Source organism: Lysinibacillus sp. AR18-8 (genome assembly GCF_001705465.1).
Classification (GTDB): domain Bacteria; phylum Bacillota; class Bacilli; order Bacillales_A; family Planococcaceae; genus Lysinibacillus; species Lysinibacillus capsici.
Map to the genome: position 1 here is coordinate 115343 of NZ_MDGU01000005.1, position 57671 is coordinate 173013.

Below are 57671 nucleotides of genomic sequence, written 5' to 3' on the forward strand. Positions count from 1 at the left end.
ATGCTTTACAGAAGGCGGGCGTCATGGTGAATGATTTGGACGAACTGGAACCATTCATTGGACCACCATTACAAGTATCTTTTCAAGAAATTTATGGATTCAATGATACACAAATAACGCAAGCAATTAGAGATTACCGAGAACGATTTACGGAAAGGGGAATGTTTGAAAATAAACTATATGAAGATATTCCAGCTTTGTTAGCTCATTTAAAGCAACAAGGATATATACTAACTATTGCCACCTCAAAACCAACTGTCTTTGCGGAACAAATCATAAAGTATTTTCAGCTAGAGTCCTATTTCGATCTTGTCGTAGGAAGTCACTTAGATGGTTCACGTTCTGCCAAAGGTGAGATTATTGCAGAGGTACTTCAACAACTTGATTCCTATCCAAAAGAGCAATTTATTATGATTGGGGATCGAAAATATGATTTGATAGGGGCTCGTGAAAATCAAATCGATGCCATCGGTGTGACATATGGTTTTGGGTCGCTAGAAGAATTAAAAAATGAAGAGCCTACATATATTGCGGACCATGTAAATGATCTCCTAAAATACCTCTAAAAACACGAAAAACTGCATGTCAGCATGCAGTTTTTTTATGTAGGATTATTTAGCAAGTCCGTTTTGGAAGGCGTAGACGACGGCTTGAGTACGATCTTGAACTTCTAGCTTTGCTAAAATATTACTAACATGTGTTTTTACCGTTTTCAAGGCAATATATAGCTCATCAGCGATTTCCTGATTGGCTTTACCCTGGGCCATTAGCAATAATACTTCCATTTCACGTTCAGTCAATTGTTCGTATAGTGGCGTACTATTGCCGTGGCGCATGCGGTGCATCATTTTGGAAGTGACCTCTGGCTCTAATACCGTTTCGCCACCCATCGTTTTTCGAATAGCATCTGCAATTTGTTTGGCATTAGATGTTTTTAAAATATAGCTTACCGCGCCAGCCTCTAAGGCAGGATATACTTTATCATCATCTAAAAAACTAGTCACCATCATGATTTTGGCCTCAGGCCATGCTGCTAATATTTCCACTGTTGCCTCTGCTCCTGTCATAACAGGCATCACATTATCCATTAAAATAATATCAGGCCTTAGCGCTAGGGCACGTTCCACAGCCTCTTTACCGTTCTCAGCCTCACCTACAACCGTAATATCTGGCTGTGCTGAAAGATAGGCTGACACACCAATCCGTACCATTTCATGATCATCCACTATGAGCACTTGTATCATCGACATTGACCTCCTCCTTTTGTAAAGGAATTTTAACCTCTACAATTGTTCCTTCACCAGGCACTGATACAATTTTATAGGTGCAGCCAATTTCAACTGCTCGTTCAGCTATATTTTGTAAACCGTATGATGTGGATTTATCTTCCTCCACATCAAAGCCTAAACCATTATCTTGAATTCGTAAAATAGCTAAGTCGTCTCGTGCCACAAGAAGTAATTCCACCTCACTTGCTTTGGCATGACGCAGCGTATTGGAAAGTGCCTCCTGTGCAATACGAAATAAATGATCTTCCTCTGCTTTAGTTAAGGCCATTTCTTCTAATTCATATTCTATATGGAAATAAACTTTTTGCTGAAGTTCAATAATCAATTCCTCTAAGCCTTGTGCCAATGTTTTATTGTGTAAAGCTACAGGCCGTAAGTGTAGCAGTAATGCACGCATTTCTAGCTGTGCCTGCTGAACGATTTTCTCCACCTGTTTTAAGCTAGTAGCATGTTCGTCATTTTCAGTTAATGCAGATAGTAACATAGAGGCAGCAAATAGTTGCTGTGACACAGAATCATGGAGTTCTCTAGCTAGTCGTTGGCGTTCAGCAATAATACGCTCCTGAATAATTTTATCATTGGCCTCAGCCCGTTCATTGGACAAACGCTGTAAACTTTTACGTTGCGTATCAATTAATTCACTCGTTTGGACAAGTGCCTTTTTTAACGATTTCGGAAGAGCTTGTTTTTTAGGAAAAACAAAATCAGGCTCGATCAGTTGTTTCACTATTCGTGTTGCCTGCGCTTCTCGTGCCCTTGCAGTCATACTGATCCAGCTGGCAAACAGGAAGCTAAGTATAAACAGGCTAACTATGATGATGCCACCTAGAGGGATATTATCGTAATTCTGCTGCCATAAGGGCTCCCATGTTTTTTCATCAGGATTGCCCCATAGTGCAACAAGAAGACCGAAAACAGCACTCATTAAAATGAAAAATAATGTAAATAATCTTGAGATAAAGGCAATCATTTTCGTAGCACCTCCAAATCTCCAAGCCAGGTTGCGACATGAATAATCAGTACACGTTTAGCATCCTCAGGGTTGCCGTCTGAGAAAGTAATACTTTCATTTACTATACGTTGCGGCCCTACATGTAAGCAGGAGAGCTCACCAAATAACGTCGTATACTGTAAACGGAATGGAATTTCATAAGGAATATAAATTTGAACTTTACCAATACCTTGTCGAATTGTAATAAGACTAGTGCCAGCTGGTAAAATCGTTTGCGTTGTATCGATGGTAATATCTCCAGCGAGGCGCTGAATTTGTACATCTTGCCATTTATAAGCTTCTATAGGCGCTGGCATTGTACCAATTAAGTCATTTTTAATCGCAGGGAGTTTTTCAAAAAGCTCTGCACCAACTACTTTTGGCTCGTTTTCTCTTTGCAAGTATTGATAGAGCATATATAAGAGCATGATGACGATAAATAAACGTAAGCTCCACATCGTGAACAAAGCAATGGCAATAAAGAAAATTCCTGTCCATTTAAAAAATCGAACTTTTTTGGAAAAACTTAAATAAAGAAGTACAGCCCCAATCAATAAACAGAAGGCGCCACCATTATTAAATATAGTTAGCTCCACAAAGACGAGTAAAAAGAAGCAAAGTACCCAAAATGTGAGCTTATTTGTTGTGAAATTTTGCATGAGGGTCACCCTTCCTTCTACTAATAGTATAAGAGAGGGAATGGGACCCTCTATTCTTAAACGTGAAAGAATGCGCCTTTTAATGTTGGCGCATTGCTTTCATTATACCATGTTATTTATTTTCAATTAGCAGTGGTGAGCTTTCTTCTACTGCTTTTTTTTCTAATTCTGCCAGTCTTGCCTCAAAAGTTGTAAGCTCATGGTCTTTATCGATTTGATAAGCTAATTTATCGATATATGCTTCTAAATCTTCAAAGTTTGTTTTATTATTTTTGGCGATCATTCCATCCATTTGATGATGGGCGCGAGTTACATTTTCTTTCCCCATCAGCTGTAATTGACGTACTTTCATATCTTTAATTTTATGCTTCATTGTTTCAAATTTACGCTCGAGCTCGAAGTATTCACGAGTACTTGCTTCAATGCTAGCTTGTAATGTAAGGTTACGAGCTGAATAAGCTGTTACTTCATCCGTAGCGAAATCAATTAAGTCCTGCTCTCCGCTAGATTTTGCTAATGCTAATTGAGATTCACGTTTCGCTAGTAAATCAGCGTTTTCTTTATATTCTTGCTCTAGCTTTTCTTTTAATTGCCCTTGTCGCTCTAATAATTTGCCTGTTTGTTCTGTTTGCTTTTCTGCTTCACGAATGTATTGATTTAACATCGCAATCGGATTTTTTTGTTCCTTCTTATCAAATAATTGGTGTAAGTCTGCCTCTACTGTATATCTAAAACGTTGAAATAAGTTCATTTAAAATCGCTCCTTTTATTTTGTTAAATTTGACCATTCTTTTTCAAAGTTTGTAAACGGATCTTCTTCTTTTTTTCCTTCAATTGTAGAGATTTTTACATCTTCGCCATTCCATTTTTTATAGATAACATAGATAATGGCGATTGCAGCAAGTCCTACCATTGCTGGAATGTTAGACACTGCTGATAGGACACCGATTAAACCAACTGTAAACCAGAAAATTTTACCGAAAGATGACTTACTAGCAATGTAGAAGTGCATGCCCAGTGCTACAAATAATCCAGAGAATAATAACCCCGCCAGTGGTCCAATTAACGCTAGTGCAACACATGCTGCAATGACGCCTCCAGTTAATAAAAGAAATTTTTTCATTTGTTTTAGCTCCTTTCGTTTGTACCTTAATGTTACCTATTTACAAGATTGTCTAAAACGGACTCGAAATTGATTTTGAACTAGGTCTTGAGGCTGAGATCCATCTAAGCAGCCAAAATAGAAGGTTTTTAGCTGTGTTTAATAAGACTTTTTCTTGTTTTTGGAAAAATATTAATTATTTTTGGTTGAAAATACCATTTGTCATAAAGTCATTTATAGACCCGAAACTAGAATTTTTTCGACAAAAATAGAAGAGAGATCCCTCCTTCGTTTGACAAATAAACAAGATTGAATGAGCTATACTTATGAAAAAGAAACTGAGCGAAGGAGGATTTCTGGTGAGAACCTATTCGATATATAAGATAAAAGAAGAGCATTTAACGTTTATTTTTGGCAGAGAGCGTAAGTTGTTAGAGATGATGCAAGGTTGTGAAGATGCCAATGAGAAATCCTTAAAAGAGCTTGCATATATCTGTGAATCCGTTCGTTTTGAGGAGATTGCAGCCATGTTAGAGCATCAACTTGATTCCAAATATGCACACCTAGAAAGAGCTCGTAATGCTTTGTTTTTAGAACATCCGATCAAAGGTAAAATGGCTATTTATTTAGTAGATCGTAAAATTTGTGTTTACTGTGAAGGTTCGCGAATGCTAGATTTAGATTTATTTCAAATGCTTGCTAAAATGAGTGAACGTTTTATTGCTTTTAATAAACAGGATAATGAGTGTGGGTGGTTAAAGCCGATGAAGTATACAATGCACTAGGAAAATTCACTACAATATATAGTAACACGCTATTATTTGGTGTATAATGGAGCGTGGAGAGTTTTTCTCGGTATATTGTAGTGGAGGAGGTTGGTTGTATGCCTACATGGGGCTGGATTATTATCGTAATTATCGCATTAGCAGCGGGCGCAGCACTTGGTTTCTATTTCGCTCGTCAAGCTATGATGAAATATTTGAAAGAAAACCCACCTATTAATGAGCAAATGATTCGTATGATGATGGCGCAAATGGGTCGTACGCCGTCTGAAAAGCAAGTACGTCAAATGATGGCGCAAATGAATAAATTCCAGAAGTAATTTGGAATGTTCCGAGCAACTAGTTCAAGCTTAACTAGTTGTTTTTTTATTTTTAATAGTATTTAAATAATTCTTAAAAATCATACAACTCTATCGGGAAACTATGTATAATGGAGTTACTATACGGAAGGGAGTTGTGTATATTGCAAAAAGAAAAAACAAATGTAGAAAGTTTTGATCTAGATCATACAAAAGTGAAGGCACCTTATGTTCGTTTAGCCGGTGTGAAAACGGGCAAAAATGGCGATGAAGTATATAAATACGATATTCGTTTTAAACAGCCAAATAAGGAGCATATGGAAATGCCTGCATTACATTCTTTAGAGCATTTATCTGCTGACATTATCCGTAATTACTCTGATCATATTGTTGATTTCAGTCCAATGGGTTGTCAAACAGGCTTCTATGTGTCCTTGATCAATCATAATGATTATGAGGATTTATTAGCTATTTTAGAGAACACATTTACAGATGTGACAAAGGCAACCGCAGTGCCTGCCTGCAATGAAGTGCAATGTGGCTGGGCTGCTAGCCATAGTTTAGAAGGGGCCCAAGCATTAGCGAAAGAGTTTTTAGCGAAACGTGATGAATGGCATATTATTTTTGAAGATTAAATAAAATAAAAACCTTGCGAGTAAAATGACGCAAGGTTTTTCATTGCCCTAAAAATGGAATGGAATGACATTGGAAGAAGAAGAATCCCGATTGATTTTTTGATAAATAAAATTGTCTAAAAAATCATGAATTAAATCCTCATATTCATCCATATTTTCATTAAAGGATTGTGCATGTGCCCCCGTATCAAAAAGTTTTAATTTTTTTGGACCGGTTTTTTTATTGTAGAGATCGAGTGACATGGAAGCTGGAATAAACGTATCGGGAATACTATGGATAAAGAGCACAGGTTTTTCAATATGTGTGACGGCTTCGGCAGGTGTTACACTTTTAAATGAGTAACCATCTCTGAGGCGAACAAAAAAGTCAGCAAAACGAATAGGAATAATGGAGCCATATTTAAATTCAGTTTTCGCAATTTGTTTGAGTAACATAGAAAAGTCGGAGAACGCACAATCTGAGATATAAAAATCAGCGCCATCCTCGACTGTTCCTGCATAGAGGAGCATGGTTGCAGCACCCATCGATTCACCGTGAATGCCAAGTATAGCATCCTCTCCAATCATGGCTTTTACTGTTTTCACCACGGCATCAAGATCGTTTTTCTCATAGTAGCCATAGCTTGTTGTCTTGCCTCCAGATTCACCATGGCGACGGTGGTCAAATATAACAGAATTATAGCCAAGTCTTTCAAAAAGGCGAGCATATTTCACGGAATTTATTTTATTTTCGGTAACACCGTGGCAAATGATGATCGTGTTATTTGTTTGCAATGGCTGAAACATAATGCCTCGAATTGTATAGCCATTTGGAGAATCAATATTCAGTTCACATTTCAAGTTTTTATTGTACCAAGCCTCATCAAAGCGCTTTGCGGTCGTTTCTCGTTCCCGTATAAATTCAGGGTCTTTTTGTTGGATATACATTAATTTATTGGAAAGCGCGAAGCCGAACAGACCTGTTGCAGCGGCGGCTAGCGTTGTTGTAATACCAGAGAATAAAAGCATCTTCTTTTTCATCATAAAACACCTCCACATGCTGTTTCTTATTTGTAATGTTCCCAACTAAGATTGTTTAAAACACGTCAACATTTTACAATATCTTTGGCAAAACTGCGATTATTTCTATTATCGAAAATCGTCATAATATTTGTTAAAATATACATATCTGCTAGTAGCATATGCATGCAGTGTTGATTCTTGAACGGGGAAAAGGGGAGAATGATTATGACAAACGAGGTAGTAATCGTGAGTGCGGTGCGTACAGCAATCGGCTCATTTCAGGGGACATTAAAAGACGTACCAGCGACAACGTTAGGTAGCATTGTCATTAAAGAGGCATTAGTGCGTGCTGGCGTAGCAGGAGAACAGGTCGATGAGGTCATTATGGGGAATGTTTTATCGGCTGGACTTGGACAAAATCCAGCGCGTCAAGCGGCAATTAAAGCGGGGTTACCTCAAGAGGTATCAGCTTTAACAATTAATAAAGTATGTGGATCAGGTTTAAAGGCTGTTCATTTAGCAACACAGGCGATTTTAGCGGGAGATGCAGAGATTGTTGTTGCAGGTGGATTTGAAAATATGAGCCAGGCTCCATATGTCTTAAAAAATGCACGAGAAGGCTTCCGAATGGGCGACCAAAAGGTAGTAGATACAATGATTCAGGATGGCCTATGGTGTGCTTTTAACGATTATCATATGGGCATTACAGCTGAAAATTTATGTGATATGTATCAAATTTCTCGAGAAGAGCAGGATGCTTTTGCAGCTCGTTCTCAGCAACGTGCAGAGGCAGCAATTGCAGCGGGCAAGTTTGAAAATGAAATCGTTGCTGTTGAGATTCCACAGCGCAAGGGAGAGCCACTGCTTTTCAATAAAGATGAATTTCCACGAGCAGGTGTGACAGCAGAATCATTAGGTAAGCTACGACCAGCATTTAAAAAGGATGGCTCTGTCACAGCAGCGAACGCGTCTGGTATTAATGATGGTGCGGCAGCGGTAGTGGTGATGTCAAAGGAAAAAGCACAAGAGCTAGGCATTCAACCAATGGCGATCATTACAGCGAATGCTAGTGCTGGTGTAGATCCTGCAATTATGGGTACAGGTCCTGTAAAAGCAGTACAAAAAGCGCTGACAAAGGCTGAGATTACTTTAAACGATATCGATTTAATTGAAGCAAATGAAGCATTTGCAGCACAATCAATTGCTGTAGATCGTGAATTAAGCTTTAATCATGATAAACTAAATGTTAACGGGGGTGCCATTGCTCTTGGTCACCCAATCGGTGCTAGTGGTGCTCGGATTTTGGTAACGCTATTACATGAGATGGAAAAGCGTGATGTGAAAACGGGCTTAGCCACATTATGTATCGGTGGTGGACAAGGCGTAGCAACAGTTGTGAAGCGCCCTTGATGTCAATAAGAAGGTGAATAGAAATGGGAAAGAAACGAAAACAGCAACAGCATACTGACAATAGCGTAACAGCTAGCCTACCTAAGCAAGAGGCCGTTACATTAGCAGATCAGCTAGGTGGAGATGTGCTAGCAAAATTAAAAGCAGCGAAGCAAGATTTAACTGCTAAAGAGCAGGCGGCAGAAGAAGAGCGTCAGGCAAAATTAGCTTTTGAACGTAAACAACGAGAAAAAAACAAATCGTTTGAAGAACTTTTAAACGAATACGGCGATAAAGGTACTAAATATTAAGAGAGAACAGTGAATTCACATAGGTGGGTTCACTGTTTTATATTTACAGCATAACATTTATATGGTTGTGGTCGATATATAAGGAGAGATTTTTGAAATTAATGGAACGGGAGACGCTGCCAATAACATATACCTAATTGTAGTTTAGTATCAATTAAATTATGTTAGGAGACTAACATGGTAGAATTACAAACAGAAAGAATAAGATTAATTCCTTTAAACGCTAAGTATCTTAATTTACTAATAGAGCATGAGGAGCAAATGGCGGCGGAGTTGTCATTAAGTAAAGGTGTAGAGAGTTTAGATTGCGAGCTTAAACAAGCGCTGTATTTTAGACTTTGCAAAGTATTAGAAGATGAGCCAAATTATCTATGGCATACGAATTGGTTACTTGTATTAAAAGAAAAAAATTGTGCTGTTGGTGGCATAATGCTAAAAGGTACGCCAAATGAGCAAGGGGAAGTTGTGATCGGGTATTATACTTTGCCTCCTTATATGGGGCAGGGCTATATGACAGAATCAATCATAGCTCTTAAAGACTGGTTACTCCATCAGCCAAATGCAAAATACGTTATCGCTGACACGGAAAAAGAAAATATGGCTTCCCATCGAGTTTTGGAAAAAGCAGGGGCTGTCTTGTTTAAAGAAACGAAGTCCCTCTATTTTTGGCGGTTCCACCTTTAAAATAAAAGACAAAAGGCTATAATTGAGCCTTTTGTCTTTTATTTTTGAGTATTTTTCTTAGTGCAACAACGAGACTAACAAAAACAATGGCTCCAGCTGTATCGACAAGCACATCTTGAGCACTCATTGTACGACCTGGCGTAAAGCTTTGACGAAATTCATCAAGCACCGCGATTGTAGCCGTTCCACCGATAGCAATACTTGCTGCAAAACGTCTTTTTCCCCAGGCGAAGTAAAGGCCAAGTGCGATGCATCCAAATCCCATGAAGTGTGTCAATTTACGAATTAAAAACTCTACAAATGGAAAATAACCTCGCTCTTCCACTGAAACGATGGTTCCCCAATAGGGAATTTTTAAAATAGATAGTTGTTTTTCAAAAGGTTTATTGGCGAGCAAATCTTCTAATTCTGGTAGTATACTCTGTTGCTCATAGGTCATACTAGAGGAGATTACTAGTACAACTAGACAAATGAGTAAAATTAGCCATTTTTTCATCGATGTTCTTGATAGTACTCATTTTTTGTTAGCTCATTAGCTACCTTGAAATCTGTTATTGAATTAATTTTCTCGTAGGAAGCAAGCGTTTGTGCTAGTTGTTGTTGAGAGCTTGCGCCAATGACCGTAGAAGCGATTGTCGGCTCTTTTAGATTAAAAGCGATAGCCAAAGCATGCAAGTTATTATAGTGTAAAGCTAAGTCTGTTAACGTTGTTGTTAACTCCTCAGCAGTATAGGTGTTAAAACCATTAACATGTTGTAGACGTTGTTGCCAGCTATTTGTTAATAAGCCCTTTGCCACTGTGCCACGTGTTACAACAGAAGCACCCTGTTTCGCAATAAAGTTAAACCATTCTTCAGGGCGGCGATCGAGGGCACTGTATTGCATCATGACGCTTCTAGCCGAGCTTGTAGGTAAAAATCGCTGCAATACATTAGGACGAATGGAGGATATACCATATTCACGAATGAGCCCTTCTTTTTTCAGTCCTTCAAATGTGTCAATTATCCCGTCCCAATCATCTTCGATTGTGCCACCGTGTAATTGATATACATCAATGTAGTCTGTTCCTAAACGTCGTAAGCTAGCATGGACAGCTTCTTTTATATAGGATGGTGATGCATCCCAATGCCAGCCATCTACCCCTTCTGCCCACCGATTACCTACCTTTGTTGCTAGGATGACATCATGACGACGCTTACCTAACGTTGCGCCAATAATCTCTTCATTTGCACCATAATCATATAAATCAGCTGTATCTATATAGTTAATGCCAGCATCTAATGCCATATCGACAATGGCAGCTGCTTGTGTTTTATCTGTCGAAAGAGACATGCCTCCTAAACTAATCTCTGAAATAAACAATTCACTTGTACCAAGCTGTCTTTTTTTCATACGAATGACCTCCTTCGATTTCTCTACTTGTAATGGTACAATGAACATATCTGAAGAACAAGCGAGGTTATCGTCAATGAAAAAGTTTGAGGAAAAAACAACGAAAACGACACCGATCTATGACGGTAGAATAATAAAACTACAAATTGATGATGTCACTTTACCAAATGGACAGGTTGCAAAACGTGAAATCATTAAGCATCCAGGTGCAGTAGCGGTGATTGCTCTTACGGACGAGGGTAAACTAGTGTTAGTAGAACAATACCGCAAAGCGCTGGAGCGTTCTATTATTGAAATTCCAGCTGGAAAGCTAGAGCCAGGTGAGGAGCCAGTGATGACAGCACGTCGAGAATTAGAGGAAGAAACAGGTTATGGCGCGCATCAACTTACTTTTTTACAAACATTTGCAACATCACCAGGCTTTGCGGATGAAGTTCTTCATTTGTTTGTGGCGAGGGGATTATATACAATAGACAATAAAGCAGATTTAGATGAGGATGAATTTGTCGAACTATTAGAAGTTTCGTTGGAAGAAGCACAAGTAATGGTGGCTGACCAGCGTATATATGATGCTAAAACAGCATTCGCAGTGCTATGGCTAGCTGCAAATTTAGAAAATAATCTTTTAGCATAATAGAGACGGACGAGCATAAGCTGTACAAACCTTGATAGAAAAGGAGCATGTTTATGTCTCGTACGGTGTCTATTTTTTATCACGCTTCCATCATTGCAGTAAGTTTTGTTTGTGGCGTTATTTTCTTTCATATTATTGGTGGACCGAAAGCGGAACCCTTTATATTATTTATAGAGCCTCGTTTAGCAGATGGGGACAGGCAATCCATTTTTCGTTTAGTACTGCCTGTTGCTATTTCCATAGGTCTTATATTATTACTAGCAACACATAGCGTCTTAAAGGTGTTAGTGCGTGTGACTGTAGCCATGCGTGCCACTTTTTTTGGCTTTAGTTCGGTTTTTTTATTACAAAAACTTGAAGCTTTTTGGCTTTATACGATTTGGTGGTTTCCATTTCAGCTCATCTATTGTATATTGTTGCTAGTCCTATGCAATTTACTTGTACCCGCTTGGTCAAAGCGAAAAATCGGGAAACAAGTATCTGGTCGGACAATTTTGTTGAATTTTATCGCATTTTTCATCATAATAGTTGCTGAGTTTATTGTTATTTCTTATGTGTTAAAATGATGGATTGAATAGACCAAAATTGTGATCAGATAAAAAAGTAGAAGCATGTTAGAAATCTATTCACTATCTTGTAATAGGATTTACTCCTTTGGTATAATGGAAAGAGTTTAGGGGGGCGTCACATGGAGAGCCGAATTGATCGTATAAAAAAACAGTTGCATAGTGCTAGTTACAAGCTGACGCCGCAGCGAGAAGCGACAGTTGCTGTTTTGCTTGAGCACGAAGAGGACCACCTAAGTGCTGAAGATGTTTATCTTTTAGTAAAAGAAAAAGCACCTGAGATTGGTCTAGCTACTGTTTATAGAACGTTAGAATTATTAACTGAGCTCAAAATTGTCGACAAAATCAACTTTGGCGATGGCGTATCGCGCTATGATTTACGCCAAGAGGGAGCTGCCCATTTCCACCATCATCTAGTTTGTATCGAATGTGGTGCTGTTGATGAAATTCAAGAAGATTTACTTGAAGATGTGGAAGCCGTTGTTGAAAAACGTTGGAACTTTATCATAAAAGATCACCGACTAACTTTCCACGGCATATGCTGGCGCTGTCATGATAAAAACGACGAATCGAATGAAGAAAAATAACGAAAAACTGTCTGTTTTAATCTTTGGTATAGATTGAATCGGGCAGTTTTTTGTTTTTTTTATTGAAGTATAGACACCATTAGGGTTGGTGGTTTATGTCGAATGGAGGGTCCTTTAGCACATTTCTTAAGGCCATGCTAAAATAGAGAATAATTGACAGTGAGGGGGCGTTGTGATGAATGAATTTCAATATGCAGTAGAGGACTATATCCATTTTATTCAGGTGGAAAGGCAGTTATCTGTTAATACATTAGCATCCTATCGCCGAGATTTAGAAAGCTATGTACATTTTTTAAAGGAAGCAGAAGGTATGTCTGATTTTAGTGTGGTAGAACGGACAACTATATTACGCCATTTAGAGCAATTGCGGGCACAGGGAAAGACAAGTCGTACCATTGCCCGTCATATTTCATCGATTCGAAGTTTCCATCAATTTTTACTACGAGAAAAGCGCGCAGAAACTGATCCGACAGTCCATTTGGAGATGCCGACAATTGAGCAAAAGTTGCCTAATATTTTATCTATCCAAGAGATTGAGGCTTTACTAACAGCTCCAAATAAAAGTAAGCCACAAGGTATACGTGATCTTGCCATGCTGGAGTTACTATATGGGTCTGGTATGCGCATCAGTGAACTTATTGCACTGGATTTAGCTGATATTCATTTAACCATGGGCTTTGTACGTGTATTTGGGAAGGGTGGCAAGGAGCGAATCATTCCACTCGGCAAAAGCGCACTTTCGGCAATAAATGCCTATTTAAATGGTGCTCGTAGTCAATTACAGGGAAAGTACCCCAAAACAGATGCGTTTTTTATTAATCAAAGAGGGAAACGTTTAACAAGGCAGGGTTGTTGGAAATTAATGAAGGAGCATGCGTTAAAGGCAGGCATCCAACATGAATTAACACCACATACATTGCGTCATTCCTTTGCCACTCATTTGGTTGAAAATGGAGCCGATTTACGAGCGGTGCAGGAGATGCTTGGTCATGCAGATATTTCTACTACCCAGATTTATACACATATTAGCAAAACAAGATTATCTGAGGTCTATAAGCAATTCCATCCACGTGCTTAAAAGATAATAGGAAAAAATTATTTTTCAGTCGGATGTCTGACCTTTATTTTTCGCATTTTTTTGGTAAAATAGAGTCATGAGATTAGGAGGCAACCATTATGAATAAACCTTTTAACAAAATCCATGTTGTTGTCATGGATTCCGTAGGTATTGGTGAAGCGCCAGACGCTGCTAAATTTGGGGATGTTGGCGCACATACACTAGGACATATCGCTGAAAAAATGAATGGGCTTACAATGCCAGTAATGGAGTCATTTGGTTTAGCGAATATTGAACCATTGCATGGAATGCATGCAACTACTGACCCTAAAGCATACTACGGTAAAATGCAAGAAGCATCAGTTGGTAAAGATACGATGACTGGCCATTGGGAAATCATGGGGTTAAATATTGATAAACCATTTAAAGTGTATCCAGATGGGTTTCCAGCAGAGCTAATTGATGAGCTAGAGAAACGTACAGGTCGGAAAGTGCTATGCAATCAGCCAGCAAGTGGTACACAAGTAATTGAAGATTTTGGGAAGGAGCATATGGAAACAGGTGCGATTATTGTCTATACATCAGCCGATCCTGTTTTACAAATTGCTGCTCATGAAGAAATCATTCCACTAGAAGAGTTATATAAAATTTGCGAAATTGCTCGTGAATTAACATTACAGCCTGAATATTTAGTAGGTCGCGTCATCGCACGACCATTTGTGGGTACGCCTGGAAACTTTACTCGTACATCCAATCGTCATGATTATGCGTTAAAGCCATTTGGTCGTACAACAATGAATGTTTTGAAGGACGCGGGATTAGATGTGATTGCAATTGGAAAAATCTCAGATATTTTCAATGGTGAAGGTGTGACAGATGCTGTACGTACAAAAAATAATATGGATGGTATGGATCAATTTGCAGAAGTTGTACGTCGTGACTTCCGTGGTCTAAGCTTCTTAAATTTAGTCGACTTTGATGCCAATTTCGGCCATCGACGTGATCCTCTAGGCTATGGACAGGCATTACAAGAATTTGATGCACGTCTACCAGAAATTCTAGAGGCAATGTCAGAAGACGATCTACTAATTATTACAGCAGATCACGGCAATGATCCAACCTTCCCAGGGACAGATCATACACGCGAATATGTACCACTAATTGTCTATTCACCACGTTTTAAAGGTGGTGCGGAACTTGCGCTTCGTGAAACCTTTGCAGATATTGCAGCAACAGTTGCAGAAAACTTTCATGTAGAAGCACCGCCATTCGGTAAAAGTTTCTTACATGATTTGAAATAAGGGGGTTTTTTGTATGAATATGGTTCAATTGTTTGAAAAGAAAAAACAAGGATTAGAGCTTTCTCAAGCTGAAATTCAGTATTTTGTTGAAGGCTATACGACAGGCTCTATCCCAGATTATCAAGCAAGTTCTTTATTAATGGCGATACGTTTACTAGGCATGTCTGATGATGAGACATTTTATTTAACAAAGGCAATGATTGAATCAGGCGATGTCATTGATTTAACATCTATTGAAGGCTTTAAAATTGATAAACACTCAACTGGAGGGGTTGGTGACAAGGTTACACTTGTTGTTACGCCAATTATTGCTGCTCTAGGAATTCCTGTTGCGAAATTTAGTGGTAAAGGCTTAGGGATTACTGGGGGGACAATTGATAAACTTGAATCCATTCAGGGCTTTAAAACAGAGCTTTCATCACAGGAGTTCATTGATAATGTCAATCAGCATAAAATTGCCGTTGCTGGACAAACAGGTAATCTAGTACCAGCCGACAAAAAATTATATGCATTACGTGATGTGACAGGTACTGTCGATTCTATTCCATTAATCGCAGCGTCGATTATGAGTAAAAAAATTGCAAGTGGTGCCGATGGTATAGTCCTCGATGTAAAATGTGGCTCAGGTGCGTTTATGAAGACGCAGGAAGAAGCACAGCGTTTAGCTGATACAATGACCGCTATTGGAGAAAAACTTGGCCGTAAAGTCATCGCACACATCAGTGATATGGATAATCCTTTAGGGAAAATGATTGGTAATAAGCTTGAGGTAGTGGAGGCTTATGCCCTATTAAGTGGACGTATGGAAGAAACGCATGAAGATTTGGTTGATGAATGTGTTGTCATCTCTTCCTTGATGTACCAAATTGCGGCAGGTGTGAATGAATCGGAAGCGACAGCTGCTGTTAAGCGAGTGCTAGCAGATGGCTCTGCAGCTGCAAAATTCGAGGAGTTTATTGTGGCGCAAGGAGGAGTAGTCTCTGATATTGTTCAAAATGACACAGCTCATAAAGTAGCAGTGACAGCGGTTTCAGAGGGCACGGTGGAGACGATTAATGCTTTATTAGTTGGAGAAGCAAGTGTTAGTCTAGGCGCTGGACGTTTAACGAAGGAATCAAAGCTTGATTATGATGCAGGAATTCAGCTAATCGCCAAAAAAGGTGATCATGTTAATAATGGCGATACGATTGCTTATTTGTATTCAAATCAGCCAATTGACGAAGAGACAATTAATAAAATTCAGCAAGCTTATACAATTGCATAAAGATTATTAGCGAGAGCCCTCACTTATGAGGGTTCTCGCTTTTTTGTGCGTTCGATGAATCGCCAAAATTTAGAGCTCGATAGCGTTTAGAAATTGTAGATTTATCCCATACTGCACTTAACCTAAAAAGCTATAAGTATGTCGATTAGACACTATTTCGGAAGACTTTGCACTAGTTCTGTCAGCCACAAGGATTCAATCTATTGAATGTGGAATTGCACGAGGAGGAGGCGATGTTCATGCATTATCAATTAGAAATGGTCACAAGAGAGACAGTCGTTATACGTTTGTTTGGGGAGCTCGATCATCATGCCGTTGAACAAATTCGAGCGAAAATTTCTGCAGCAATTTTTCAAGGCACTGTGACGACCATCATTTGGAACTTGGAAGGACTATCTTTCATGGATAGTTCGGGAGTTGGATTAGTGCTTGGTCGTATGCGTGAGTTAGAGGCAGTTGCTGGGCGAACTATATTATTGAATCCATCGCCAACAATGCGAAAAGTATTTCAATTTTCAGGTTTAGGACCGTGGATGATGGATGCAACAGAGGAACAAGCGATTGATCGCGTAAGGGGGATTGTAAATGGATAACGAAATGACATTAACTTTTTTGGCAATTAGTGAAAATGAAGCTTTAGCGCGTGTAGCTGTTACAGGCTTTATTGCACAATTAGATCCAACTATTGATGAGCTATCAGAATTTAAAACAGTTGTCTCAGAAGCAGTTTCCAATGCTATTATTCATGGCTATGAAGAAGATGGTAAGGGTGTTGTGACAGTTCATGCTAAACGTGAGGATGATATTGTGACAGTATCTGTCATGGATAAAGGGATAGGAATTGAAGACGTTAGTCGAGCAATGGAACCATTATTTACAACAAAAAGTATGATGGAGCGTTCGGGTATGGGCTTCACGATTATGGATAGCTTCTCAGATCAGCTGACAGTTATATCAAAATGGCAAGAAGGAACAACTGTAACATTCACGAAGAAATTTTACACAGTTCGCACAGCGGTAATGTGAGGTTAAACCCGTGAAGCCGTTAGAACAGTCGTCCGATAAGCTATTGTCTCAGGAGGAAATGCGTGATTTAATTGCACGCGCACAGCAGGGCGATCATGAGGCTCGTAAACGAATGGTAGAAGGCAATACGAGACTTGTGTGGTCCATTGTTCAACGTTTTACAACGAGAGGTGTTGAGCTTGAGGATTTATTCCAGATTGGCTGCATAGGGCTCATGAAATCTGTGGATAAATTTGATTTAACCTATGATGTGAAATTTTCAACCTATGCTGTACCGATGATCATTGGAGAAATTCAGCGTTTTTTAAGGGATGATGGTATGGTGAAGGTGAGCCGCTCTATTCGTGAGCTCAATTTTAAAATCCGTCATGCTACAGATGAATTTATTAAAAAGAACGAACATCCACCAACCATTCAAGAGCTTGCTCAGGTGCTTGGTGTGACAACAGAGGAAATTGTTACAGCATCCGATGCATTGAGAGACCCTGCCTCTCTTCATGAGCAATTGTATGAGAGTGAGGGTGATTCCATTACACTAATGGATCAAATGAAGGATGAAAAATCGGAGCAACCATTTGATTACATCCCATTAAAAGAAGTACTAACGAGACTTGAGCCAAGAGAGCAGTCTATCATATATCTTCGCTATTTTTCAGATTGCACGCAAACTGAAATTGCAAATAGATTAGGTATATCGCAGGTACAGGTTTCCCGATTAGAGAAAAAAATCCTTGCCCAGCTGAAAAGTTGGATGGCAACTAGTGCAACAGTGGAGCAGGAAGTAATAAAAAAAGACATCTAAGAAAATGGTGACAGCATGACAAATAAATTATTTAACAGCTTAGAAGAAGCCGAAGATTTTCTTATCGAACAATTTGGTGACGGCGAATCGTTTGACGTTGGTATTAAACACTTATTTGTCAAAGATTTGCCGGTCCTTTGTGCATATATTAGTGGGCTTGTAGATGGAGAAGCTTTAACACAGTTGCTGTCTAGCATGCTTCCAGATGAGGACATTGAAATTGATGTAGAGGATGAGAAGGAATATTTTGAGTCTTACTTTAATTTCCATGGACGTTCAGAAGAAACAGAGCGTAAAGCCTATTTACTAGCCATTTTAAGTGGACAAGTCACCTTTATTACTAAAAGTGGCTATTGCTATGTTGCAGAGCTTAGAAACTATCCAGGACGCTCTCCAGAAGAGCCAGATAATGAAAAAGTTATCCGTGGATCAAGGGATGGCTTTACAGAAGGGATTTCTCAAAACACAGCCTTAATACGTAGGCGAATTCGTAATAGTAATCTACGTTTCGAGCTACATAAAATATCCAAAATCGGTCAAACCGACGTGGCGATCGCGTTTATGAAGGATGTTGCCAATGAAGATATGCTCGAAAGTTTACGACAGCGTCTTGGACAAATAAATCATGATGGCTTGACGATGGCCGATAAATCATTAGAAGAATGGCTCTTTAAACAAAAGTTCCACCCAGTTCCATTTGTACGTTATACGGAGAGACCTGATATTGCTGCAGCTCATCTACTTGAAGGGCATATAGCTATATTAGTCGATACTTCTCCATCCGTTATTTTAGTACCTGTTACAGTGTTTCATTTATTGCAGCATGCAGAGGAATATCGTCAGGCACCCACAGTAGGGACGTTTGTACGTTTTATGCGATATTTTGGCTCTGTAATGGGTTTACTTTTATTGCCATTGTGGTATGTATTTGCAACGAATGAATCCCTACTTCCAGATGCCCTCTCCTTTTTAGGTACGGAGGAGAAATCGCATGTACCTTTATTACTACAAATTTTGATTGCAGATATTGGAATAGAATTTTTGAGGATGGCCGCCATTCATACTCCGTCACCATTGTCCACTGCGATGGGATTGGTTGCGGGGGTAATCATTGGTCAAATTGCGATTGATGTTGGATTATTCTCTTCAGAGGTGGTTCTCTATACAGCGGTGGCAGCCATTCTTATTTTCATTATTCCGTCCTATGAGCTTAGTATCTCCATTAAAATTTTTAGGTTACTGCTACTTCTGATGACGGGTCTCTGGGGTGTCAATGGGTTATTTATTGGTTTATTTTTATTGTTTACGTATTTATGTTCATTGCGACCAATGCAGGCACCTTATTTATGGCCGCTTGTTCCATTCTTTCCAACAGCAATGCTTCGCGTCATTATTCGCTTCCCAATGACAGCGGATGCACTCAGACCTTATGTAGTCGCTTCCAAACAGCGAAAAAGATCATAGGAGCCGTTGCACTCGTTTTTTTCATGTGATAAAGTTCACATATAGTATTTTGTGATTTTTGCAAAAATTATTTTCATTCAAGAAAAAGCAAGTACTATACATTTGTTTTTTTATATGTGAAGGAAATAATTTTTTGATGGAATGGTTCTAATATAGTAAAGAACCCTTCCACTTTCAAACCGTAAAAATAACAAGATGGAACGATGTGAAAAGGGAGAGATGCACATGCATTTATATGGAACACAAGCGATTTCTGAAGATGGTCATTTAACAATTGGACAGGTAGACACATTAGAGCTAGCAAAAGAGTATGGTACACCACTTTTCGTGTATGATACTGCACTTATTCGTAAGCGTGCGCGCAGCTTTATCGAAACGTTTAAAAAACTAGGTGTAAAAGCAGAAGTAGCTTATGCTTCAAAAGCATTTGCATGTGTAGCGGTGTATCAATTAGCAGCAGAAGAAAATTTATCATTGGATGTTGTATCTGGTGGCGAATTATTTACTGCCTTAAAGGCAGGTTTCCCTGCAGAGCGCATTCATTTTCATGGTAACAATAAAAGCATTGCTGAATTAGAGCTAGCTTTTGACTCCAAGATTGGATGTATTGTTGTAGATAATTTCTATGAAATACAGCTTTTAAAAGATATTTCGGAGCGCCGTCAGCAAAAAATGCGTATATTATTACGTGTTACACCAGGTGTTGAAGCACATACGCATGATTTCATCACGACAGGTCAAGCAGATTCAAAATTCGGCTTTGACTTAAACAATGGTCAAGCAGATGAAGCATTCCAACAAACATTTAACCATGAATTCCTAGAGCTACTTGGTTTACATTGCCATATTGGCTCACAAATTTTTGACACTGCCGGTTTTGGATTGGCTGGAGAAAAATTGATTGACAAAATTTCTGATTGGAACAAGACTCACGGATTTACATGTACTGTGTTAAACTTAGGTGGGGGCTTTGGTATTCGTTATACTGAAGAAGATGCACCGCTTGAACCACAAGTATATGTAGAGGATATGATTACAGTTGTCAAAAATAAAGCAACTGTTCTTGGACTGAAGATGCCGGAAATTTGGATTGAACCAGGTCGATCACTTGTAGGTGATGCAGGAACATCTCTTTATACAATCGGTTCACAAAAAACTGTGCCAGATGTGCGAAAATATATTGCTGTCGATGGAGGTATGAGCGATAATATCCGTCCTGCATTATACGACGCTAAGTATGAGGCAGTCATCGCAAGTAAGGCGAACGAGCCGAAAGATGAACTCTATACAGTTGCTGGTAAATTATGTGAATCTGGCGATAAATTAATTATTGATGCTAAACTACAAGATGCTGCTTCAGGTGATGTGTTAGCCATCTTCTGTACAGGTGCGTATGGTTATTCGATGGCTAGTAACTATAATCGTGTGCCAAGACCTGCAGTTGTATTTGTAGAGGATGGACAGCATCAACTAGCTATTCGCCGCGAAAGTTATGAAGATATTGTGCAAAACGATCTCCCGCTAACTTTAAAAAAGGGTGAGTAAATTTGAGGAAAAATAAGTGGGTATTACTAGCGTCCATTACAACATTTATTTTATTATGGGGCGTAGTCTATTGGGTGTTGGCGTCGAAAGGTATTCTCGGACCTGGTTCGTAAGACAGAAATTGGCTTGCGGTAAAAGTACAAATCGTGTAGGATAGTCAAAGATTATGTACAGCTAGAAAAAGAGGGAATAGACAAATATGTTAATTCGATATAAAAAAGCTTTAGAGAAAATAGCAATGGGGCTACTTTCATTTATGCCTAACGAAAAAGACGTAAAAAAGCTTACAGAAACCATCCACTCCTATGAAAATGACGATAATTGGGTTTTATACTTATGGAAAAAGAATGATGAATATGTTGGCATTGTAGGGCTTGTTGTTGACGAGCATAATATAGCCACAATCCAGCACGTGTCGGTGATCCCTTCCTATAGGGGAGAGGGCGTAGCAACGGAGATGCTTCAAGAAGTGGCGGAACTTGGCCAATATGAAAGTGTGCGTGCTACAGATGAAACACGTAGTTTTGTTCAAAAATGTATTCATTGTATCGATGAAAAAGCAGACGATTAACAACGTCTGCTTTTTCTTTGTTTGCTTTCTTGTCGCTCTGCAAGAATATGTGAGCGATCTCGAAGCATATGTTTATGAAGAAGATAATTTGAGCTATTTGATGGCAAAAGCTTTATACGTGCTAGGGCTAAATCCAGCAAGTGAGGTGAGAGAGGAAGCTGGAAAGTTTGAAAGGACTTGCCCATTTCAATCGAAGTGATAGCTTTTGTTATTTGTGTTAGGAGTTCAAGATAATCAATTTCTTGGAAAAAAACATGCCCTTCATTTTCTTGAAAGTTATGAAGTGCTTTTTCTAAAATTCGTTTAGCACCAGTATTATTACCACGTCGCCAATGATAGAAACCTGTTGCCAGCTGCACATAGCCGACAAGCGGATGCATTTTATCGCCAGGTGCAATTTCCTTCCAATATTCCTCTAGCACTTCATGGCATTCAAAAAAATCTTGATTGCCATTAAAATAGGCACAGTAATCTATAAATAAAGTATGATGCTGTGGATGCATTTTGGACTCCTTTCCACTATACTAAAAGAACATAGAATCTCAGGGTGGTAAAATAATGTCTTATGAAGTAAAATTAGAAGCCTTTTCAGGGCCTCTTGATTTATTATTGCATTTAATTCACAGATTGGAAATTGATATCTATGATATCCCAATGGCTGAAATTACACAACAATATATCGACCATATACATGCAATGCAAGTATTAGAGTTAAATGAAGCAAGTGAATATTTAGTAATGGCAGCAACGTTACTGGCAATTAAAAGCCGCATGTTATTGCCCATTCACGAAGGAGAGATGGAGGACGCAGAATTAGAAGTGGACGGCCCTGACCCTCGTGAAGAACTCGTGCAACGCTTAATCGAATATAAAAAATACAAGGAAGCAGCTAGTAATTTGCAGGAGCTTGAAACAGACCGAGCACAGGTATTTACGAGGCCACCTGCTGATTTAACAGGATTAGCCTCAGAAGAACAGATGGCTTTATTTGATTTGAATGTGAATATCTATGATATGCTTGGAGCATTTCAAAAATTGATGCGTCGCAAAAAATTAAAGAAACCATTAAAAACAACTGTAGCAAGGCAGGAGCGATCAGTAAAAGATCAAATGCGCTCTGTTGTGGATTCTTTACGATTAACAGGTGGACGTGCATCATTTTTCGAGCTTTTTCCCTATGAAGATAAGCCAACACTTATTCTGACGTTTGTATCCCTACTTGAACTGATGAAACGTCAGGTCGTCATCGTAGAGCAAGATGGTAACTTTGAAGAATTAACGGTTACCTTACAGAAGGAGGAATGGGAAGATGACGAAAACTTTGATGTTACAGAGTAGAATTGAAGCCTTATTATTTGTTGTGGGAGATGATGGCTTAACGATTAAACAACTTTCACAACTCTTAGGAGAGCAGGAAGAGCTGATTCTGCAAACAATGAATACATTGAGAGAAACCTACGAAGAAGATTTAACAAGAGGAATCACGGTGAAAGAAATTGCAGGCGTTTATCAGCTCATTACAAAATCTGAGTTTGCCGATACGATTCAAAGATTAGTAGAAAATCCAACCGCACAATCCTTATCTCAAGCCTCCCTTGAAGTGTTAGCGATCGTGGCATACAAACAGCCCATTACACGTGTAGCAATAGAAGATTTGCGCGGTGTGAAGTGTGAACGACCAATCCAAACATTAGTTTCACGAGGATTAATTAAAGAGGTAGGACGGTCAGAAGGGACTGGACGTGCCATCTTATATGGAACAACAAAAGAATTTTTACACTATTTTGGCTTAAATAGTATAGAAGAAATGCCTCCTCTACCTGAAGAGGACCTTGCTGATACAGAACAAGAAACAGATTTATTTATGACGAAGTTCCAAGAGACTTTTAGCGGAGCAAAATAATGGTTAGGTATAATGCGTAGCCTTCAACATAAATTTAAATCTATAATTTCCTATCACATTGAATAAGGAGTGGCTCGTTGCTTCGGTTATTTCGTTTAACACTGTTTATGATCATTGTGTTAATGGTAATGCTTCCTCAGACTAGCTTTGCAAGAGGAGGAAGCGGCTATGCTGTCTTGGATGGCGATACAGGTCGACTTTTAATTGGATCCAATAGCGATGAACGATTACCTATTGCTAGCCTCACAAAAATTTGGACAGCACTTGTGGCAATTGAAAATAGTGACTTGCAGGATGAAGTCGTTATATCCCCTAAGGCTGCTATGGCTGAGGGGAGCTCTATTTACCTACAGGCTGGTGAAACGGTGACAGTTGAAACGTTATTGTATGGCTTAATGCTACGTTCTGGCAATGATGCTGCAACAGCTTTAGCCGAACATGTAGGAGGGTCTGTAGAGGGTTTTGTCAAATTAATGAATGAAAGAGCTGTTATTGCAGGTCTTACCAATACCGTCTTTATGAATCCTTCTGGTCTTCATCATGATGAGCATTTATCGTCTGCAAGAGATACTGCTGAGATGTTAAGACTTGCGTTGCAAAATAAAACATTTGAGAAAATCGCTTCAACGGTACTTTATCGGGCAAATACAGTAAACGGAATGTTATGGGAAAATAAACACCGTCTATTAAGAGAGGGTTCAGGAATGGCAGCAGATATAGATGATGAGACAGAACAGCCTGTTAGTTCCTTAAAGTCAGCCACTGGTACTGCTTTCGCTGGAAAAACGGGCTTTACTAAGGTCGCTGGACGAACACTTGCAACGGCCTTTCAAAAGGACGGGCAAATCTGCGTTGTCGTCACATTAAATGAATCAGATGATTGGAATGTACATCGAGGCTTATCCAATAAAGTATGGCAAGATTATAGTCTTGAAACAGTAGTGAAAAAGGGTAAATACAATGTCAATAAAAAGTTGGCTATTCGTTTACAAGAGCCCGTTCGACTACAGTTAAATAAAGAGGAAAAAGAACAGGTGAGGCAAGTATTACATGTTTCAAGGAAACGCCAAGAAGCAGTCTTGTCTATCTTTATAGGAGAAGAACGGATTTATGCAACGCCAGTAAAAGTTGAATCAGCGGATCGTTAAAAACGATTTGCTGATTTTTTACATTATTTGATCAATTGATGTTAAATTTGGTAAAATGATAATGAATTTAAAATTCTTAATTTTCGAAAAAAGGGGGTGAGGAAATTGAGGAAAGCTTCAATGGAAAGTAATGGTAGGCAAATTCAATTTGGGCTAATCATTATCTTATTCTTATCAAGTTTAATTGTGCCTGTCATTCTTCTATATCCAATTCAAGAGATACTATATCGACCTAATGAATTTTATTATTTTGCACCTTATTTTAATGCTTATATTATCTTTATGGTCTCTTTATTTGTCATGGCCCTCGTACTACTAATCAATTATTTGATCATACCTAAAACGAAAAAAAGAAAGAATATAAAACGTGGTCTAGTATCTACTTCCTTATTAATTGCCTTAGGTTTCATCGCATTAAGCTTTAATACTTATAAATGGATAGATTCAAGAGGTATTCATATGAATCCATTTTTTAGTTTAAAAGTAAATTTTGTTGAGTGGGAAGAAATAGTGAAAGTTGAGCAGGTTAATCTAGAAAAAAGTGGTGTGACAAAGCCTGATCATCTGGTTTTTACATTTCAAGATGGTTCCACAATGGAGGAACCTTTGGCAGGCAACATGGTACTGGCTAAAAACTATATAGCCAATGAGTTAAAGCAACGTGGCCTAACAATTGAAAATGTATACAGATAAAAGCTGCCGAATGGTAGCTTTTTTTGTGTCAAAATAAACACTTTACAATCGATTCGCATGATTATCAAATGAGTATACTGCTAGTAAACAAAACAAAATCTCGGTTCAATTGTTAAGAAATTAACGAACGAGAAATTAGTCGGAATACTCAATTAAAAAATGTGAAATTTGTTTTTCTTTAATAATGTCTAAAAGTATGACATAATTTTCACAGATTAGCGGGAAAAATAACCCTATTCATTGGATCGAAATCGAATGATGACGAACGTGTCAATGTGAAAGAAAACTAGAGGTGAAAAAATGGAAAGATTACAAAAGGTCATTGCCTATGCAGGTGTTGCGTCAAGGCGCAAGGCAGAGCAATTGATTTTAGAAGGTAAAGTTAAAGTAAATGGTGTAGTGGTTCGTGAGTTAGGAACAAAGGTATCTAATTCCGATACAATTGAAGTAGAAGGTGTAAAACTAGAAAAAGAAGATAAGGTATATTTCTTACTTTACAAACCACGTGGAACAATTTCTGCAGTTACAGATGATAAAGGACGCAAAACTGTCACAGATTTATTTCATCATATTCCGCAACGTATTTTCCCAGTTGGTCGTCTTGATTATGATACATCTGGATTATTGCTATTGACAAATGATGGAGAATTTTCCTATATGTTGACACATCCGAAATTTAAAATTGACAAAACATATATCGCTCGTGTCAAAGGAGTGCCAACAATTGAAGGGCTTAAAAAGCTTCAACGAGGGATCAAATTAGAGGATGGAAAGACAGCACCTGCTAAGGTAAGTATGACATCTTTCGATGAAAAAGCGGGCAAAGCTATTTGTGAAATCACGATTCATGAAGGGCGCAATCGCCAAGTTCGTCGTATGTTTGAAGCGATTGGAACACCCGTTGTTAAATTAAAACGCGAACGCTTTGCTTTTTTAGATTTATTTGGTCTTGCTCCAGGAGAATACCGTGAATTATCAAAGCATGAAGTAAAGCAACTACGTGTGTTAGCAGAAACAGGAAAGCTTGATTAATGCAATGTTGCCAGAAGAAAGTGTGGATACCAATAGAGGTATTTGGATGTTTACACTTTCTTTGTGGTGAAATCGTTCATAAATCATTCATAATTAATAGCTAAGTGTTTTTGTATCATTTTGCTATAATAGGTGAGAATAGTACACCTAGTAGCAGTTTGTTCAAAAAAGCTGTAACACATTTAATCCGGTATTGTTGACGTCAATGTGAAAGAAGATTTTACATATTTATAGACGTATATAGAGTGAAAAAGTTCTATTTGTTTCTTCAATATGTAAAAGCAACGCAAGCCGTAATTGATAGGGGGTTTATTAACTTGGAGAAAAAGAAAAAACGTCTTGTACTGCGAACTGTCATTTTAGCTGTGTTAGCGTTGGCAATCGGGTACACAGTATATGGAACAGCAACAAAGGAAAAAGTAGAGTTAGTAGCAGTAGGCTCTGAGGCACCTGACTTCACGTTAGTAGATTTAAACGGTGAAAAACATAAATTGTCGGATTATAAAGGGCAAGGGGTATTTTTAAATTTCTGGGGAACTTGGTGTAAGCCTTGTGAGAAGGAAATGCCCGCAATGGACAATCAGTATCAAGAATTTAAAGATCACGGTGTACAAACATTAGCTGTCAATATTGCTCAAACAGATTTTGAAGTACAGAATTTTGTCGATCGATATGGGTTGTCATTTCCAGTAGTTATCGACAAAACAAAAAGTGTTATGACTGCTTATAATGTAGGACAATTACCTGCAACAGTGTTAATTGATCCAGAAGGCAAAGTGGCCAAAATTATTACAGGTGAAATGACGGAGAAAGATATTGCTTCGTACATGGAATTAGTGAAGCCAAATAAGGAGTAAATGACGATGGAAAAAATCATTTGTGCTTGTGGTCATAGTAATCCATACGGCACGAAGCTTTGTGAGAAATGTGGTCGTCCTTTAACCGAAGAAGAAAAACAAAATAAAGTTGTTGATATGCGCTATGATGGTATGGCCATTCGTTCCAAAACATATAACAAATCATTTGTTGATAAAATATGGAATTTCTTCTCAAGTGTTAAAGTTGGTATATCCTTAATTATTATCACATTAATTGCTGCTTCAGTCGGAACATTACTACCGCAAGAGTTTTACGTAAAAGCTTCTGATATGGAGAAGGGGGCTTATTACGCAGACGTATATGGTACATTCGGTAAAATCTATTATACGTTGGGGCTTTCGGATTTATATAGCTCATGGTGGTTCCAGATTTTAGTTGGTATGCTAGCAGTATCAATTATAGTGGCAAGTCTTGACCGAGGCATTCCACTTTATAAATCATTAAAGAATCAACGTGTTAAAAGACATGAAAGCTTTATGAAGCGTCAGCGCATTGTTGCAGAAGGACAAGTGTCAGCGAGTGCGGAAGAAACGCTTGATAAAGTGGCTCAAAAAATGACTGAGATGAAGTATTCTGTTCGTCGAGATGGTAGCGCTCTCTTAGCTGAAAAAGGACGCTTTTCTCGTTACGGTCCGTACATAAACCATGTAGGTCTCATCATTTTTTTAGGTGGGGTCATGCTACGTCTAGTTCCAGGCTTCTATGTTGATGAATCGATATGGGTGCGTGAAGGTGAAACACGAGCTATCACTGGAATGGAAGGCTATTTCATTGAAAACCGTGACTTTATTTTAGAAACACATGATAATACACCTCAAGGTGAGCAAGTTAAACAGGGTGTGAATGTAGTGGCTAAAAACTTCCAGACCGATATTACACTTTACAAGCAACCTGAAGACGCATTGCCTGGGGATACGGAAAATCTAGAAAAAGTAAAAGACTATTCTATTCGTGTAAACCATCCTTTGAAAGAAGATGGCTTTGCTCTTTACCAGATGGATTATCGTCTAAATGAATTAAAACAGATGAACTTTGAATTAATTAATAAGACGACAGAGAAATCATTAGGTAAGGTAGAGATTGATTTAACAAATCCTAAAAAAGAATATGATTTAGGGAATGGTTCATCCGTTCAAATTCTTGTCTATACACCTGATTTTGATGGATTTGAAAATGGAGAACCTCAGACTAAAACGTCTATTCCAAATAATCCTGCATTTTTATTTAAAATGACTACACCAGAAACTCCTGAAGGAGAAGTAAGCTTTGTTGAAATTATGCAGCCTCCTTTAGAACCACTGGGTGAAAATAAATACAGAATGAAATTTGCTAGTGCAGAGATGCGTGATATGTCAGGTATTACGGTGCGAAAAGATAGTACCATCCCTATTCTGTTTGTTGGTGGGGTCATCTTTATGATCGGTGTTGCCATTGGCTCTTACTGGAATCATCGTCGTTTATGGCTTCAAGTGGAACCAGACGGCCGTGTGTTAATGGCTGCCCATGTCAACAAAAATATGTTCAGCATGAAAAAGGATTTAGATGCTGTTACAACATTTGCTGCATTGCCTCCGTATAAAGATCAGTTAGAGAAAGATGAGGCTGGCGAAGAGTCCACTAATGGTGGCATTAAAGAAAAGGAAGGTGACAACACCTTATGAGTTTGATTGACTTAAGTGGAAACTTACTATTTGTAGCGTTTATTGCTTATCTAGTTGCGACATTATTATTTGGTGGTTCAATTAAGCAAGGTAATGCTACTGGTAAAAATACTGGCAAATGGGGCAAGCTTGCCATTGTGGTTACTATTATTGGTTTCCTATCACAACTTGGCTATTTTATTACGCGTTGGATTTATACAGGACATGCGCCAGTAAGTAATATGTTCGAATTTACAACTGCCTTTGGTATGTTCATTGTCGGCGCGTTTATCTTAATTTATTTTATTTATCGTTTGACTGCACTTGGATTAGTGGCACTGCCTGTTGCACTTTTGATTATTGCTTATGCAGCAATGTTCCCGAAAGAAGTAAGTCCATTAGTGCCTTCATTACAAAGTCATTGGTTAACAATTCACGTTATTACAGCAGCATTAGGGCAATCTATTTTAGCCATTAGTGCTGTGGCAGGACTTATTTACTTATTAAAAGTAGTAGATTTAACAAAGCCCTCTAAACAACGTTTTTGGTTAGAAGCCGTTATGTACTGTCTTGTAGTAGTTGTTGGATTTGTCGCGGTAACATCTACATTTAGTGCTATGGATTATGAGTCTAGCTATAATTATGTGGATAAAGAAGGTACTACTCGTAAAATTATTTACAATTTACCTCCAGTATTCGGTATGAATGAATATGAAGTGATAGAAGAACATGGCATGTCGCCATTAGTAGAAATGCCAGCGTTAATTAATGCTAAAAAATTAACAACCGTTGTTTGGTCATTATTGGTAGGATCTGTGTTGTATTTATTAATTCGTTTAATTGCTCGCCGTCGAATTAGTGCCATTTTCCAACCACTTGTTAAACGTGTCAATTTACAATTACTTGATGAAATTGGTTATCGTTCAGTGCTGATTGGTTTCCCTGTATTCTCCCTTGGTGCTTTAATCTTTGCGATGATTTGGGCACAAATTGCTTGGAGTCGTTTCTGGGGTTGGGATCCAAAAGAAGTATGGGCTCTTATTACATGGTTATTCTATGCAGCATTCCTGCATTTACGTCTATCAAAAGGCTGGGAAGGTCGAAAATCTGCTTGGTTAGCACTAATTGGTTTTGGGATTATTTTATTCAACCTAATTGCTGTTAACTTAATTCTTGCAGGTTTACACTCCTACGCGTAACCTGTGAAGCAACAAGCCTTTTCGCTGTAGCGAAGAGGCTTTCTTTTCTTTTCAATATGTGTCACACCATGTACAATAGAAGTTAGAGAAAGATGGAAGAGAGGGATCGTGAAAGTGTCAGAAAATATTTCAGTATTAGTAGTAGATGACGAGGATCGTATTCGCCGCTTATTAAAAATGTATCTTGAGCGAGAAGGATACCTTGTTGACGAGGCCGAAAATGGAGAACAAGCGATCGAGAAATCTTTAGAAAAAGAGTATCACTGTATTTTACTTGATATTATGATGCCTGAAAAAGATGGGCTAGAAGTGTGTGCAGAAATTCGAGAGCGCGCAGCAACACCAATTATTTTATTAACTGCCAAAGGCGAAGAAGCGAACCGTGTACAAGGCTTTGAGCTTGGTGCAGATGACTATATCGTAAAACCATTTAGTCCTCGTGAGGTTGTGTTACGTGTGAAGGCTATTTTACGTCGTTCACAGGCTTTCTCACCAACGACTAATGCATCTTCTTCAAAAGATTTAGTGGTGTTCCAACACTTAATGATTGACCATGATGCACATCGTGTGACTGCAGAAGGCATTGAGGTTAATTTAACACCGAAAGAGTATGAATTGCTGTACTTTTTAGCGAAATCGCCAGACAAAGTATTTGACCGTGAACAACTACTAAAAGAGGTATGGCATTATGACTTCTTTGGTGATTTACGCACAGTAGACACACATGTAAAACGTTTACGTGAAAAGCTCAACCGAGTTTCTGAAAACGCTGCTAAAATGATTGTGACGGTTTGGGGCGTTGGATACAAATTTGAGGTTGTCAATGAATAGAATATGGAATAGTGTTGTCGGGAAGCTATGGGTAACCATATTGCTTCTCGTTTCATTTGTATTATTTGTTTTCACGGTATTAATGCTTGAATTTCTTCAAAATTACCATATGCAGCAAGCAGAAATTTCATTGCGACAAACAGCAGCAACGGTAGCAAGTATAGTAGATGACAATGAAACAGCCGAATCTACCTCTGAATTATTAAAAGATATTTTACCTACAGGAACCAATGCATTGATCGCTATCAGTCATGTTGAAGTGTCCTTTGCGATGCAAGAGGGTGTCAACAAAAAAGAAATACAAGATACTATATTAGCCAATAAATCTTTTCATGAAGTGTTTCAATCAGATGAGCCGATTATTAAAGAAATGATGATGCCTTCTTCAACTGATCAAGAAAAGATGGAATCTTATGTCGTACTTGGTTTTCCCCTAAATGTTGAAAATGCAGTACATGGAGCTGTCTTCATCTACCAAAGCCCAGATGCGCTACATAAAACGTCTAAGGAAACTACGAAAATTGTCTTTTTAGCAGCCTTCATAGCATTTGTGTTGACGACATTCTTCGCATTCTTCCTTTCTTCACGTATAACTTCGCCATTAAGAAAAATGCGTGAATTAGCTTTTGAAATTGCAAAAGGGAATTTTGAAGCGAAAATGCCTACTACCCAAAATGACGAAATTGGTCAGCTTGCCGTTGCCTTCAACCAAATGGGCCGTCAATTAAAGCATAATTTAGAGGTTATCAATCAAGAAAACGAACAGCTTTCTAATATTTTGACATCTATGACAGATGCAGTGATTACGTTTAATAGAGATCGTACAATATTATTAAGTAATCCACCAGCCGAACGTCTGATGCAAAAATGGTTTGTCAACAAAGGCTCCCAAAGTGCTAAACCAATTCCACCTGAGCTGTATCATATGCTTGATCATGCACTGATGTTTGAGGATAAACTAGAAGAGGAAATTGAAATGGATGGCAGCTATTATACATTTACCATTAGTCCTCTTTATAGTGGGGAAATGATACGTGGTGCTGTCGCTGTTATTCGTGATATGACTGAACAGCATCGCTTAGAAAAACTAAGATCGGATTTTATTGCGAATGTCTCTCATGAGCTTCGGACACCGATTGCCATGCTTCAAGGTTACTCAGAAGCATTAATGGATGACGATTTTATTCAGGATCAGGAAGAGCGAAATGAGATTACCAAAATTATTTATGATGAATCGAAGCGAATGGGTCGCCTTGTGACAGATTTATTAGATTTGGCACGTATGGAATCAGGGCATATGACTCTTTATAAAGATGAATTACCAATTAATTCTACTTTTGAACGTATTACACAAAAATTTGCACAGGTAGCAAAAGAAAAGCACGTTCGTCTGCTGTTTGAGAGTGAATTTAATGACGAGGCCATGATTAATATAGATGAGGATCGCATTGAACAAGTGCTTACAAATTTAGTTGACAATGCCCTGAGACATACAGATGAAGGGTCTGTGACTGTAAAAGTAGAGCAGGAGCCGACATTTGCTAAAATATCTGTTCAAGATACAGGACATGGCATTCCTCAAGAGGACTTACCCTATGTCTTTGAACGTTTTTATAAAGCAGATAAGGCACGTACTCGTTCCAAGGGTGGAACTGGTCTCGGCTTAGCCATTGCTAGAAATATTGTGAAGGCACACTCAGGTAATATTATGGTAGACAGTGTGTTGAAAGAGGGTACGACCTTCACGTTTTATTTACCGTTCGATTAATAACAAGTATTGCTATTAATTGGCTGTAACTTCTATGAATGTAAGACGACAAATATTATAGAACGGGGGTGGAGTGCTTTGAATGACTCCGTGTTCCATCGACTATACGATGCATATCACCAAGACGTGTTTCAGTTTTTAATATATTTAGTAAAAAACCGTACACTTGCCGAAGATTTAGCACATGAAGTTTATGTACGAGTGTTGCGCTCATACGATCAATTTGCAGGCAATAGTAGTGAGAAAACTTGGCTATTTGCTATTGCTAAAAATGTAGCAATTGATCATTTTAGAAAGCAAGCTGTACGTCAAAAGCATTCACATGATTTCTTTGACTGGGAAACGGAACAGCTCCATTCAACCACGCCATCACCGGAAGATATGCTACAGGCCAGTGATGAATTTATGCAGGTAGAATCAGCACTTGAAAACTGTACAGGAGACCAAAAAATGGTCATTATTATGCGCTATTTTCAAGATTTATCGATTGCAGAAACAGCGCAAATACTAGATTGGACAGAAGCTAAGGTAAAAACGACCCAGCATCGAGCCATTAAATTTTTAAGGCAACAGCTACAGCCGATTAGAGAACAGGAGGCGAAACGGCAATGACACATAAGCCATTTGATGATGAACAGCTTGAACATGTCTTGAACAATGCCCCTAAGCTTTCTGACCGCCGTTCAAAAGAAGAAATATTAAATCGGTTAATGGCAGATGCTCGCTTGCAGGATAATAGTCACCTACAAGAAGCGATACAACAACCTATAGAGAATGAAGAAGCACAACAAGCAAGTAAATCTTTGATTCAAGATGAACGACCATCACGATTTAAGTTCCGAAAAATGCCGATTTTTACGAGTGTAGCAGCAGTTTTCGCGATAACGGTACTCGTTGGCTTCATGTTCATGAATAATGACGCTAGCCAAAAAGATCTAGCTAGTACGCCAGAAACGGCTAATTACTCTACGTTACAGGAAGATCGTTCTGCTAAAGAGGCAGCTACCCAGGATGAGGCACTTCAATCCAGTATTGTATCGGAGCATGAGCGTATGTTATCTTTACGGTCGTCTGTCTATGAGGAAGATGTGAAAGATGCTGTCGTTTTCCGTATTGGTTTGGCAGGACGCGATGCAGAAAGTGTTCCAATGACATATGTGATACCAAATGAGCGTGTAGCAACTGATTTTGGAACAGAAAAGCCTTCTACCCTACAGATGTATGAAAAATATGCTCCTCAAATAGATGAAGAAGCCAAAGGGTTTACGGATTATCATCCTTTTAAAGGTGAACTGAAGGAGAAGGAAGACAAGCTTGTCCACGTATTACCAAAGGACAATGACTATGATGTTGCGTCAGCTACCGTTAATGAGTACAAAGGGACTTTAGAGGATACCTTCTCGGATTCTGAATATACGGAAGTTGAGATTCAAAATGAAGATGGCACACCTTATGAGTTTTCTCAAGAGGGTGAGCCAAGTCAAGCTATGTCATTAACAAACGCCAAGCATTTTAATTATTATTTATACCAAGATGGTAGTGGGGCAGAATATCTGTCACCAGATTTCCGTCAGACATTTGCTAATGTTACAGAGGCACTTACACTAATGAAAAACAAAAATGATGATGTTTATGTAACAGTCGTTCCTGAAAACGTAACATATACCGTGAAAGAGGAAGCAGAAGGTGTAGTCGTAACATTCGATATTCCCTTAGATTTAGCATCGATGGAGCCAATTCGCGCTACCCAATTAATTGAAGCTATGATGTTAACTGCTGCTAGCTTTGACCAACAATTACGCTTGGATAATGTGGTCCAAGAAAGCTGGGAAGGATTCGATTTAAAAACGTATTTGCCAAAGCCTGTGGGGCCAAATAAACAATATATGCCTTAGTCAAAATCAAAAATGGAGCATTCCTGTAACATGGAATGCTCCATTTTTACAATACTTACAAATCTAATCGGAATTTTTTAAGCAGAACTATTTACTTTTTCTTAATAATTAATTATAGTAAGGTTGTAGTATAAAATAATATGATTCATCTTCGGGGCAGGGTGAAAATCCCGACCGGCGGTAATAGAGTGGTGAACCGTTAATGTTTCCATTAACTCGAATGGTTTATGCTTCGCTCTTCAGCCCGCGACCTGTGCAAATTTATTTGCATGGCTGACTTGGTGTGATTCCGAGGCCGACAGTTAAAGTCTGGATGGGAGAAGATGGAGGTACGATCGTCATTCATTGTTATGAAATAAACTATGACCGAGCGCTTTTTTTGTATGGCTTTTTAAACAGTGCTCAAAAATAGTTTAAATTGACGCTTATTCGTCATGCCTTTCTCCCTTGTGCTCTTTATGCATAAGGGTTTTTTTCGTGCTAACAATTGAAAGATCGTCACCTTTCTTCTTGCGAGATTGAATCAGCAAAGAGGAGAGAGTTTTCTATGAAGAAAAATGTTAAACTTCAATCGTTTATTACGATTGGCATGCTGAGCAGTATTTCGTTTTTATTAATGCTTTTTAATTTCCCAATTCCACCATTCCCAGCATTCTTGGAAGTCGACTTTAGTGATATGCCTGCATTAATAGCAGCCATCACAATGGGGCCTGTAGCTGGTATTTTAGTAGAATTATTTAAAAATGTATTGGATTGGATTTTCTCTGGAACGCCAACAGGTGTGCCAGTAGGTCATATTGCCAACTTTGCAACAGGTATTTTATTTATTTTGCCTGTAAGCCTTATTTTTAATCGCTTTAAAACAATTGCTGGTCTTGTTGGAGGTTTAGCGACTGGAACAGTCGTAATGGCAGTAGGGATGAGTATTTTAAACTACGCAGTATTTTTACCGATGTACACATACTTCTTAGGAATGGAACCTGTTGTAGGTGACTCACTTTATAAAATGATTATCGCTGGGATTTTACCATTTAACATTGTGAAAGGTATTTTATTAACGGCTATTATGGCGTTTTTATTTACAACTATGCGCAAGTGGATCGACCGCCAGCGTTCTATCTATATAACAAAATAATTTTTACTAACCTCGGGTGAACATACCTGAGGTTTTTTGTTGGAAGGAATGATGGATAGGGAAAGGTGTGAAGAATAGAAAGGCAAAACTAACGGATAAATATAGAAAAAAGTAATGGGGTAAAAAAGCTAACTAGTACTTTATAATTATAACCTAGTCGAAAGCTATATTTTCATGTAAAATAGAGAAGAGTTTAGAATGTTTGAGGAGTTTGAAGAGATGAGTGGAAAAAAAGGACAATGGTCTAGTAAATTAGGTTTTATTTTAGCATCAGCTGGTGCGGCGATCGGACTAGGGGCAATTTGGAAACTTCCCTATGTAACAGGACAAAGTGGTGGAGGAGCATTTTTCCTTATCTTTGTGTTATTTACCTTGTTAATAGGACTACCGATGTTATTGTCCGAGTATGTTTTAGGACGTGGTACACAATCCGAGGCTGTAACAGCGTATAAAAAAATTGCTCCAACTAAGCCAGGCTGGGCTTGGATTGGTCGAATGGGCGTGCTAGGCTGTTTTTTATTATTAACTTTTTATAGCGTAGTTGGAGGTTGGATCTTTATTTATAGCGGGCTAGGTGTAGCTGGCGCGGTAATTGATCCAGCAGTAGATCCAACTGAATTATTTGGAAAAATTATAGGCACGCCTTGGATTACGCTAGTTGGTCTAGTGTTGTTTACATTAGCCAACGTACTTGTGATTTCATTAGGTGTACAAAATGGGATTGAAAAGGCCAATAAATGGATGATGCCGTTACTTTTCATAATGTTCATTGTCCTTGTTGTGCGTGCAGTTACATTAGATGGGGCAATGGAAGGGGTAAAATTCTTCTTATGGCCTGATTTCTCGAATATTACGGGTAAGGCATTATTAGAAGCCCTAGGGCAATCGTTCTTTGGGTTAGCAGTAGGCTTTTCTTGTTTAGTTACATATAGCTCTTATCTAAAAAAAGATGTCAGTCTTCCGAATTCAGCGGGTTCTGTAGTGCTGTTAACTGTGCTTGTTTCATTTTTAGCAGGTTTAGCGATTTTCCCTGTTGTGTTCGCCTTTGATTTAGAGCCAGCAGCGGGTCCAGGTTTGCTATTTATGGTGCTACCAACAGCATTTAGTCAAATGCCATTTGGTGAAGTGTTTTTAGCCATGTTTTTATTGCTATTTTTATTTGCTACATTAACGTCATCATTTAGTTTATATGAGATTATCGTCGCGGCATTTATGGAGCATAGTCAGAAATCCCGTCCAATGTGGACACTTTTACTTGGTATAGTCGTATTTATTGCAGCTATTCCAGCAGCACTTTCTTCGAGTGTTTTATCGGATATAATGATTTTTGAGAAAAGTATCTTTGATGCAACCGATTTTTTAGTGTCGAATATCATGCTTCCGCTAGGGAATTTATTCATTGCTATTTTTATTGCCTATGTAGTGGATAAAGATTTTGTGAAGAGAGAATTGCTAACGGGTAGTCAAATGGGACAAGGCTATTATTCGACATATCGTATGTTAATGCTAGTTGTTGTACCGATTATCATTCTAGTTGTGTTTGTTAATATGCTACTGCAGTATTAAAGAAAAGGTATATTCTGCCATAGGAAAAATACCTTCTCTTAGTGTTAAAAACATAACAGCCAATAGAAAGGTAGAAATGGATTTCTATTGAAGGCTACTTGCTTTCCTGTGGGCGAGTGCTAGCAGCTTCCTCCGTGTAGGGGCTCACCTGTCTCGTTAACCCACGGGAGTCAAGAAGCCTTCCACACCAACCCAAAAAATCTCAATCTTTTTAGTAAAGGTTTTCAAATAAAGTAAAGGAGTTCATTACTCTTTATGAAGAGGTGTTGTCACTCAGCACTTCACCGCATTGAAAATAAGAGCCTATCCCCTCTAAGAATCCAGATAATGGGTGATTTGATCACTATGCTACTATGAGGTAAAGACACTTTGGAGAATGGTTGATAGCGTCACTCCTATGGGATTTAGCGGCTCATCGGACGCCCCCCTGGAAAGGACGCTGGCGGAACGGAAATCAACCTCTCGCCTTGCAAAGTTGCTATTTCTACCGTTGACTTCTTCTTTTTTTAACAACATAAAAAGGTGTATTCCGTCTAATAGGAATACACCTTTTATTATGATTATAGAGATTAATAATCGTTAAGTGATAGCTCACCTAGCCAATCTTCTTTAATAATCTTCCTTGCTTGTTCTTCACTTTCGGCAATAGGGAATACTTTATCAACCTGTGAAATAGCGAATAAGTTGCGAATGAAATCATCGACGACAATAATGGCGATTTTCTTATCTTTTACAGACACCTTCTTAGCAAAATTAACGATCATACCGAATCCAGTACTATCAATATTTGTTACCCTTTGCATATCGATAATGTATCCGTGTTTTGTGTCTAAGCTAAGTGTTTGCAGCTCTGACTTTATTTCTTCAATCATCCCGTATTCTAAATCGCCTGTAAACGCAATCACAATATAATCAGCCTTTGTGTCAATATTCATTGCAATTTTCTTCTGATTCATCCTATAGCGCCTCCATTTTTCTTTTCTTGTTTGGGGATTTATTCAAACTTAAATTTATTCACTTCATTTTGTAATTTATCAGCAATTGATGATAACTCATCTGAGCTTTGTGTAATTTCGGCAACAGTCGCATATTGCTCTTCTGAGGTTGCGGCAATCTCTTCTGTAGCTGCTGCAGCGTCCTCGATGATGCGAGAAATATCTTGAATGGCTTGTTGCACATCTAGGGAGTTGTCGTTAACATGTGTAAATGCCACTTTCATTTGTTCGACACCTTCTTCAGTTTCGACAACTTTCTCCACGATTTCTTTTAAGGCACTTCCGCCTTTATTGATGATCGTTACTTGCTCCTCGACAGCTAGTAAATTACTTTCCATTGTTCGTACGGTCACAGATGTTTCCGCTTGGATATCATTAATAAGATTAGTAATTTGTCCAGCTGCTAAACTTGACTGTTCAGCTAATTGACGAACCTCTGATGCAACGACAGCAAAACCTTTCCCTTGATCACCTGCTCGTGCTGCCTCGATGGCCGCATTTAGTGCTAACAGATTCGTTTGTTCTGCGATGCCAGTGATAACGGTAATAATACCACCAATTTCTTCAGAGCGCTTGCCTAATTTTTGGATAGAATCTGTTGCATAAGACACTGTTTTCGTAACATCACTTAGATGCATAATCGCTTCATTGATGGCTTCTTCTCCTTTACGTGCGATATGAGTGGATTCGATAGCGCTATTTAAAGTGATTTCAGCTTTTTGTAAGCTCTTTGATACTTCCTCAAGCGTTTTTTGCATCATTGAAACTATTCGTTCAGCCTGATCAGATTGAGTGGTAGTACCAACGGCGATTTCATTCATTGTTAGTGCGATCTGATTAGATGCTTCACTTGTTTGATGTGATGATTCTGCCAAAGTGTGTGATGACTTTGCAATTTGATGTGCACTACCAGCCACAATTTTTATCGTCTCTGTTAAATGATTTTTCATACTACTAAATGCGCGTGCTAATTCAGCGATTTCATCTTTGCCTTTAGGGTTTAACAGTTTAACATTTAAATTTAGTTCTGCTAGTTCCTTGGCATTGGTACTTAGAATGTTAATAGGATTAACAATTTGCTTTTGTAAGAACCAACTAATTCCTCCAATCATTACAATGGCGATCACTAAGGAAATCGCTACATTCTCCAGTGCTGATTTTGTGGCAATGCTTATATAAGGAGCGGTAGGGACAGCGGTTGCCCATACACCGATAACCTCGCCTTGACTATTTACAATCGGATCATAGGCTGCTTGATGCAAACTTCCTAAGACATTGGCAGAACCGATAAAGCGCTTTTTTTCTTTTAGTACAACAGTAGCAACCTCGTCAGAAACCTTTGTATTTAAAGCGCGTTCACCATTATCCACTATATTGGTACTTATACGCGTATCGTTTTGAAAGATGGATACAGCATTCCCGTTTGTGAGTTCTCCAACTTTATCAGCTACCTCAAAGTTTTCTACCATATTGATATCGCCCTTATAGAGTTGGTTGTTTTTAATGGACCATTCACCAGGATATTTAGCGTCTAAATATTCATAGCTCAACTGTATATCTGATAAAAGCTTTGTATCAGCACTTTCTAATAGATTGTTCTTGGCAACAAAAAAATTGACTCCTGCTAAAAGGGAAGTAAGTAAAATAATACAACCAAATATAAGCAGATTCATTTTCTTTCGTATAGATAACTTCATTAAAACGCCCCCAATTTTACGTTTACTTTATAGATGAATCTTTTTGGAAATACCAACTAAAAATTTTGTTTCAGAAATATTTTCGAACCAAATATGGTCGACCATATTTTTGACAAAAAATAAACCGCGTCCACGATCAGCATAATCAAATTTGTCTAAATCGAATTGAAGAACTTTGCCCCAGTCCTTTTCGTCAATGCCTTTTGCTTCGTCAGTGACTGTTATTTTTATCTCTTCGTTTGATTGAGTTACTTGTATTTGAATCTTCTTTTGAGCGGGTGTATTAATTTTTCCCATAGCCTCTACGGCATTGATGACTAGTTCATGAACAACAAATCTTAACTCTCGTTTATAAGGTAGATTATATAACTCTGTATAATTCTCCATTACTTGATCAATAAAGGCTATAGCTTGTGTATCAGGATTTACATTGAGTGTGAATTCCATCTTCAATCACCTACCCTTTAATGTAATTGTTATTGAAACGACTGTGATGTCATCGCTGTAATCATTATCAAATAAATTGTACTTTTGAGAAAACTTTTGTAGTGCATAGCTGTTATCCTGTGAAGCATAGGCGTAGAAAAAGTCCATATCAATTGAGTTTTGCTCGTTCAATGTTAATAATCCATCCGTATAAAGAATAATACGATGCCAGCCTGATAAAGGTATTGTTTTTTTATTTATTTGAATAGTAGGGAATAGTCCGAGGATAGGCGTATTCGCTGGGAGGAAGACTGTTTCTCCAAATTTTCCAAATAAAAAACCAGAAGGGTGAGCCGCATTCACATAGTGCAAAGTGCCGTTTTTTGTATCTAGAAGTATGTAGATTGCTGTCATTAAAAAACGGTCCATATCCTCATCAGAAAATAGCTCGTAAATTTGGCGGTTAAGTTCTTGGATTACGGCTACTGGATCAATTAACTTAGTAATCATTCCTTTTAATAATGATCTGATGGACATAGTAACGAGTGATGCAGCTATGCCATGCCCCATTGCATCATACAGAAGAATGGCGGTTAAATGGTCATTAATCTTAAACCAGCAGTACATGTCACCTCCTAGTGTATTGGATGTTACGTAAAGACCATCAACCTGTATTTGCTCAAGATTTAATGGAGGAGATAGTGCATTCTTTTGGAATTTTTTTGCAACAAATAAATCTTTTTGAATCATACTTTCTTGCTGCTTTCGAAGCTTGGCTTCCCTCTGATATTTTAAGGCTACTTGAATTCGAGTCTTAAAATGAGTAAAATCAAACGGCTTTAAAATAAAGTCGAAAATGCCTGCTTCAAAAACCCTATCGATTGTTATGTTTTTTTCGTAGGTAGTAGATAGAAGGATAGGGACATCTATCCAATTTTTAAGTACATGAATGTGCTGACAAATTTCCTCGCAATTGCTGAGTGTCATTTTCGTGTCAAGTACGATTAATTCTAGCTCATCTTTCAAAGCTGAATCTACTAAATAGTTCATTGCTGCTTCCGTTGTTGAAAAGCAATAAATATTGGGGATGCTGATACGATGAAAATACTTTTGCAGACGTAGCACATCATTACTTACGCTGCCAATAATTAATACTGACATGCCTACTTAATTCACCGCCTTATGTATCTATAACTAAATATTTCCTGGAAGCCAACATAATGATTTCTAACCATAATTATATACTCCGTATTTACTGATAATATGAATAAATTAAAATTCTAATTTGCTATAAATTTACCAATAAATATCGCATTATACAAGGCTTTTGTGATATAAAGTAAAACTTAATCAATAGGATTTTTGACATCTTGGTTCTTGGATAGGGTTCACGGGTTATCTTTTTAACGATGTTCTTGATATATCTACAATTGATGCATGGGGAAGTAGTGAATGCTTCGTCTCGTCATGATATAGACTGTTTATTTTTAGAATGACGAAGGATTTTTATAAGACTAAAGGCTTTTTGTATAAAATGGTAATTTTGCCCTTTTTTAAAGATGAAAGATCGCTATTTGAGATGGAAATGTGGTAAGAAAAATTAATCTAAAATAAGGATTAATATATTCGATAAAAAGCATGTCATAAAACCTTACATACATATTGCTTATTCTTCAAATTTAATGTATTTTTAGAGAAGTTATAAAAAACGTGTTAATTAAAATTACATTGGAGTGGTGAAGAATGAAACATTATACCAAAGAAGATATTATACGCCGAGTAAAGGAAGAAAATGTGAAATTTATTCGCCTACAATTTACAGATATTTTAGGGACAATCAAAAATGTGGAAGTTCCTGTCAGTCAATTAGAAAAAGCGCTAGATAATAAAGTTATGTTTGACGGCTCTTCAATCGAAGGTTTTGTGCGTATTGAAGAATCAGATATGTATTTAAAGCCAGATATCAATACCTTTGTGATTTTTCCTTGGACTGCTGAAAAGGGGAAAGTAGCACGCTTTATATGTGATATTGCAAGACCAGATGGTACACCGTTTGAAGGAGATCCACGCTCCAATTTAAAACGAGTATTGAAGGAAATGGAGGAGCTGGGCTTTACGTCGTTTAATTTAGGGCCAGAGCCTGAATTTTTCCTATTCAAGTTGGATGAAAAAGGGCATCCGACACTGGAATTAAATGATAGTGGAGGCTATTTTGATTTAGCGCCAACTGATTTGGGAGAGAACTGTCGTCGTGATATTGTTTTAGAGCTAGAGGGGATGGGCTTTGAAATTGAAGCGTCTCATCATGAAGTAGCACCAGGCCAGCATGAAATCGACTTTAAGTATGCGAGTGCTATTGAGGCATGTGACAATATCCAAACATTTAAACTGGTGGTAAAAACCATTGCTGCACAGCATGGTCTCCACGCAACATTTATGCCAAAGCCACTATTTGGGGTCAATGGCTCAGGAATGCATTTTAATCTCTCCTTATTTGAAGGTGATAAAAATGCCTTCTATGATGAACATGCAGACTTGCAATTAAGCGCAACCGCACGTAGCTTTATGGCAGGAATTATGAAGCATGTGCATGGTTTTACAGCTATCACGAATCCACTTGTCAATTCCTATAAACGATTAGTACCTGGCTATGAAGCCCCTTGCTATGTAGCATGGTCTGCTCAAAACCGTTCACCATTAATTCGCATTCCAGCAGCACGTGGCTTATCTACACGAATTGAATTGCGCTCAGTTGATCCAGCAGCAAACCCTTATTTAGCAATGGCTGTTATTCTAGCATCTGGGCTGGATGGTATACGAAAAGATTTAACACCACCAGCCGCGGTAGACCGTAATATTTATAAAATGACAGCAGCAGATCGGGAGTTGAACGGGATTGATAGTTTACCATCCTCATTAGAATTTGCGCTAATTGAATTAGAGATGGATACCATTGTTCGTGATGCATTGGGTGACCATATTTATGATAAATTTACAGCTGCCAAAGAAATTGAATGGAATAAATATCGCACACGTGTCCATAACTGGGAGCGTGAGGAATATTTAACGATGTACTAAAGGTGTTGGGGCTTTTTTAGCTCCAACTTTTTTATGTGACATGTACTTCTTTTTGCTCTATCATAAGATTAAAGGAGTGTGAACGATGACACAGATAACTCAAGTTGTGACAATTCAAAATAATGATATTGTTCAATTTGAACTTGATATTAACCGTGCTTTAGTAGATTTAAAAGGCTTTTTCATACTTGATATCAAATACAATACGCTCTTTATTGGAGAGCAGACGGTCATCCATTCTGCTTTAATTATTTATCAGCAAAACAATTACACTATTTAACAAGAGGGGTCATGTCGATGAGACATGACTTTTTTTAATAAAAGATAAACTCGATTGTTGGGAAAGGTTAATGGTAATCGGGTTTCTTCTTCCTAAGATTGTCATAAATTAATTCATCTGGATCATGGATCATCATTTTTCTCCCTAACCAGTACAGTTTCAAAGTAATGAACATCCACAACTTCATTATGTCTTATAATAACTTCTTTAATAATCTTAATGAGATGGCCTGTTTATCCTGCCGAATGTAGCGTGCCTCAAAGTTTTCTACTGCCATTTTACCACTTGATGGAAAGACCTATTTTTTTATCCAAAGCACCTTGGTATTTTACAAAAAATACCTCCTCTCTTATATTTACAGTGGGTAAATGAAAATCGATAGTTGTCGGAAATTTATATGTATTTTATATACTTTTGCTATAATAAAATTATCATGTTCATCGAACAAAGGAGGGGTTTGGTTGAAAATACGGTTAGGTCTTCTTGGCCCTTCAGACTCGATTGAATTTGTCGAAGCTGTCTTGAAAAATTGGCCAGAGTTTATATTTACCTCGATAGAATGTCTAGCACAAGAGGATTTAGATGAAAAAGTGACACCTTTATTGATGGAAGAAATGGATATGTGGCTGTGTACAGGGCCCATCACCTATAATATTGTGCAAAGTTGGAACCAACTAAAGACACCAGTTTTTTATGTTATGTATAAAGGATCATCCTTATATAAAACCGTGTTAAAGGTATTGTACGAACACAAAATCGACGTGAATGAAATTAGCTACGATGCTGGTAATAGTGATGCATGGGAGCAGGCCTTGGTGGAGGCAGGGATTGAAGTAAAGCCTAAATTTGTGGAATCGGAGACAATTTCATTAAAAGAGCTTGTGCACTATCATTTTAAGCTTTGGGAAAGTGGCCAAACAAAGGCTGCCATTACTGGTCATCCCATTCATCATGAACTACAACTGCTAGGTGTTCCAACCTATCGATTGTTCCCATCCTCGATGGCTGTAGAGGCTGTTATTACGAATATGCTACGAACATATGAAATGCTACGCTATAAGGCGACTCAAATTGCTGTACAAATAATCGAAATTGATCCATTTTTAGGAATCGCAAAAAATAACTTCTCAACAGATGAGCTGTTTAGAATGGAACTTAAGATAATGGAGCATTTGCTGACGTACACAAAAAGCATCCATGGTTCCATTAAATCTACAAGATTTGGGCGTTATGTGATTTTCACTACGAGAGGCTTAATGGAGGATATAACGAAGAATTTTAACCAAATGCCTGATATAGAAGATTTCACACCGCTAGATCAAGAGGCCATGACTTGTGGAATTGGGATTGGTCAAACGGTATATGACGCAGAAATAAACGCTGGAAATGCCTTATTGCATGCAAAGGAATGCGGTAAGGGTTCATGGATGGTTTGTTTTGATGATAAAAAAATTGCAGGACCGCTTGGAAAGCCTGAACAACTTACATACTCCTATACCTCAGAAGAATTAGAGGCTTTAAGTCAGAAAACCACCTTAAGTGTGATGACATTAAATAAGTTAAAGTCCTCATTGAAAAAATTAGCAAGTGATGAGCTGAATGCTAATGAGCTAGCAAAATATATGCAGATACCAGCTCGAAGTGCGCGCCGAATATTAACAACTCTTGAGGAAAAAGGATTTGCTGAAGTCGTTGCAGAGGAGAAACCCCATACACGCGGACGTCCACGTAAGGTTTATAAAATTTCTCCATTCTAAGGAGAGTCCATAGATATATGGACTCTCTTGTTATGCTATGAGCGAATTTTGTATTGCTTTACATCTGATGGCAGAGGGGAAGTGTATACCTCACCAGCTCGACGTTCAATTAATTCTGCCTTCGCTTGTTCAATTAATTCTGGTTGTAGAAGGACATCCAGTGCTGTAGAAGCCATAACTTTCCCTGCATGAAGCATGCCTTTATGTGCTAAGGAAGTTGTCCCTGTCGCTACGATTTGCCATGTATGAAGAGGGGTTCCGAGTGGTTCACATGCGGTCATGCATTGTGCAGTTGGGACAAGCCAGCTAACATCACCTACATCAGTAGATCCAGCCATAAATTCATCAGGCTTAAATGGATCAATAATATCCGCAATATCTTTTCCAGCTAATTGACGATTTCTTTGCACATCCACCTTTTTTTCCTCTTCCGATAGTGTTTTACGAATAGCACTAGCAAATTGTATTTCCTCATCTGAATAAGAAGGTGTACCTAATTTAATGAAATTTTCATACATAACCTGTTCTAATGTTGTATTTGGAAGCACATTAGAAAGAGCTGAGGCTAGATCTATTTCTACCTCAGTACCAGTCATCAGAGCAGCACCTCTTGCAATTTCACAAATACGTTGGTAGATATCCTCCGTTTGAGAAACTCTTGGAGCTCTTACAAAATACAAAACTTCTGCCTCTGCTTGTACAACATTTGGAGAAAAACCACCTGTATTTGTAATGGCATAATGGACTCTTGCTTCAGGAATGATATGCTCTCGTAAATAATTTACTCCTATATTCATCAACTCCACAGCATCAAGAGCACTTCTCCCTAAGTGAGGGCTAGCAGCTGCATGGGCGCTTTTACCTTTGAATTTAAAATACACTTCGTAACAAGCGAGTGTGGCAACCGACATAATATTATTCGTTGTTCCTGGATGCCAAGTCAAAGCAATATCAACATCATCAAAAACACCCTCTCTTGCCATAAAGGTCTTACCGCCACCGATTTCTTCCCCAGGACAACCGTAATAACGGACCGTTCCTTCGATATTGTTCTCTTGCATGTAATCACGTAATGCAATAGCAGCACCAAGTGAACCTGTACCTAATAAATTATGTCCACACCCATGACCGTTACCTCCTGCTTCTTGTGGATTTGGCTGCGCTATACCGCCCTGTTGACTTAAACCAGTAAGCGCATCAAATTCTCCTAGAAATGCGATAACAGGATTGCCATGACCAGACGTTCCTATGAAGGCGGTTTCAATTTGGGCAACACCTTTCTCCACTTCAAAACCTTCATCCTCTAGTGCTTTGCTTAATAGTTCAGCAGATTTAAATTCTTCAAATCCTGTTTCAGCATATTGCCAGATTTGATTACTCACTTCAATTAATTTTTCTCGTTTTTCTTCAATAATTTGTGATAGTCTACTATGTTTGGTCAAATAAACTCACCCTTACCTTTCTTTTTATGCATGATCAATTAAACTACTATTCTTTGATGGAATTCTATAAAATACCGCACAGATTACCACGATGACTAAGGCACCGATTAGGAAGAAGAAGGCTGCTTGGAATGAGCCTCCAAAACCATCAATAAGAGCACCCATAGCTGTTGGGGCAATAAAGCCAGCCATACCACTAGCGAAATACATCATGCCTAAAAAAGAGCCTATAATTTTTTGAGAAACATACTTAAGTGGAATGGCCAAAATTGCCATTGAAATGGCTGAATCCCCTATAGAGAAGATACTCTGAAAGGAAATCGCTAACTGAATACTCGATGCATTAAACATCATATAAAGGCATAGGCCTGAAACAATGGCACCAATCAATACAATTATTTTTTCTTTTCCAGCAAGTCCTTTATCAATTAAAAATCCTGTGATAATAGCTGCGATTAATCCACAAGCCTGTGGAATCATAGCAAGTGATCCGACTTCTCGTAAATTTAAATTCCGCGTTTGTTCCAAATAGGAGGGAAGCCATGATGAGAAACCCCAATGGACTGTACTTGAGCAAAAGTACATCACGACAAGCATCCATAAAAATGAACTTTTATAGAGTTCTTTCATTGGACGACCATTTGAAGTTTCTGCCACCTGTTGTTTAATAAGCTTTGGGGGATTGTAAAACTTAAACAATAAAAGAGTGACAATTAGACCAACACCACCAATAATGTAAAACATTGTGCGCCAGCCCCAAGTATCAGCAATTAAACCAGCCAAATACAAAGCAAGAACACCACCAATTAATTGAGCAGCTAGAAGCATCGATTTAGCCCGTGCACGAACATCTTTTTTGAAAATCTCCGTAATGGCAACGCCACTGCCTGTCGGTAAACCACCATCACCAAGACCAAGAATAAAACGAATAGCTAAGATTGCCATAAAAGAGCCAATCATCCCAGTCAGTAGGGAGAAGAGGGAAATCATGAAAACAGCAATAACAATTATTTTCCGTGAACCAAACTTATCAGAGGCCCATCCTGCTAGCAATGTCATCAGTGCACTGCTTAGCCAAAAGCTACTGATGACCAACCCGCTTTGTGTCTGTGTTAAATGTAATTCTTTGCTAATGGGGATAATGGCCACATTCATACCGAACAATGTTAATGAATCGACTAACCATGCTAGAAATAATAATGAAAAGATAAAATTTCGTTTGCCAACACTCAATTGCGTATGTAACTCACTCATTCAATTCTTCCTCCTTTTTAAGACGCTTTATTTTTATTTAAGGACAATAAAGGTCTTGTCCGTTATTATAAATACATTATTGTTATTTTTCAATATATTTTGATTTCGAGTACAATGAAATTTTGAGGAGATAGAGAAAAAAGTGTAGATGAAGGACGAAATTAAGCAAGGAGAGTAGATATAAAAAATACTTCCCTTAAAACCTGTCCAAAGTTAGCATAAAAAGACAGGTTATACAGCGATATCTATTTTAAGATGGAATCAAGGAGTGAAAGCAATGAGTTGGATTGAGTCGATACAAAAGGCCATTAATTATATGGAGGAGCATTTATTAGAGGATATTACGATTGAACAGATTGCGCAGGAGGTTAATTCTTCTGTCTTTCACTTTCAGCGAACATTTGCCATTTTGACAGATATGTCTATTGCAGATTATCTGCGACGAAGAAGATTAACATTAGCTGCACAAGAATTGCTGGGTACTGAACAAAAAATAATCGATCTCGCCTACAAATACGGCTATGAAACTCCTGAAGCCTTTACTAAAGCGTTTCGAAAACAGCACCATGTTACGCCAAGTGAAGCAAGAAAGAAGCAAGGACCATTACAATCATATAATCGCCTGGTCATACAGGTAAGCTTGAAGGGAGCGGAACCAATGAAATATAAAATTATTGAAAAAGACAAGTTTCAAATTGTGGGTGTAAAAAGAACATACAACTGTCAAAATGGGGAGAATACAACGGAAATACCTCTATTTTGGCAAGAGGTAAACCAAAGTGGCTTTGATCATCAGCTATACCAATTAAATAATGGCACGGTCAATGGCGTATTAGGTGTTTGTGTACCAAATACTGAACAGGGACAAAAGGGCTTCATTGATTATTGGATTGCTACTGATCATGTAGGAGAAGTAGGGGAAGATCTCTTAACAATGGAAGTACCTGCATCCAAATGGGTTATCTTTGAAGTACATGGACCTATGCCTGATGCAATGCAAAATACGTGGAAACAAATTTATTCAGAGTGGTTCCCATCCAACCCATATGAACCAGCAGGAACAGCAGAGTTGGAGGTTTATCCTGAAGAGGATGCTTATAGCCCTGATTCGTATTCAGAAATTTGGATTCCAATTAAATAACAAGAAAGCCAAGGATGCTATACTAGTGCATCCTTGGCTTTTATTATTCTATTAAAAAAATTTACCCTTTTTTTAGTTTTGCTAAAGATGTAAAATATATATATGTTTAAAATGAACGGTTTAGCGATGTTTATTAATCGTTACATAATTTCATGAGGGGGTTAAGAAATGATGAGAGGTACGATTCAAAACAAACGTGTTGAAATTTCACAAGAGGATGCACAGCAATACTTAAAGTTGGGAAAAGTTGCGCATGTTGCAACAGTTGATGAGGAAGGTTTTCCTTATGTTATTCCGTTTGTCTATGTATATGAAGGGGAGGACAAACTATACTTGCATATTGGTAATCTTCGAGAAAGTCACTTTTGGTCAAATATCAAACAAAATCCTAAAATTTGTATAGAAGTTTGCGATATGGGTGATTTACATCCAGGCAAAAAATATGCCTGTCAATCCGCACTAGTTTATCAAAGTGTTGTTTTGTTTGGACATATCGAAAGAATTGAAGAGGAAACGAAAAAAGAATGGTTCTTTGATGCGTTACTGGAGAAGTATGGCAAGCCTGAATGGACATTTGAAAGAGAAGGCTATCCGATTATGCCGAAAATTGAACTATTTGAAGTGAAAATAGAAAAGCTGACAGGGAAAATTAATCACGGCATGTATCATTAATCAAAAAGGCTAAGTATTGGTTGAATTCTACCATGCTTAGCCTTTTCTTCTTACGATTTTGTTAAAGTGTAAAGTTGTAGAGTATCTTCAGTATTGTGCTTCTCTTGGTAAATGAAATTCAATTTTTTTAAAACCTTGATTGAATTGATATTGGCAGCGTCAACTTCTGCAGCAATTGTTTCCATTTTTAAGTGCTTAAAGGCATAATCAATTAAAGCAGTTATAGCTTCTGTTGCATAGCCTTTTCCCCAATATTCCTTGCCCAAATCATAGCCAATCTCTGTTAGAGCATTGTCATAATCAAGCATATTAAAGCCACATGACCCAATGATATGATTGGATGCCTTTTCAAAAATAGAGAAGCGGATTGCCTTGTGTTGCTTAGCTAATTGTTCTAGAAGTTCAATCATTTCCAAGGCTTGCTCTTCTTGTGTAAACTGAGTAATGTTCATATACTTGGTTACATCAGGATCAGACCAAATGGTTAATAAACTTTTAGCATCAGCTTTCTCCATTTTTTGTAACCACAATCTTTCCGTGTCGATATTTTCAATCAATACTTTTACCTCCAAAATTATGATGATGTTGGATGAAAAATATTGCTATCTGCGCATAATTCAGTCCCTTCATATGGATATAAGTTTATTATAATAGAAATGATACATACTGCAAAATACTGGAGGAAATAGCATGATAAAAGTCTCGGAAGAGCAATATCCTATCATTAAACAATTTATTTCAAGTGCCCCGACATTTGTTTATAGTATACTAGATCGAATGATAGAAGGAGCTGTCTATTCCGATACAGCTGCTTTTCAAACATTATTATTTCACACGAAATCAGGGATATACTATGTATATGGCGATGAAAATAAGACTTCGATTGATCATCAGCTTGCCTATTGTTTGCAACAGGCTATAGAACAACAGAAACGGTTTACCTTATTTTCTTATTCAGAACAGTGGAATTCTAAAATCGAACAATTGTTAAATAACCAGCTGAGAAAGCTAGAACGCTATACATTTACATTTGATGAAAATATTTATAATCATAGAGAGAAGCATGGGAAACGTGATTACGAAGTCAAATTTATTACTGAACCCTTGATTAAAAATTCACTGGAATTTGATCAGACATATTATGAGGAATATTGGGATTCTACCTCTAATTTCCTCAAAAATGGCTTTGGCTTTTGTTTGGTACATAAAGAACAAATCATTAGTGAAGCGGTCTCTATATTTAAATCAAATGAGTATGCAGAAATTGATATTATGACAGATTCGAATTTTAGAGGACAAGGATTAGCAAGTAGCATTGCAGAAACATTTATAGATCATTGTCTTGTCAACCAGCTAAAGCCTTGTTGGGATTGTAATATTTCGAATACAGGATCCATTCACCTAGGCACAAAGCTTGGTTTTACGACACCACAAAAATATATTATCTATACAAAAAGCTAGCCCACGCGGTTATTAAAAACATCGTGAGCTTTATCTGCTTTTAAAAGAAACGATTGCGTAATTCAAAAACTCGATAGAATAGTCTAGCGTCTCTAGCCATTTTATTTGGAGCGTTCATATGGGGACGGAGGCATTGTTGAAACAATTCATCACAGTATTTTGTGCTACCGTGGCGTTCATAGCATTCATCATGCAGTATACAGCAAGCATCCACTGCATTTGTAGGCGTACCTGGTCCTGAGCAGCCAGGACCACAGTATCGGTAGCCGGGATAACAAAAACCGAGCTTGCGATTTCTATTCATCTCCTAAACCTCTCTTTTCGATGTTTTTACTATAAAATATGTAATATTTCATCGTAGAAGAGGATAAAAAACTATAAGACTATTCTTTTTGATTTGTAAGGTTCCTGTAAGCTTAAAAATAATTACTTGTAAGGATGGGGAGTTATGCTAGCTATAGCATAAAAGATAAGGAGTTTTTCAACATGAATCCATCCGTTACACAAAAAGAACGAATCATTGCCTTAGATATTATTCGAGGATTAGCGTTATTTGGTATTTTATTTATTAATGTAGGTGCCTATCAGCTCTTGATGGAGGGTGCACCAATGCCTGATATGAGTGGAATCAATGGGGTTATTGATTCACTTATTAATATTTTTATAGAAAAGAAATTTTTCTCTATCTTTTCATTCCTATTTGGGGTTGGTTTTTATATTTTTGCTACACGTGCAGAAGCGCGGGGAGATAGACCGAGAATGCGCTTTGCAAGACGCTTATTGGCTCTATTGATTATAGGTATTATTCATATTTTTATTTTTTGGGGCTCTATCCTAGCCATTTACGCAGTGATTGGTTTTTTATTGCTACCATTTTACTCTGCGAAGGTTTCAACCATTTCTAAATGGTTGTTTACGATTATCACACTGCATATTCTGGCATTATTAGGACAAATGTATGTGCCGTCTAATGCAGTTTCGTCAGCTATATTTGGCTTTTTAGGCAATGATGCCGTAGCCATCTTTATTATGTTTTTAAGTGGATTTTTAGTAGCAAAAGCTGATTGGATTGGGCACATTGGAGCGCATAGTCAAAAAATAAAATGGTTGCTATATAGTACTTTCCCGTTCTTTATTGGATTCTCATTATGGATTTGGTTTGCCTCACAAGCAGATGACGAACAGCTTCAATCTATCATTGGCTTAGGGGTTGTTCCAACAACCTATTTTTATCTAAGTTGTTTGTTTATTCTATTAGAACATAAAACAATAGCGAAGCTACTTCAGCCAATTGGACGTGTGGGGCAAATGGCCTTTACAAATTATTTAGCGCAAAGCTTTATTGGAACAGCCATTATCTCATTAATGGGGCTAGAAGTAGTTTCACCATCAGATATTGTAGTGATAGCGAGTATTACGTTTATCATTCAAATAATTTTTAGCGTGATTTGGTTTAAGTTCTTTACAATAGGACCATTTGAAAAATTATGGCGATATATGACTTATGGAAAAAAAGTCGTGTCCAAACAATCATAAAATACTGTAAATCCCAAACAATCCTACTGTTTGGGATTTTTTCTGCTAAAATAAATTGTATGTTTTTGTAAAAAATGAAACCTAAAATAGGAGATAATCGTAAACTAGGTACCAGAAATAAAGGAGCGTTTATAATATGGCTAAGCAAATAAAAAAATATATGGCTGTGACAACGGCATCTTTGATGGCTGTGCAGCTTGCAGCATGTGGAAATAGTGAAACTCAAACAGCAGAAGAATACCCTTTAACTACTTCTAATCAGATAACTGAAGATCAAAATCAAGCAAATACAAGTGATGAAATAGAAATTGTTTACAATAGTGAAATGGCTGATGCCTGTGATGAATGGCAAGAAGGTGATGATGGTTCCTTTGAATGTATCGATGAAAATTCACCTTACTATGCCCAGCATTTCTTTAATGGTTTGATGTATGCAACGGCTGGAGCCATGATAGGAAGTGCGATATATAAAAGTCGCAATTTAAAAAATGGTACAGATCGAGATGAGCAAAACAATGGTGGCGGCTCAGCAGTGCCACGATCGTCATCAAGCGCTAAGGATGAAAGTAAACAAACAAATGGTATAACAAACAGTACGCAAAATAAGGCTAGTTCAACTTCAGGTAGCTCAACTTCAAGTGGATCAAATTCTTATTCGAGTGGACAACGCTCCTATTCGACGGATAGTTCATCTAAGAGTTCCAATTCCTACTCCAATAGCTCTTCCTCAAGCACAGGAAAATCGGGCTTTGGTTCAGGTGGGGCATCTCGTGGCGGCTCGTCCTCCTCGTAAGGTTAGGATAGGGAGTGAAGAACATGATGAATCACACACAGCAACGACAAGCATTTTACTCAAAATTCCCTGACTTCTTTCCTGACTTTGAGGATTTAGAGTACGCATTATATGATGTTTTAGAATTGCCAAAGCAACAAATTGATCAACTTCATTATGCAACACAAATGCTTTGGCGCATCTTTTTAAAAGTCGGGAAACAATTTAAACATTTATCGGTCGATCAGCTCTTAGCCTTAGGTATTCGACCGGAAATGATCCCATATATTCAATTAGATTATTTACAGCAGCAATCAATTCTGGCACGATTTGATTTTATTTGTACAGAGGAGGGCTACATTAAATGTTTAGAGTTAAATGGAGAAACCCCTTTTCTTGTACAAGAAACCTTCAAGATGAATGACGCACTATGTCAGCATTTTGGCTATAAAAATCCCAATGATGTAACAGCCTTACAAAAAGCATTGTCGGGCGCTCTTTTTGCTGCCATTCAATATTTACATAATGTCAAAAAGCCGAAGATTGTCATCACAGGAAAAACAGCGAAAGAGGACTACGAAGAGTATTGCCAGGTACAGTTTATCAAGTCCTGTATTCCTTTTGACATTGAGTATGTGCCCATACAAGAGCTTATCATCTTTTCTAGTGACACGTCTGAGGTAGCACAAGGTCTTTATACACCTAAAATGGAGAAAATTGATATTTTATTTAGACCCGCACACCCTGTAGAGTTTTTAATAGATGATGTGGCAGCAGATGGTGATCGCATTGGCTTGCATCTTTTAGAGCTTGTCAAAAAACGACAGCTAGCAATTATTAATCCACCTGCTGCCTATGTATTACAATCGAAAATCTTATTATGGTTAATATGGGAGCGGAGAAATGATCCATTGCTCTTTACTTCTGAGGAACGAGCAGCTATTTTGCAATATATGCTTCCTACATACCTTACAGCAGAACCATTTATTCGTGATGATGTACCCTATGTCAAGAAGCCTGTTTATTCTCGTGAGGGAAATACAGTAGAAATTTACGCAGGAAGTGGGCGGAGAGTAAATGCTTCCACATCCAAACACTATGATGATAATTTGTTTATTTACCAACAGTATGTGGAGATGCCTAGTATAACAGTGCAGTTAAAAGAAGGATATCGTGCTAAGAAGTGGCTAATTGGCTCATTTGTTGCTGATAATTGTGCATGTGGTTTAAGCTGTCGGGTAGGCAATCAAATTACAGAATGGGATTCACATTGGTTAGCCGTTGGTTACAAGGAATAGCAAATCTATAGTGCTGAAAAACAAAACCACCCATAAAATTTTTTTAGAAGGTGAAAATGGATTGCCGTTGCAGGCTACTTGCTTTCCTGTGGGCGAGCGCCGAACCGCTTCCTTCGCTCCGCTCCGTTTAGCGTTTTGCCTGACTCGCTATCCCACGGGAGTCAAGTAGCCTTCCACTCCAACCTACAAAAGTGTTATCTTTTTAGCAAAGGTTTTCAAATAAAGTGAAGGTGTTCACTTCTTGTCACTCATCACTTCTCCACATTGAAAATAAGAGCTTATCCCCTCTATGAATACAGATAATGGGCGATTTTATTACTATGCTACTATTAAAAAAGTAAAGACACTTTGCAGAATGGTTGATTGGAGAGGAGCCAGCGTCACTCTTAGGGGATTTAGCGTCACTGATGAGACCCTGGAGCGAACGTAAGTGAGAGAAGCGGCTCATTGGACGCCCCCTGGAAAGGACGCTGGCGGAACGGAAATCAACCCTTACCTTGCCAAAAGGTTTTATTTCTCCTAGCGATATTATCTTTTTTCAACAACATGAATTGGGCGAGACTTTTAAAAGTATCGCCAATCGTTTGGTCCTTATTCATTCCAGCCTTTACAGACATCAATCCATTCTTTATAGGGAGCATATGTTTCAAGTTCTGAAATGGTTACCTCAATGGCTGAATTACTACTACCGCACGCTGGAAATACTGTAGTAAAACGTTTTAAAGATTCATCTAAATAAATGGCTACGCCATCATTCACACCAAAAGGGCATACACCTCCGACATCATGGCCGATCATCGTCTCCACATCATCTTTGGATAACATCTTTGCCTTCGTACCAAATACGGCTTTATATTTTGCATTATCGATTTTTGCGTCACCAGCAGCCACAATTAAGATCGCTCCATCATTTACAAGAAAAGATAAAGATTTTGCTATGCGCTCTGGCTCACAGCCAAGCGCCTGTGCTGCTAACTCAACTGTTGCGGAGCTTTCTTCTAATTCTTGTATTTTGTGTTCTACATGCCATTGTGCTAAATGGCGACGTACTTTTTCAATTGCCATATGTACACCCTCCTACTTGTATCAATTATGCCCTAGCATAGGTTGTCGAGATTTTTTGAGATTTTCGAAAAGATCCCTTTTCTATAGTTGATATACCACCTTCATACAAAAAGCATTCATTAAATCCAGACAAAATTAATTTTACCATAATTTTCAGAATATATAGTTGTGAATGCTTTATCTTTCGGGTACCATTGGTGTAAGGAGTGTAAAATTACACTAAGGAGGTCTTTGTATGCTTAGATTATTACAAATAGTATCTATATTAATTGGTTTGTCCTTTGTGACATTAATAGTGGCATTCATGATCACATTGAGTGGTGGGCTGCATTTAATTAATTTGGTCTTTACTATACCCATTTGTTTATTTGTCTGGATTGTATGTAGTATGTTTAAATGGACCAACACAAAAAAACGAAGGGGCTTGCTATTTGGTGTCATGGGAATCGCCCTGTTGATTGCAGCCATTAAACCGATTCAACATTATTATAAAATGAGTATTCCCACTGTTGATGCGGAAATTGATGTAACAGTCTATCAGCCATTTGTTCCTGGCAATGAAATAGTGAAAAATAAAGCTTCCTTACAATTGACAGAGTCATTACCACGACTAGATGGTGCAACAGCCATGTACCCTTTATATGCGGCTTTTGTGGAGGCTACTTATCCCAAAGGGGAATATCCTCCATATAATAGTAGAGTTCAAGTAAGTCGTACACCAGAGGCCTATCAAAATTTAATAGCTGGAGATGTTGATTTGATCTTTGTGGCAGCCCCGTCCACCTCACAAGAATGGCAGGCAGAAAAGGAAGGACTTACATTTGATATGACGCCAATTGGTCGAGAGGCATTTGTCTTTTTTGTGCATCGTAAAAATAAAATCGATAATTTAACACTTGAGCAGGTCAAAAAAATATATGCTGGAGAAATAACTAATTGGCGTGAAGTGGGTGGGGAGGATGAGGCCATTCGTGCTTTCCAACGCCCAGCAGATAGTGGAAGCCAAACGACACTAGAAAAGCTGATGGGCAATACGCCAATCATGGAGGCACCCACTGAAGATGTTGCATCAGGAATGGGCGGAATCATTCGTGAAGTGTCGCAATATCGAAATTATAAAAATGCCTTGGGCTTTACGTTTAGATATTATTCTACAGAGATGGTTGGTAACAAAAAGATCAAATTACTATCCATTGACGGAGTAGCACCAACAAAAGAAAATATTCAAAATGGTACATATCCTTTAGTGTCTGAATTTTATGCCATCACAGCAGGAACGGAAAATCAAAATGTACAGAAACTGATTGATTGGATACTTTCTGAGGAAGGGCAGGCAATGGTAGAAAAGGTCGGTTACGTACCAGTGGAAAATCATTGAATAGTTTGCTATACTAAGAGTAATAATCGAATAAAAGTTTTCTAGGGTTCCGTAGCGCTTGCTAGTCTGGTCCGAGAGAAAACCACAAATTGATTTTGTGACACGGAAGGATAAAAGCCTGGGAGATACTGTTTAAAGACAGTTTCTTCAGGCTTTTTTTGTTTGGCTAAAATCAAGTCATTTGGCGAATGCTGAAAAAGTAGTTGGATCATCCAATTATTCGGCCGTGTCTTATAAAATGGAGGGATTTATGATGAATAAACAATGGATCAGCGTCATTATAGCGGCTTGCTTTGAAGTTGGCTGGGTCATTGGGTTAAAGCATGCAACAAGTGTACTAGAATGGATTGGTACAGCAATTGCCATTTTTATTAGTTT

Annotated in this window: 62 protein-coding genes and 2 riboswitches (2 of these 64 running past the window's edge); of the genes, 44 read left to right on the forward strand and 18 right to left on the reverse strand. The window is 38.1% G+C overall.

Features of this window, described 5'->3' with window-relative positions:
* Positions 1-566, forward strand: the 3' portion of a protein-coding gene (locus BFM98_RS04085) for an HAD family hydrolase (RefSeq protein WP_066036594.1). 82 nt of this gene lie to the left of the window's left edge; only the last 566 of its 648 coding nucleotides appear in the window; the start codon falls outside the window, past its left edge; its stop codon occupies positions 564-566.
* A 45-nt stretch (positions 567-611) separates the two neighbouring features.
* On the opposite strand, the gene BFM98_RS04090 is transcribed toward BFM98_RS04085, so the two are convergent.
* The 5 genes from BFM98_RS04090 to BFM98_RS04110 all read right to left on the reverse strand — a co-directional run bounded on the left by BFM98_RS04090 (position 612) and on the right by BFM98_RS04110 (position 4062).
* Entirely contained in the window at positions 612-1244 is a 633-nt protein-coding gene (locus BFM98_RS04090) for a response regulator transcription factor (RefSeq protein ID WP_009370700.1), read from the reverse strand.
* The gene (locus BFM98_RS04095; protein ID WP_016992954.1) at positions 1219-2259 is read right to left on the reverse strand and encodes a sensor histidine kinase; all 1041 of its coding nucleotides are present in this window, start codon (positions 2257-2259) and stop codon (positions 1219-1221) included. Before BFM98_RS04095 ends, BFM98_RS04090 begins: the two co-directional genes overlap by 26 nt.
* Positions 2256-2939, reverse strand: coding sequence for a cell wall-active antibiotics response protein LiaF (gene liaF, locus BFM98_RS04100; RefSeq protein ID WP_066036595.1), 684 nt, complete (start codon positions 2937-2939; stop codon positions 2256-2258). The genes BFM98_RS04095 and liaF overlap by 4 nt, the downstream gene beginning before the upstream one ends.
* A 112-nt stretch (positions 2940-3051) precedes the next feature.
* Positions 3052-3690 carry a PspA/IM30 family protein gene (locus BFM98_RS04105; RefSeq protein WP_009370701.1) on the reverse strand — a complete coding sequence of 213 codons (639 nt, stop codon included), beginning with the start codon at positions 3688-3690 and terminating at the stop codon, positions 3052-3054.
* A 15-nt stretch (positions 3691-3705) separates the two neighbouring features.
* A complete protein-coding gene (locus BFM98_RS04110; RefSeq protein WP_066036596.1) occupies positions 3706-4062 on the reverse strand; it encodes a lmo0954 family membrane protein in 357 nt (118 codons plus the stop codon).
* A gap of 338 nt (positions 4063-4400) precedes the next feature.
* Between BFM98_RS04110 and sirA the strand changes: the two genes are divergently transcribed.
* The 3 genes from sirA to BFM98_RS04125 all read left to right on the forward strand — a co-directional run bounded on the left by sirA (position 4401) and on the right by BFM98_RS04125 (position 5757).
* On the forward strand, positions 4401-4826 hold the full coding sequence (sirA, locus tag BFM98_RS04115; protein WP_004232148.1) for a sporulation inhibitor of replication protein SirA: 426 nt from the start codon (positions 4401-4403) through the stop codon (positions 4824-4826).
* 98 nt (positions 4827-4924) lie between these two features.
* Entirely contained in the window at positions 4925-5143 is a 219-nt protein-coding gene (locus BFM98_RS04120; RefSeq protein ID WP_004232154.1) for a YneF family protein, read from the forward strand.
* 110 nt (positions 5144-5253) lie between these two features.
* Entirely contained in the window at positions 5254-5757 is a 504-nt protein-coding gene (locus tag BFM98_RS04125) for an S-ribosylhomocysteine lyase (protein WP_048391314.1), read from the forward strand.
* Between the two features lie 48 nt (positions 5758-5805).
* Here BFM98_RS04125 and BFM98_RS04130 read toward each other — a convergent pair whose 3' ends face one another.
* The gene (locus tag BFM98_RS04130; RefSeq protein WP_036080551.1) at positions 5806-6777 is read right to left on the reverse strand and encodes an alpha/beta hydrolase; all 972 of its coding nucleotides are present in this window, start codon (positions 6775-6777) and stop codon (positions 5806-5808) included.
* Positions 6778-6984: 207 nt separating this feature from the next.
* Here BFM98_RS04130 and BFM98_RS04135 point away from each other — a divergent pair, with 207 nt between their 5' ends.
* From BFM98_RS04135 to BFM98_RS04145, 3 genes are all read left to right on the forward strand, one after another.
* Positions 6985-8169, forward strand: a complete 1185-nt coding sequence (locus BFM98_RS04135) for an acetyl-CoA C-acetyltransferase (protein WP_083225236.1) — start codon at positions 6985-6987, stop codon at positions 8167-8169.
* 23 nt (positions 8170-8192) lie between these two features.
* Positions 8193-8459 (forward strand): YqkE family protein, encoded by a 267-nt coding sequence (locus BFM98_RS04140; protein WP_036080173.1) that lies wholly within the window; start codon positions 8193-8195, stop codon positions 8457-8459.
* A 177-nt stretch (positions 8460-8636) separates the two neighbouring features.
* Entirely contained in the window at positions 8637-9143 is a 507-nt protein-coding gene (locus tag BFM98_RS04145) for a GNAT family N-acetyltransferase (RefSeq protein WP_066036597.1), read from the forward strand.
* A 16-nt stretch (positions 9144-9159) separates the two neighbouring features.
* On the opposite strand, the gene BFM98_RS04150 is transcribed toward BFM98_RS04145, so the two are convergent.
* Both BFM98_RS04150 and BFM98_RS04155 read right to left on the reverse strand, forming a co-directional pair.
* Positions 9160-9639 (reverse strand): VanZ family protein, encoded by a 480-nt coding sequence (locus BFM98_RS04150; RefSeq protein WP_066036598.1) that lies wholly within the window; start codon positions 9637-9639, stop codon positions 9160-9162.
* Entirely contained in the window at positions 9636-10535 is a 900-nt protein-coding gene (locus BFM98_RS04155; protein ID WP_066036599.1) for an aldo/keto reductase, read from the reverse strand. The genes BFM98_RS04150 and BFM98_RS04155 overlap by 4 nt, the downstream gene beginning before the upstream one ends.
* A gap of 76 nt (positions 10536-10611) precedes the next feature.
* Here BFM98_RS04155 and BFM98_RS04160 point away from each other — a divergent pair, with 76 nt between their 5' ends.
* The 12 genes from BFM98_RS04160 (at position 10612) to BFM98_RS04215 (ending at position 21352) form a co-directional block, all read left to right on the forward strand.
* Positions 10612-11169 (forward strand): NUDIX domain-containing protein, encoded by a 558-nt coding sequence (locus tag BFM98_RS04160; RefSeq protein WP_066036600.1) that lies wholly within the window; start codon positions 10612-10614, stop codon positions 11167-11169.
* 53 nt (positions 11170-11222) lie between these two features.
* Positions 11223-11735, forward strand: a complete 513-nt coding sequence (locus BFM98_RS04165) for a hypothetical protein (protein ID WP_004232169.1) — start codon at positions 11223-11225, stop codon at positions 11733-11735.
* Between the two features lie 122 nt (positions 11736-11857).
* Positions 11858-12322, forward strand: a complete 465-nt coding sequence (gene fur / locus BFM98_RS04170; protein ID WP_004232171.1) for a ferric iron uptake transcriptional regulator — start codon at positions 11858-11860, stop codon at positions 12320-12322.
* 175 nt (positions 12323-12497) lie between these two features.
* Positions 12498-13400, forward strand: coding sequence for a site-specific tyrosine recombinase XerD (gene xerD / locus BFM98_RS04175; protein ID WP_054550601.1), 903 nt, complete (start codon positions 12498-12500; stop codon positions 13398-13400).
* Positions 13401-13498: 98 nt separating this feature from the next.
* Positions 13499-14680 carry a phosphopentomutase gene (gene deoB, locus BFM98_RS04180; RefSeq protein WP_066036601.1) on the forward strand — a complete coding sequence of 394 codons (1182 nt, stop codon included), beginning with the start codon at positions 13499-13501 and terminating at the stop codon, positions 14678-14680.
* A 13-nt stretch (positions 14681-14693) separates the two neighbouring features.
* On the forward strand, positions 14694-15944 hold the full coding sequence (locus BFM98_RS04185) for a thymidine phosphorylase (protein WP_066036602.1): 1251 nt from the start codon (positions 14694-14696) through the stop codon (positions 15942-15944).
* A gap of 239 nt (positions 15945-16183) precedes the next feature.
* Positions 16184-16537 (forward strand): anti-sigma F factor antagonist, encoded by a 354-nt coding sequence (gene spoIIAA, locus BFM98_RS04190; RefSeq protein WP_004232181.1) that lies wholly within the window; start codon positions 16184-16186, stop codon positions 16535-16537.
* Entirely contained in the window at positions 16530-16970 is a 441-nt protein-coding gene (gene spoIIAB / locus BFM98_RS04195) for an anti-sigma F factor (RefSeq protein WP_048391296.1), read from the forward strand. Before spoIIAA ends, spoIIAB begins: the two co-directional genes overlap by 8 nt.
* A 10-nt stretch (positions 16971-16980) precedes the next feature.
* Positions 16981-17772: an RNA polymerase sporulation sigma factor SigF gene (gene sigF / locus BFM98_RS04200; RefSeq protein ID WP_009370709.1), complete on the forward strand. Its 792-nt coding sequence runs from the start codon at positions 16981-16983 to the stop codon at positions 17770-17772.
* 15 nt (positions 17773-17787) lie between these two features.
* Entirely contained in the window at positions 17788-19236 is a 1449-nt protein-coding gene (locus BFM98_RS04205; RefSeq protein ID WP_004232186.1) for a spore germination protein, read from the forward strand.
* Between the two features lie 225 nt (positions 19237-19461).
* Entirely contained in the window at positions 19462-20781 is a 1320-nt protein-coding gene (lysA, locus tag BFM98_RS04210; protein WP_066036603.1) for a diaminopimelate decarboxylase, read from the forward strand.
* 199 nt (positions 20782-20980) lie between these two features.
* Entirely contained in the window at positions 20981-21352 is a 372-nt protein-coding gene (locus BFM98_RS04215; protein ID WP_004232192.1) for a GNAT family N-acetyltransferase, read from the forward strand.
* On the opposite strand, the gene BFM98_RS04220 is transcribed toward BFM98_RS04215, so the two are convergent.
* Entirely contained in the window at positions 21349-21855 is a 507-nt protein-coding gene (locus BFM98_RS04220; protein ID WP_066036604.1) for a DUF309 domain-containing protein, read from the reverse strand. The two genes, BFM98_RS04215 and BFM98_RS04220, sit on opposite strands and share 4 nt — an antisense overlap.
* Before the next feature lie 55 nt (positions 21856-21910).
* Here BFM98_RS04220 and BFM98_RS04225 point away from each other — a divergent pair, with 55 nt between their 5' ends.
* The 14 genes from BFM98_RS04225 to BFM98_RS04290 all read left to right on the forward strand — a co-directional run bounded on the left by BFM98_RS04225 (position 21911) and on the right by BFM98_RS04290 (position 37041).
* Positions 21911-22690, forward strand: coding sequence for a segregation/condensation protein A (locus tag BFM98_RS04225; RefSeq protein WP_066036605.1), 780 nt, complete (start codon positions 21911-21913; stop codon positions 22688-22690).
* The gene (gene scpB / locus BFM98_RS04230) at positions 22662-23255 is read left to right on the forward strand and encodes an SMC-Scp complex subunit ScpB (protein ID WP_048391293.1); all 594 of its coding nucleotides are present in this window, start codon (positions 22662-22664) and stop codon (positions 23253-23255) included. The genes BFM98_RS04225 and scpB overlap by 29 nt, the downstream gene beginning before the upstream one ends.
* Positions 23256-23332: 77 nt before the next feature.
* Complete coding sequence (locus tag BFM98_RS04235; RefSeq protein ID WP_054550607.1) at positions 23333-24403, forward strand: D-alanyl-D-alanine carboxypeptidase family protein; 1071 nt, start codon at positions 23333-23335, stop codon at positions 24401-24403.
* Positions 24404-24508: 105 nt separating this feature from the next.
* A complete protein-coding gene (locus tag BFM98_RS04240; protein WP_241490018.1) occupies positions 24509-25096 on the forward strand; it encodes an Asp23/Gls24 family envelope stress response protein in 588 nt (195 codons plus the stop codon).
* A 300-nt stretch (positions 25097-25396) separates the two neighbouring features.
* Positions 25397-26128, forward strand: a complete 732-nt coding sequence (locus BFM98_RS04245) for a pseudouridine synthase (protein ID WP_004232209.1) — start codon at positions 25397-25399, stop codon at positions 26126-26128.
* Between the two features lie 317 nt (positions 26129-26445).
* Positions 26446-26985, forward strand: a complete 540-nt coding sequence (gene resA, locus BFM98_RS04250; protein ID WP_004232210.1) for a thiol-disulfide oxidoreductase ResA — start codon at positions 26446-26448, stop codon at positions 26983-26985.
* 6 nt (positions 26986-26991) lie between these two features.
* On the forward strand, positions 26992-28668 hold the full coding sequence (gene resB / locus BFM98_RS04255; RefSeq protein ID WP_066036606.1) for a cytochrome c biogenesis protein ResB: 1677 nt from the start codon (positions 26992-26994) through the stop codon (positions 28666-28668).
* Entirely contained in the window at positions 28665-29846 is a 1182-nt protein-coding gene (ccsB, locus tag BFM98_RS04260) for a c-type cytochrome biogenesis protein CcsB (RefSeq protein WP_048391290.1), read from the forward strand. The genes resB and ccsB overlap by 4 nt, the downstream gene beginning before the upstream one ends.
* Positions 29847-29960: 114 nt before the next feature.
* Positions 29961-30677, forward strand: coding sequence for a response regulator transcription factor (locus BFM98_RS04265; protein ID WP_004232215.1), 717 nt, complete (start codon positions 29961-29963; stop codon positions 30675-30677).
* The gene (locus BFM98_RS04270) at positions 30670-32445 is read left to right on the forward strand and encodes an ATP-binding protein (protein WP_066036607.1); all 1776 of its coding nucleotides are present in this window, start codon (positions 30670-30672) and stop codon (positions 32443-32445) included. The genes BFM98_RS04265 and BFM98_RS04270 overlap by 8 nt, the downstream gene beginning before the upstream one ends.
* Before the next feature lie 78 nt (positions 32446-32523).
* On the forward strand, positions 32524-33057 hold the full coding sequence (sigX, locus tag BFM98_RS04275; RefSeq protein WP_009370717.1) for an RNA polymerase sigma factor SigX: 534 nt from the start codon (positions 32524-32526) through the stop codon (positions 33055-33057).
* Positions 33054-34340: a hypothetical protein gene (locus BFM98_RS04280; protein WP_048391284.1), complete on the forward strand. Its 1287-nt coding sequence runs from the start codon at positions 33054-33056 to the stop codon at positions 34338-34340. The genes sigX and BFM98_RS04280 overlap by 4 nt, the downstream gene beginning before the upstream one ends.
* A gap of 143 nt (positions 34341-34483) precedes the next feature.
* A riboswitch (FMN riboswitch) is annotated at positions 34484-34669 on the forward strand.
* 218 nt (positions 34670-34887) lie between these two features.
* Positions 34888-35475, forward strand: coding sequence for an ECF transporter S component (locus BFM98_RS04285; protein WP_036080135.1), 588 nt, complete (start codon positions 34888-34890; stop codon positions 35473-35475).
* A 219-nt stretch (positions 35476-35694) separates the two neighbouring features.
* Entirely contained in the window at positions 35695-37041 is a 1347-nt protein-coding gene (locus BFM98_RS04290) for a sodium-dependent transporter (RefSeq protein WP_066036662.1), read from the forward strand.
* Between the two features lie 569 nt (positions 37042-37610).
* Here BFM98_RS04290 and BFM98_RS04295 read toward each other — a convergent pair.
* From BFM98_RS04295 to BFM98_RS04310, 4 genes are read right to left on the reverse strand one after another with little or no spacing between them, the layout of a single operon-like run.
* Entirely contained in the window at positions 37611-37997 is a 387-nt protein-coding gene (locus BFM98_RS04295) for an STAS domain-containing protein (protein WP_009370722.1), read from the reverse strand.
* A gap of 38 nt (positions 37998-38035) precedes the next feature.
* Positions 38036-39733, reverse strand: a complete 1698-nt coding sequence (locus BFM98_RS04300; protein ID WP_066036608.1) for a methyl-accepting chemotaxis protein — start codon at positions 39731-39733, stop codon at positions 38036-38038.
* Between the two features lie 27 nt (positions 39734-39760).
* The gene (locus BFM98_RS04305; protein ID WP_048391279.1) at positions 39761-40180 is read right to left on the reverse strand and encodes an ATP-binding protein; all 420 of its coding nucleotides are present in this window, start codon (positions 40178-40180) and stop codon (positions 39761-39763) included.
* Positions 40181-40186: 6 nt separating this feature from the next.
* Entirely contained in the window at positions 40187-41320 is a 1134-nt protein-coding gene (locus BFM98_RS04310; RefSeq protein ID WP_048391278.1) for a response regulator, read from the reverse strand.
* 582 nt (positions 41321-41902) lie between these two features.
* On the opposite strand from BFM98_RS04310, the gene glnA reads away from it, so the two are divergent.
* The 3 genes from glnA to BFM98_RS04325 all read left to right on the forward strand — a co-directional run bounded on the left by glnA (position 41903) and on the right by BFM98_RS04325 (position 45274).
* Positions 41903-43237 carry a type I glutamate--ammonia ligase gene (gene glnA, locus BFM98_RS04315; protein ID WP_048391277.1) on the forward strand — a complete coding sequence of 445 codons (1335 nt, stop codon included), beginning with the start codon at positions 41903-41905 and terminating at the stop codon, positions 43235-43237.
* Positions 43238-43322: 85 nt separating this feature from the next.
* Positions 43323-43517 (forward strand): hypothetical protein, encoded by a 195-nt coding sequence (locus BFM98_RS04320; RefSeq protein ID WP_048391275.1) that lies wholly within the window; start codon positions 43323-43325, stop codon positions 43515-43517.
* A gap of 461 nt (positions 43518-43978) precedes the next feature.
* The gene (locus tag BFM98_RS04325) at positions 43979-45274 is read left to right on the forward strand and encodes a helix-turn-helix domain-containing protein (RefSeq protein ID WP_048391274.1); all 1296 of its coding nucleotides are present in this window, start codon (positions 43979-43981) and stop codon (positions 45272-45274) included.
* A 35-nt stretch (positions 45275-45309) separates the two neighbouring features.
* Here the strand turns inward: BFM98_RS04325 and BFM98_RS04330 are convergent, their stop codons facing one another.
* Complete coding sequence (locus BFM98_RS04330) at positions 45310-46716, reverse strand: M20 family metallopeptidase (RefSeq protein ID WP_066036609.1); 1407 nt, start codon at positions 46714-46716, stop codon at positions 45310-45312.
* 24 nt (positions 46717-46740) lie between these two features.
* The gene (locus BFM98_RS04335) at positions 46741-47970 is read right to left on the reverse strand and encodes an MFS transporter (protein ID WP_048391272.1); all 1230 of its coding nucleotides are present in this window, start codon (positions 47968-47970) and stop codon (positions 46741-46743) included.
* Positions 47971-48247: 277 nt separating this feature from the next.
* On the opposite strand from BFM98_RS04335, the gene BFM98_RS04340 reads away from it, so the two are divergent.
* Together BFM98_RS04340 and BFM98_RS04345 are read left to right on the forward strand one after the other, a co-directional pair.
* Positions 48248-49111: an AraC family transcriptional regulator gene (locus BFM98_RS04340; RefSeq protein WP_066036610.1), complete on the forward strand. Its 864-nt coding sequence runs from the start codon at positions 48248-48250 to the stop codon at positions 49109-49111.
* Positions 49112-49279: 168 nt separating this feature from the next.
* Positions 49280-49783 carry a pyridoxamine 5'-phosphate oxidase family protein gene (locus BFM98_RS04345; RefSeq protein WP_233436313.1) on the forward strand — a complete coding sequence of 168 codons (504 nt, stop codon included), beginning with the start codon at positions 49280-49282 and terminating at the stop codon, positions 49781-49783.
* A 50-nt stretch (positions 49784-49833) separates the two neighbouring features.
* On the opposite strand, the gene BFM98_RS04350 is transcribed toward BFM98_RS04345, so the two are convergent.
* Positions 49834-50340: a GNAT family N-acetyltransferase gene (locus BFM98_RS04350; protein WP_066036611.1), complete on the reverse strand. Its 507-nt coding sequence runs from the start codon at positions 50338-50340 to the stop codon at positions 49834-49836.
* A 133-nt stretch (positions 50341-50473) separates the two neighbouring features.
* Here BFM98_RS04350 and BFM98_RS04355 point away from each other — a divergent pair, with 133 nt between their 5' ends.
* Entirely contained in the window at positions 50474-51244 is a 771-nt protein-coding gene (locus tag BFM98_RS04355; RefSeq protein ID WP_066036612.1) for a GNAT family N-acetyltransferase, read from the forward strand.
* Positions 51245-51284: 40 nt separating this feature from the next.
* Here the strand turns inward: BFM98_RS04355 and BFM98_RS23300 are convergent, their stop codons facing one another.
* Entirely contained in the window at positions 51285-51548 is a 264-nt protein-coding gene (locus BFM98_RS23300) for a Parvovirus coat protein VP1-like protein (RefSeq protein ID WP_083225242.1), read from the reverse strand.
* A gap of 182 nt (positions 51549-51730) precedes the next feature.
* Between BFM98_RS23300 and BFM98_RS04360 the strand changes: the two genes are divergently transcribed.
* The 3 genes from BFM98_RS04360 to BFM98_RS04370 all read left to right on the forward strand — a co-directional run bounded on the left by BFM98_RS04360 (position 51731) and on the right by BFM98_RS04370 (position 54850).
* Positions 51731-52780 carry a DUF418 domain-containing protein gene (locus BFM98_RS04360; protein WP_066036613.1) on the forward strand — a complete coding sequence of 350 codons (1050 nt, stop codon included), beginning with the start codon at positions 51731-51733 and terminating at the stop codon, positions 52778-52780.
* A 136-nt stretch (positions 52781-52916) separates the two neighbouring features.
* Positions 52917-53573: a hypothetical protein gene (locus BFM98_RS04365; protein WP_066036614.1), complete on the forward strand. Its 657-nt coding sequence runs from the start codon at positions 52917-52919 to the stop codon at positions 53571-53573.
* A 23-nt stretch (positions 53574-53596) separates the two neighbouring features.
* Positions 53597-54850: a glutathionylspermidine synthase family protein gene (locus BFM98_RS04370; protein WP_066036615.1), complete on the forward strand. Its 1254-nt coding sequence runs from the start codon at positions 53597-53599 to the stop codon at positions 54848-54850.
* Between the two features lie 591 nt (positions 54851-55441).
* Here BFM98_RS04370 and BFM98_RS04375 read toward each other — a convergent pair.
* A complete protein-coding gene (locus BFM98_RS04375; RefSeq protein ID WP_066036616.1) occupies positions 55442-55915 on the reverse strand; it encodes a YbaK/EbsC family protein in 474 nt (157 codons plus the stop codon).
* Positions 55916-56150: 235 nt separating this feature from the next.
* On the opposite strand from BFM98_RS04375, the gene BFM98_RS04380 reads away from it, so the two are divergent.
* Together BFM98_RS04380 and BFM98_RS04385 are read left to right on the forward strand one after the other, a co-directional pair.
* A complete protein-coding gene (locus BFM98_RS04380) occupies positions 56151-57293 on the forward strand; it encodes a PstS family phosphate ABC transporter substrate-binding protein (protein ID WP_066036617.1) in 1143 nt (380 codons plus the stop codon).
* A gap of 30 nt (positions 57294-57323) precedes the next feature.
* Positions 57324-57420: riboswitch (guanidine-I (ykkC/yxkD leader) on the forward strand.
* Between the two features lie 126 nt (positions 57421-57546).
* Positions 57547-57671 carry the beginning of a DMT family transporter gene (locus BFM98_RS04385; RefSeq protein ID WP_004232293.1) on the forward strand. The gene runs 217 nt beyond the window's last position, so the window shows 125 of its 342 coding nt (coding positions 1-125); the start codon lies at positions 57547-57549; the stop codon falls past the right edge of the window.

Excerpts from the sequence above, each read along its gene's own strand:
- BFM98_RS04090 (WP_009370700.1), bottom strand. The coding sequence starts at position 1,244 with ATGATACAAGTGCTCATAGTGGATGATCATGAAATGGTACGGATTGGT.
- BFM98_RS04095 (WP_016992954.1), bottom strand. The coding sequence starts at position 2,259 with ATGATTGCCTTTATCTCAAGATTATTTACATTATTTTTCATTTTAATG.
- liaF (WP_066036595.1), bottom strand. The coding sequence starts at position 2,939 with ATGCAAAATTTCACAACAAATAAGCTCACATTTTGGGTACTTTGCTTC.
- BFM98_RS04105 (WP_009370701.1), bottom strand. The coding sequence starts at position 3,690 with ATGAACTTATTTCAACGTTTTAGATATACAGTAGAGGCAGACTTACAC.
- BFM98_RS04110 (WP_066036596.1), bottom strand. The coding sequence starts at position 4,062 with ATGAAAAAATTTCTTTTATTAACTGGAGGCGTCATTGCAGCATGTGTT.
- BFM98_RS04120 (WP_004232154.1), top strand. The coding sequence starts at position 4,925 with ATGCCTACATGGGGCTGGATTATTATCGTAATTATCGCATTAGCAGCG.
- BFM98_RS04125 (WP_048391314.1), top strand. The coding sequence starts at position 5,254 with ATGGAGTTACTATACGGAAGGGAGTTGTGTATATTGCAAAAAGAAAAA.
- BFM98_RS04130 (WP_036080551.1), bottom strand. The coding sequence starts at position 6,777 with ATGAAAAAGAAGATGCTTTTATTCTCTGGTATTACAACAACGCTAGCC.
- BFM98_RS04135 (WP_083225236.1), top strand. The coding sequence starts at position 6,985 with ATGACAAACGAGGTAGTAATCGTGAGTGCGGTGCGTACAGCAATCGGC.
- BFM98_RS04140 (WP_036080173.1), top strand. The coding sequence starts at position 8,193 with ATGGGAAAGAAACGAAAACAGCAACAGCATACTGACAATAGCGTAACA.
- BFM98_RS04145 (WP_066036597.1), top strand. The coding sequence starts at position 8,637 with ATGGTAGAATTACAAACAGAAAGAATAAGATTAATTCCTTTAAACGCT.
- BFM98_RS04150 (WP_066036598.1), bottom strand. The coding sequence starts at position 9,639 with ATGAAAAAATGGCTAATTTTACTCATTTGTCTAGTTGTACTAGTAATC.
- BFM98_RS04155 (WP_066036599.1), bottom strand. The coding sequence starts at position 10,535 with ATGAAAAAAAGACAGCTTGGTACAAGTGAATTGTTTATTTCAGAGATT.
- BFM98_RS04160 (WP_066036600.1), top strand. The coding sequence starts at position 10,612 with ATGAAAAAGTTTGAGGAAAAAACAACGAAAACGACACCGATCTATGAC.
- BFM98_RS04165 (WP_004232169.1), top strand. The coding sequence starts at position 11,223 with ATGTCTCGTACGGTGTCTATTTTTTATCACGCTTCCATCATTGCAGTA.
- fur (WP_004232171.1), top strand. The coding sequence starts at position 11,858 with ATGGAGAGCCGAATTGATCGTATAAAAAAACAGTTGCATAGTGCTAGT.
- xerD (WP_054550601.1), top strand. The coding sequence starts at position 12,498 with ATGAATGAATTTCAATATGCAGTAGAGGACTATATCCATTTTATTCAG.
- deoB (WP_066036601.1), top strand. The coding sequence starts at position 13,499 with ATGAATAAACCTTTTAACAAAATCCATGTTGTTGTCATGGATTCCGTA.
- BFM98_RS04185 (WP_066036602.1), top strand. The coding sequence starts at position 14,694 with ATGAATATGGTTCAATTGTTTGAAAAGAAAAAACAAGGATTAGAGCTT.
- spoIIAA (WP_004232181.1), top strand. The coding sequence starts at position 16,184 with ATGCATTATCAATTAGAAATGGTCACAAGAGAGACAGTCGTTATACGT.
- spoIIAB (WP_048391296.1), top strand. The coding sequence starts at position 16,530 with ATGGATAACGAAATGACATTAACTTTTTTGGCAATTAGTGAAAATGAA.
- BFM98_RS04205 (WP_004232186.1), top strand. The coding sequence starts at position 17,788 with ATGACAAATAAATTATTTAACAGCTTAGAAGAAGCCGAAGATTTTCTT.
- lysA (WP_066036603.1), top strand. The coding sequence starts at position 19,462 with ATGCATTTATATGGAACACAAGCGATTTCTGAAGATGGTCATTTAACA.
- BFM98_RS04215 (WP_004232192.1), top strand. The coding sequence starts at position 20,981 with ATGTTAATTCGATATAAAAAAGCTTTAGAGAAAATAGCAATGGGGCTA.
- BFM98_RS04220 (WP_066036604.1), bottom strand. The coding sequence starts at position 21,855 with ATGCATCCACAGCATCATACTTTATTTATAGATTACTGTGCCTATTTT.
- BFM98_RS04225 (WP_066036605.1), top strand. The coding sequence starts at position 21,911 with ATGTCTTATGAAGTAAAATTAGAAGCCTTTTCAGGGCCTCTTGATTTA.
- scpB (WP_048391293.1), top strand. The coding sequence starts at position 22,662 with ATGACGAAAACTTTGATGTTACAGAGTAGAATTGAAGCCTTATTATTT.
- BFM98_RS04245 (WP_004232209.1), top strand. The coding sequence starts at position 25,397 with ATGGAAAGATTACAAAAGGTCATTGCCTATGCAGGTGTTGCGTCAAGG.
- resB (WP_066036606.1), top strand. The coding sequence starts at position 26,992 with ATGGAAAAAATCATTTGTGCTTGTGGTCATAGTAATCCATACGGCACG.
- ccsB (WP_048391290.1), top strand. The coding sequence starts at position 28,665 with ATGAGTTTGATTGACTTAAGTGGAAACTTACTATTTGTAGCGTTTATT.
- BFM98_RS04270 (WP_066036607.1), top strand. The coding sequence starts at position 30,670 with ATGAATAGAATATGGAATAGTGTTGTCGGGAAGCTATGGGTAACCATA.
- BFM98_RS04280 (WP_048391284.1), top strand. The coding sequence starts at position 33,054 with ATGACACATAAGCCATTTGATGATGAACAGCTTGAACATGTCTTGAAC.
- BFM98_RS04285 (WP_036080135.1), top strand. The coding sequence starts at position 34,888 with ATGAAGAAAAATGTTAAACTTCAATCGTTTATTACGATTGGCATGCTG.
- BFM98_RS04290 (WP_066036662.1), top strand. The coding sequence starts at position 35,695 with ATGAGTGGAAAAAAAGGACAATGGTCTAGTAAATTAGGTTTTATTTTA.
- BFM98_RS04295 (WP_009370722.1), bottom strand. The coding sequence starts at position 37,997 with ATGAATCAGAAGAAAATTGCAATGAATATTGACACAAAGGCTGATTAT.
- BFM98_RS04300 (WP_066036608.1), bottom strand. The coding sequence starts at position 39,733 with ATGAAGTTATCTATACGAAAGAAAATGAATCTGCTTATATTTGGTTGT.
- BFM98_RS04305 (WP_048391279.1), bottom strand. The coding sequence starts at position 40,180 with ATGGAATTCACACTCAATGTAAATCCTGATACACAAGCTATAGCCTTT.
- BFM98_RS04310 (WP_048391278.1), bottom strand. The coding sequence starts at position 41,320 with ATGTCAGTATTAATTATTGGCAGCGTAAGTAATGATGTGCTACGTCTG.
- glnA (WP_048391277.1), top strand. The coding sequence starts at position 41,903 with ATGAAACATTATACCAAAGAAGATATTATACGCCGAGTAAAGGAAGAA.
- BFM98_RS04320 (WP_048391275.1), top strand. The coding sequence starts at position 43,323 with ATGACACAGATAACTCAAGTTGTGACAATTCAAAATAATGATATTGTT.
- BFM98_RS04335 (WP_048391272.1), bottom strand. The coding sequence starts at position 47,970 with ATGAGTGAGTTACATACGCAATTGAGTGTTGGCAAACGAAATTTTATC.
- BFM98_RS04340 (WP_066036610.1), top strand. The coding sequence starts at position 48,248 with ATGAGTTGGATTGAGTCGATACAAAAGGCCATTAATTATATGGAGGAG.
- BFM98_RS04345 (WP_233436313.1), top strand. The coding sequence starts at position 49,280 with ATGATGAGAGGTACGATTCAAAACAAACGTGTTGAAATTTCACAAGAG.
- BFM98_RS04355 (WP_066036612.1), top strand. The coding sequence starts at position 50,474 with ATGATAAAAGTCTCGGAAGAGCAATATCCTATCATTAAACAATTTATT.
- BFM98_RS23300 (WP_083225242.1), bottom strand. The coding sequence starts at position 51,548 with ATGAATAGAAATCGCAAGCTCGGTTTTTGTTATCCCGGCTACCGATAC.
- BFM98_RS04360 (WP_066036613.1), top strand. The coding sequence starts at position 51,731 with ATGAATCCATCCGTTACACAAAAAGAACGAATCATTGCCTTAGATATT.
- BFM98_RS04365 (WP_066036614.1), top strand. The coding sequence starts at position 52,917 with ATGGCTAAGCAAATAAAAAAATATATGGCTGTGACAACGGCATCTTTG.
- BFM98_RS04370 (WP_066036615.1), top strand. The coding sequence starts at position 53,597 with ATGATGAATCACACACAGCAACGACAAGCATTTTACTCAAAATTCCCT.
- BFM98_RS04375 (WP_066036616.1), bottom strand. The coding sequence starts at position 55,915 with ATGGCAATTGAAAAAGTACGTCGCCATTTAGCACAATGGCATGTAGAA.
- BFM98_RS04380 (WP_066036617.1), top strand. The coding sequence starts at position 56,151 with ATGCTTAGATTATTACAAATAGTATCTATATTAATTGGTTTGTCCTTT.